Origin of the sequence: Coleofasciculus sp. F4-SAH-05, assembly GCF_040222985.1 — a bacterium.
Classification (GTDB): domain Bacteria; phylum Cyanobacteriota; class Cyanobacteriia; order Cyanobacteriales; family Coleofasciculaceae; genus Coleofasciculus; species Coleofasciculus chthonoplastes.
This window is the reverse complement of the sequence record NZ_JAVKBY010000139.1, coordinates 1-57,671: the sequence shown is the minus strand read 5'-3', so window position 1 is coordinate 57,671 and position 57,671 is coordinate 1. Positions and strand designations below refer to the sequence as shown.

Sequence of the window (57,671 nt, the reverse complement as noted above, 5' to 3'; positions counted from 1 at the left end):
TAATCACTGAACCCGAAACAAATGGTGATGTTTTTTTGATTGCAGATGCCGCAGATGCCAGAGCCGAAAAAATCAAGTTTACAAAAAATGAAATCAATCAATCAGATCGGGATCAATTGTATCATGTATTTACTGAGCGATTTGCCGGAAAGCAATTATATTTATTTAGTTCAGAAACAGAAATTAATTGTCAGGAAAAAGGACGAAAACACATTCAATTGTTAAAACAAAAGCAAAATGAAAAAAGTAAGCCCACCGTATGGATCAACCATTTACCCAACCCGCCGAATCGGACGGGGATTCAAGTGATTAATGCCCTCAAATTCGTATAAGTTCTGAAAAAATAAAGCAATGACAAGTTATAAAACACCCGCTGTATATGTTGAAGAAATCAGCACATTTCCACCTTCCGTTGCTGAAGTCTCAACCGCAATTCCTGCGTTTATCGGCTACACCGAAAAAGCCGATCGCGTTACTCCAGGCGATCTGACGAATAAGCCGACTCGGATTAGTTCCATGTTGGACTATGAAACGCTGTTCGGCAAAGCAGAAGCCACCCCGTTGACGATTCCGGTCGATTCGCCTCCCGATACTCCTCCTGCTGATAGTACCCCTGAGCCAATTCCTCCCTTCAATCCCCCTGATGTTAACTATTTCATGTACTATGCCTTGCGCCTCTATTTTGATAATGGGGGGGGAAGTTGTTACATCGTCTCTGTGGGAAGTTACAGTGATTCCGCGACGAAAAATAAGGATGATTTTATTAAAGGATTAGAGGTATTAAAAAAAGAAGATGAACCGACTTTAATTCTGTTCACAGATGCCGTGAATTTACCCACCGTGCAGGATTATCACGACCTTTGTCAAGCGGCGTTGGCTCAATGTAATGAATTGAAGGATCGGTTTGCAATTTTTGACGTTAAACATAGTTTGGAGCCTGCGGGTGGCGTAGAAACCCTAAAAATTGCCGAAGAAGTCCAGGCATTCAGAGATAATATCGGTACTGAAGATTTGAAATACGGTGCGGCTTACTATCCTTATTTGCAAACCTCGATTAATTACTATTACACGGATGATTCCGTGACTATGGCAGATAGTAAAACGCTGACAGAGAATAAAGGAAAAACTGAATTCTATAACCGAGTTAAGGCAGAACTGGCGAAAAAACGAGTCGTCTTACCTCCCAGTGCAGGGGTGGCGGGAGTGTATGCTAGTGTAGACCGCGATCGCGGTGTTTGGAAAGCCCCAGCTAATGTTAGTTTAGCCTCGGTTATTGGTCCGACGCTGAAGATTAATAACCAGGAACAGGAAAATCTGAATATTGAACCCACCAGTGGTAAATCCATCAACGCGATTCGCAGTTTTACCGGGAAAGGAACCTTAGTCTGGGGAGCAAGAACCTTAGCGGGGAATGATAATGAATGGCGTTATATCCCGGTTCGCCGCTTGTTCAATTTGATTGAAGAATCCATTCAGAAATCCACGTCCTTTGTCGTGTTTGAGTCGAACAACGCCATTACCTGGTTGAAAGTTAAAACCATGGTTGAAACCTATTTAGAGGGATTGTGGCGTCAGGGGGCATTAGCTGGACCTACACCGGAACAGGCATTTTTTGTGAATGTCGGTTTGGGTAAAAGTATGACCACCCAGGACATTTTAGAAGGTCGCCTAATTGTGGAAATTGGTATTGCCGCTGTTCGTCCGGCTGAGTTTATTATTTTGCGATTCTCCCATAAATTGCAAGAAGCGTAAGTTAAAACACTGATTTCACGGATTTATTGGAGAGATGGGGGTAGGGAGGTGAGAGCTTATTCACACACTGATTACACCGATCATTTAGTTCTCTCAAAATGAGAGAATGATTGGGATTTTCAAGGAGTTTATTTCGTCATTCGTCATTTGTCCGTTCAATACCCTAAGGAGTCACAACTGTTATGGCAACGTCCATCCAAGATATCAAAGATAAATATCCGATTCCAGTATTCTACTACCGAGTCACGATCGCGGGAGAAGATTCGGTCGCCTTTTCCGAGGTATCTGGGTTAAACATTAACTACGAAACCATCAGTTATCGCGATGGGATGAGCTATCGCGATGGATCTAAGCTAATGCCAGGAATGCCCGCTGACGTTACCCTAACCCTCAGCAAAGGTGTTGTCAGACGAGACAATTATTTCTTTAAGTGGATTAGTACCGTTCAATTAAATACGGTAGAAAAGCGCGATTTGAGGGTGGACTTATTAGATGAGACGGGTGAAGCGGTTGTCTCTTGGACAGTGACGGATGCTTTTCCCCATCAACTTGATGCGCCCACATTCAATGCCACAAATAATGAAGTTGCCATTGAAACGTTGGGACTTATAGCAAGTAGTCTGAAAATAGATTATCCTGGATAAGCAATAAAATTGCGATAAATAGTCGGACAAAAGAAAACAGCACACCAACTAAGTTTTGAAAACAAGCCTCAAACCCTTACAAAGGACAAATGACAAAGGACGAATGACGATCTCCACCGTTCACGTTAATTATGTCCACCTACTTATATGCCTGATCCTCCAACTATCCCAGAACTTCCGAATGACCAAATTCCGCCCATCGGGAGTCACTTTATGGTTGTCTTTTTCATCGCTGGAGTTGTGCCGAATCCTTTGGATATTCGCTTTCAAACGGTGTCCGGTATTTCTTCTACCATTGAGACTGAACAGGTAACAGAGGGCGGTGAAAATCTGTTTACACATCGCTTGCCGAAACGGGTCACTTATCAGAACTTAGTTCTCAAACGAGGAATGGTCAAGGGTTCCCCCCTAAATATCGAATTCGGACTGGCTATGGATTTAATGAAGTTTTCACCCAGTAATGTTTTGGTGATGCTTCTCAATGAAAAAAGTAATCCCCATGCCAGTTGGTTATTTAAGAATGCCTATCCAGTAACTTGGACAGTATCTGACCTGGATGCCACTAAAAATGCAGTGGTTATCGACACCATGGAATTAGCCTATACACGCTTTCAAAATCTGAGACTTTAACTATGCCAGTAGAAATTAAAGAATTAATTGTTCGCGCCACGATTGTTGAGTCAAATCCCACTCATTCTCTCTCCCCCAGGGGAGCAGGTGCTCAGGAAACAGACGCCATTGTGACGGCTTGTGTCGAACAAGTCTTGAAAATATTAGAACGAAAAAAAGAACGGTAAGGGGAAACCATGCTCAAAAACCTCTTCAAGTTAGAAAAGCTCAAAATCTATGTCTATAAAGACAAAAAACAAATTGGCGTGCCTCAAGATACCTTTGAGGTCATGTTTAACCCGGAATCGTATTCGCTGAAATATGAGAATAAATATCAAGAGCATCAAGGGATGAATACCAGTGGGTCATCCCTCAAATACGCCCTGAGTAAACCAACCCATCTCTCTTTAACCTTAATTTTAGATGGAACAGGTGTTACCCCTGGCGGACGGAAGGATGTCTATAAAGAAGTGAATCGCTTCCTAACTTTAACCACGCACATGGATGGGGAGACTCACGAGCCAAAATCTCTGAAAATTGAATGGGGCGACCTGATTTTTAATTGTCGGTTGGGTTCAGTTGACATTAAATATACCTTGTTCAATCGCAGCGGACAACCCCTGAGAGCCGAGTTACAAACCGAATTTGCTGGAGATATTGAAGATTCCAAGCGAGTTAAACAAGAAAATAAGAATTCCCCAGATTTAACCCACAAACGAATTATCAAAGCCGGAGATAATTTACCGCTTATGGCAAATCAAATCTATGGTGATCCCGCTTACTACATCCAGCTTGCCGCTGCCAACAACCTGAATAATTTCCGCAAATTAAACGTTGGCACTTCAATCAGTCTGCCGCCGACAACCAAGTGAACCAATCATGAATGGCGTGATCACAGCAACAATTTTGAGTGATGGGAACGAAATGGACTCGGAGTATCACCTCATGTCCATTGATATTATCAAAGCGGTGAATAAAATTCCCAGCGCTCAACTGATTCTGTTGGATGGGGACGCCGCAAAACAGGAATTTAAAATTAGCGATACTGAGTTTTTTAAACCGGGAAAAGAACTGGAAATTAAGCTGCGATATGAAGACAACGCTAAAGATGAAGCCACGGTTTTTAAAGGAATTATTCTCAGACACAGCCTACAAGCCGATCAAAATCGCTCCCTACTCACTATTGAGTCAAAAGACGCCGCCTTTAAACTCATTCCCAAGCGCAAAAGTACAGTTTTTCGGGATATGACTGACAAGGACATTATTGAAAAAATTGTCCAATCAGCAGGCTTACAGATTGAATCCGTGGCAACAACCCAACCTCAGCATAAGGAAATGGTGCAATTTGGCTGTACTGACTGGGATTTTATTGTCTCTCGTGCCGATGTGAATGGTCATTGGGTATTAGTTGATGATGGCAAAGTAACGGTTATTGAACCCAATCTCCAGGGGGCGGCTGAACATAAATTTGAATATGGAATTAGCGAGATTTATGACTTTGAAATGGAAGCGGATAGTCGTTTTCAGTATGAATCCGTAGAAAGTACGGCTTGGGATGTCAAAAATCAAGACTTATTTCAAGCCAAAACCGCTCCCGAATTTTCCCTGAGTCAAGGTAACTTAAATCCGGGGGAATTAGCTCAAGCCATTGATGCTGACACCTGTCAATTACTGTTTTCTGGTCAATTAGATGAACAAGAAGTAGAGGCGTGGGCAAAGGCGAAAATGGTCAAAAGTCGCCTCTCTTTGTTGAAAGGTCGGCTGACAGTTCCTGGCTTGGCTAAGATTAAACTAGGTGACATCATCGAAGTCGCCGGAATTGGCAAACGATTTAATGGCAAAACCTTAGTCACCGCCATCCGTCATCAAGTGACGCTAGGGGGATGGCAAACCAATATTCAATTTGGCTTATCTGCTGACTGGTTTTCCCAAAATGAGGATATTATTGAGCCGCCAGTCGCTGGACTAATTCCCGCCATTAACGGTTTACAAATCGGCGTTGTAGATAAGTACGAAGATGATCCAGATAAACAGTTTCGGGTTAAAGTGAAAGTTCCATCCATTGAAACCGATGGCGTTATTTGGGCAAGATTAGCGTCTCTAGATGCGGGTAATGAACGCGGCATCTTTTTTAGACCGGAGGAAGGAGATGAAGTGATTCTCGGCTTTGTCAACGATGACCCCAGACAAGCAGTTATTCTGGGGGCAATGCATAGTGAAAAAAACGAATTGCCATCAGGATTGGAGGTCAATCAGGAAAATTATCGGAAAGGTATTGTCACTAAGGAATCATTACAAATTATCTTTGATGATGAAGATAAATTTATCGAAATTAGTACACCGAATGGGAATTTGTTACGATTGTCGGATCAAGATAAAGGAATTTATTTAGAAGATGAAAATGGAAATACAATCACCATTGATGATAAGGGGTTTAAAATTAAATCGGATCAAGATATTATTATTGAAGGCAAAAATATTACGATAAAAGGCTCAAAAGTAGATGTAAATTAAATGGAACTCAATACTTCTTTCTTAGGCACAGGATGGAGCTTTCCACCCACATTTAATCAGGAGACAGCCGCCGTTGAACTGGTATCTGACGCAGAAGATGTTCGGCAAAGCCTGGAAATTATCCTATCCACTCAACCGGGAGAACGAATCATGCACCCTGACTTTGGCTGTGAACTGAATCAGTTTCTGTTTGAGGAAATCACTCAGGGATTAATCACGGGAATTAAAGGGATTATTGCCGATGCCATCTTATATCATGAACCGCGAGTAGACCTGGAGGCAATTGATATTTCGGAAAGCGCGGATCAGGTGGGATTATTGTTTATCAGTATTAACTATCTGCTTCGCACCACGAACTCTCGATTCAATTTAGTCTATCCCTTTTATTTACAGGAAACCACGAATTTACTTAATGCTTAATTTTCATAGATTGAAACCGTAAAGTTTTATTCACAAAGCCCATGTCTGATTTAATCGTTATCGATGGTGATCAAGCAGAATTTAATCCCAGCTTTGGCTTGGCTACTGTCGTGGTGAGATTGGGTGAAATTAAAGGAACGGGTCACTCTAGCTTACAGGGAAAAAAGGTTTGTATTGTTGGCGATGAAACCTCTGTGTCTGTGCCGGGATGTATTTATATCACACCGATTTACTCACTTCCAGGAATAGGGACGCTAAAAATTGATGTCTTAGGAGATGACCAAATTGCCCAGAAAACCAATAGCGTTGGCACGCCAATGATTCTCAAAGGAAGCACCTTTATTGCTAAATTTGAGGTACAAACTCCAGCGTTTACTCCTCCCCCGATTTCAGTTCCTGACGCTGTTCCTCAATATTCAGGAATTGGCAGTTTTATTACCACGAACACTAAATGGCGAGGAACCTAAATTAAGGCAGGAGTCAATAGGCAATAGGCAATAGAGTTTTCTTGACAAAGGACAAATTATCTTGATAGAGAACAAACTTATCGGTGTAATCAGTGTATGAATAAGCTCTCACCTCCCTACACAAATCTCTCCAATAAATCCGTGAAATCAGTGTTTTAACCAATGATAATGAATAAACAAACTAACCTATTCCGAGATGGCATCAGTCAGCGCAATCGATTACTCAGAACCCTAGAACCAGACTATGTTTCTGTCGATGAACGTTCTGAGGCAGATTTACTCACCTTTATTCAAAAGTATGCGGCAACACTGAACTACTACGACGAATCGAATCATCCCCAAGGAAATTGGTCTCCCTTTTTTGCGGGTGATATTCAGAAAATGGTCGCCTATATAAAAAACCCGGAAAGCTTTGACGATGATGAATCAGTACGGCGGAAATTGTCCCAACCTCATCTCGTCCTATTATTCGCATTTTTGCAGTTATTGCGCTATCCCCAACAGCAGTTTAATCAGCTCACCCAAAGACATCTAGAGTTTTACTATAAAGAGGTATTAAAATTAACTGAAAAAGATGAGATTCCCGACAAAATACATACAATTTTTGAATTAGCGGCTGATCAAACCGTCTATCGACTCCAACCTGGCACATTACTCAAAGCCGGTCAAGATAGTCAAGGAATTGATCTCAATTATGCCATTGATGAAGAAGTCGTTCTCAATCAAGCCCAAATTGCCAGTATTAAAACCTTGTCGGCGGTAAAAACCTATACTGATCTCAGGAGTATTCATCAGCAGGGGAATCAAGACAACAATAGTTTTGAACAGATGCTGAAATGGGCGGTAGGTGATCCCAATCAAGGCGATTCCCTTCCTGATTTGGGGACAACCCCTGTTGATATTACTGTTCTCAATACGCTTTACCAAACGATTAGCAATCAACTTGTCGGACAAATCGCTGACGAGCAAAAAAACTATATTCTCGAACAACTATTTTTTGCCACAATTGACGATTTTAAATACTGCTTAGAAATTAACGCCAGACAAAACAGCACCGGAACGTCACAGAGCAAACCTCCGTTAGAGTCAGAGTGGGAGCAGGTTTATTCCCTAATTGAAAAAGCCTATCGCAAAAAAATTAACCGCAAACGACGTCAAGTTCTCAACTCAGCTCATCGAAATGCTGGTTTTGATAGTATGATGCGATTGGCGTTGGGTACTCCTAATCCGGGCGATTCCCTACCCGAAATGCCCAGTGGCTATGATAATCTGGAGCAGATACGGAGTAATCTGGATGAATTGAATCCCGATTTGTTTGTGGTTCGCTATGTCAAAGAACAACTGTATATGAGTGTCGAAGATTTCCGTAAGATTATGGAAATCAAAGGAAATGCAACGGACATTGATGACTCAGCTTGGCAAGAAGTTTACCGCCTCTTAGAAAAGGCACAAGCCAAGAAACAAAATTTTACTTATCCGGCGATTGGTAAAAAGGAAATCCAAAGAATTGAAGCAACTTCTATCCTGGAATCAGCCGCTGAATCCGAAACAGAGTTACAACGGTTTTCTCCGTTTACTTCGGTAACTCCATCTCAAACAACCTCTCTAGGTTTTGCGATTACCTCTCCTCTTTTAATCCTCAAGGAAGGGACACGAAAAATTACCCTGTTTTTAGCCTGTAAAGCGAATACCTTAAATCGAGAGGAACTAGAAAAGATTATCAAAGACACAAACCCGTTTGAGATTTACCTGAGTACGGATCAAGAATGGATAACACCGTCATCAATTACATTACAAATCAGGGATGTAATTCTCGAAGAACCCTTAAAATCGTATACGAATCAACAAATCACTCTGAATACGGCTACCGTTGACGGGGATAATTTGACCCGTGTCACCCTCTCCAGTGCGACTTTGCCTCCCGAAAATGGCGGGGAGAGCGTTGTGGTTTTTGACGATGGTCGCGTCTTTAAAATTATAGAACGAATCAGCGATCGCGAAGCCACGGTGGAAGCCATCGGTTTGATGCCAAATCATACGGCTACTCGGATTAATCTGTATTCTGCTGCTGCGGTTTACCTGGACAGTTTACACTTTCAGCTAACCGTTGATTCTACATTACCTGCTATCCTACCGCCTCAACCCGATGCGTCAACGGTTAGTCTGGATACCCCCTATCCCGTGATTAAACTGGTGTTAAAAAATCGGGTCAAAGGGGATACAGGGGCAGAAACCGTGAGCGACTATGAACTCCTGAAATCCATTCGCTTAGACAAAGTAAACCTCCAGGTTGAAGCAGAAACGGTACAGGATCTGCAACTCCGCAACGATAATTCAATCCTGAATCCCAAAAGTCCATTTAAACCCTTTGGCAGTAATCCGAAAGTTGGCTCTGGTTTTTACATTGCCAACTCAGAAATTAGTAGTAAAAAATTAGATCGTCTGGCGCTGAATATCACCTGGATGGGACTTCCAGAGGATTTTGCCAGCCATTACCAGGCGTATACTCAGGTGGGGTTAGTCAATCCCGCGATCGCGAATAATAGTTTTAAAGTTAGTTGCAAGGTTTTCAACAATCGAAATCAGTACCTAATTGGCTCATCTCAGCCCATTTTTAGCCAAAATGGTAGCGCATTGAGTTCGACGCTTCAGCTTGATTATCCCAGTTTAACGATTGACGCTTATACCTTCAACCCTTCAGCACTAGAAACCGAGACAGACGATCCTTTTGAGCAAACCCGATATTTCAAACTCGAACTAGAAAGCCCGAATTTTGGACATGAGATTTATCCCTTGGTGATGACAAAAGTAGCGTTATCTACGGATAATGCCATCAAATCTCTCACCGTTTATCAACCCTACACACCCGAAATTAAAGCCCTATCGCTCGACTATACAGCCTCCGTCGAGATTGATTTGACTGTGGCTCAAACAGCCAGCCGCGTCTTTCAACTCAACCCCTTTGGTTATGTGCAACTCGGTGCATTTAATAGTGAAGATTCTCCCCACCCCGAAGACTATTTACTCCCCCAATACGATGAAGCAGGTGCTTTATTCCTGGGTATCCGCAATCTACACCCCCCCCAAGATCTCTCCCTACTCTTTCAACTGGTGCCAGGAAGTGCTAATGTCGAACTAACCAAGCCGGATATTCACTGGAGTTATCTCAGTCGCGATCGCTGGCAGGATTTCCAAGATATCCAAATCCTCTCAGATACGACGAATGGGTTGGTTGATTCGGGTATTATTCGTTTGAGTATCCCAGCCGCCGCAACCGCAGAAAACCACCGATTCCCTAAAGGTTTACACTGGCTGCGAGCAACGGTTCAAAACAACGCAGCGGCAATACCAGATACCCTAGATATCAAAGCGCAAGCAGTAAGTGCTACCTTTGTCAATCAAGGCAATGCTACCGAGCATTTAAGTCAACCCTTAGCCGCCGATTCGATTCAAGGATTAGTCACGCGAGATGCTGCCGTCAAAGCTGTCAAGCAACCCTACACCTCCTTTCAAGGCAAAATGAAGGAGAATACGCCTCGGTTTAATATCCGAGTCAGTGAAAGACTGCGCCATAAACAACGCGCCTTAACCCCTTGGGATTATGAACGTTTGGTACTTGAACGCTTCCCAGAAATCTATAAAGTCAAATGTATTACATCAACGATTGGCTCTGATAATCCCAGTGCGGCGAAGGTAACTGTTGTCGTGGTTCCGGATATTGCCAATACCGCACCCTTCTTTCCCCTAGAACCCAAAGCACCGTTATATTTGCTCAAAGAAATTGAGGCTTACCTCAAAGCACATACCTCACCCTTTGTCAATTTAGTGGTCAAAAATCCCCGGTATGAGCGGATTAAATATAGAGTCAATATTCGGTTGCGTCCCGGCTATGAACAAGGGTATTATCTCAAACAAATCAATGAAGATATCAAGCGTTTTCTGTCCCCTTGGGCGTATGCAGGTCAAGTTGATATCACCTTTGGCAGTTCGATTCACGGTTCATTAGTGATCCATTTTATTGAAAAAAGACCTTATGTTGATTATGTTGCTAATCTCAGCTTACTGGAACAAATTGATGTTGAAGCCGAGGCTCAAGGGGATTCCTCCCTGGAATTTCGGGTGAATGAATCCAACCTGGCTCAGGTGCGACACCCTGACTCAATCTTAGTTTCCGCCACCGAACATCTGATCAATCTGATTACCACCGAAAAATATCAAGATTTAGATTTCGAGGGCATTGGTTATATGATTATCGGTACAGATTTTGTTGTTAGTTAATGGAGAAATAATTATGGCACAACGAAGTAGAGTAGAACTGCAAGACTTGTTCAAACAAGGCGCCAAGCCAACCGGAGATGATTTTAAGGATTTCATTGAATCCGCACTCAATCTCCGCGACGATGATATTGCCCAACTCTTAGAAGCTAGCAATAGCATTAATTTAGAAACGCTGTTAGCAAAGGCAAGGGGTCCGCTGAAAATTACCGCCTTCGAGACGGATGAGAAATTGGTCGATTTTTATGCGGGTGATACAAAGACGTGGAGTATCAGCCAGAACCCTAGTGAAGCGAATCCAGGGTTTAATCTATCGACGGAGGAAGGGAGTAGACTGTTTATTGAAAAAACTACCGGGAATGTTGGGATTGGCACCGTGCAGCCGACGGCAAAGCTGGAAGTAAATGGATCTTTTAAGCTGATCCACGGCGCGAAGATAAATGAATTTTCGACGGATGGGACGCTGAGTGATAATAGCCATAATGCTGTTCCCACAGAGCAAGCAGTGAAAACCTATGTTGATGCATCATTCAAACATCAGCTTGTTTCCCGAGATGGTCGGTTTATAGCTATACTACAGAATGATAGAAATTTCTGCATCCGTAATATCGGTGCTGATCAAGCTGTATGGTGTACTAATAGCCAAGTTTCAGATATAAACTTGAAAGAACAAATTACTCCGATTAACCAGGCTTTATCAAAATTATTAAGCTTGCGAGGCGTATCCTTTCATTGGCAGGACAAAACTCTGGGGGAAGATAGAGAACTTGGCGTTATCGCCCAGGAGGTTGAACAAGTCTTTCCCGAACTGATCATGAATCCTGATGGCAATTCCAAACTGGTTCAGTACGACAAGTTTGCTCCCGTATTAATTGAGGCGATCAAAGAACAACAGGCAACCATCTCGCAGTTGCAAAAAGAAGTCGAAATGCTGAAGCAGGAACGAGTGGCTGTCGGCTCTCCCGACATTGTGGGGGAAAATGTGTAACGAGCTACAAAATACTAGCCGGTGGGTTACGGCGCGGATGAAAAGTTATGGGTTTTTCCTACAAATCCTACCCGCGCCTAACCCACCCTACGAAATATAAGATTTGGTTATCACTACAAGTCCGGGAGAGCCGAAAAATCTTTTTTATAACGCTCAATCCAACTAAAACAATCCCATCCTTTTGGGAATAAATCGATGAGAAAGCAGATTGAAGAACGCCTTGAACAACTTAAGCGTGAATTTGCATCGGGTCAAAAACTTTTGACTGAGTTAGAAGCCCAACAAAAAGAAGTACAATATACCTTATTGCGCCTCCATGGAGCCATTCAAGTATTAGAAGAAGAGTTAGCCAAAAATCAGGATGACTCATCAGAACCAGACTCTTTAACTCCTTTACCCCTAGACACGGAGTCATTTTCAGCAAGCCCCAATTCTGCATCGCTATGACTGAACCCCTAACCATTTCCAGCGAACCCCCAGCCTATCCCGGCATCAATTTCGCCTTGTTGCGTCAAGAAGGCATCAAGCACATTGAACGCCTCGCGGGGACAATCTGGACAGATTATAATACCCATGATCCAGGTATTACTATCCTGGAAGCCCTCTGCTATGGAATTACGGATTTAAGTTATCGGCTTTCCTTTCCCATAGCAGATTTACTCGCCCCTGCTCCCACCCATTCCCAAGGCAATCAGCAACCGTTTTTCACCGCCAGAGAAATTCTCACGGTTAATCCGCTCACCATTAATGACTATCGCAAACTATTAATTGATATTGATGGGGTCAAAAATGCTTGGTTAGAACCCATAAAAGATCCATCACCCATCCTCTATTTTAATCCAGCTCGCTCTTCCTTAACCTTTGAATCGCCTGATCTCCCCGAATTTGTCAAATCCTATAGCGAACAAGTCAAAATGAATGGACTTTATCGCGTCCTCATTGAAGCCGAACCCCAACAAAATAGTTTTTTCGTCAAACAGGATGTTAAGTCCAAACTCCACCAACACCGAAATCTATGCGAGGATTTTGCCCAAATTGAAATACTCCCCGTTGAAGAGATAACCGTCAATGCCGAAATTGAAGTTGAAGCAGGATTTGATCTGAATGAGTTGATGGCAAAAATCTATTTTGAACTCGATAACTTTATCTCGCCTTCCATCCAATTTTTTACCTTAAAGCAACGAATCGAGCAAGGCAAAAAGACCGAAGAAATTTTTGACGGAGTTCCCCTAAACCATGGCTTTATTGATGATGAAGAACTCCAGCGTTTTGGCAGACGAGATGAACTTCATACCTCTGACCTAATTCATATTATTCTAGATATAGAAGGGACGAAAACTATCCGCAATATTACCATTGCCAGCGACCAGTTACCGGAACCCGAAGCCTGGGCATTAGACTTAGGCATTAATACAGCACCTAAACTTAAAGAAATTAGTGAGACGATTAATGATATCATTTTTTATAAAGGACAAATTGCTTGCACGATTAACCTAGAAAAAGTCCAAGATAAACTGAAACGATTACAGCAAGAGCGCCAGAAAACGCCATCAGCCACGGAAAATAAAGACCTGCCAATTCCTTTAGGTCAATACCGGGATTTGTCTGAGTATGAATCCATTCAAAATGAATTCCCTGGCAATTACGGAATTGGGGAGTCAGGATTGCCCGCTTCGGTATCTGAGCAGCGACAAGCACAGGCAAAACAATTGCAAGCCTATCTGATGTTCTTCGACCAACTACTGGCTAACTATTTTGCCCAACTTGACCATGTTAAAGACTTATTTTCTTACCAGAAACTAGACCCTAAAAGTTACGTTTCCCAGAGTCTTACCGATTTTCCGGGAGCAGCAGATATCTTAACCCAATATCCTCAAGCTTCTCCAGCCGACCAAGAGATTGATTTAGAGCGGCGAAATCGGTTTCTGGATCATTTAATTGCTCAATACGGCGAAAAGTTCACCGACTATTCCTTACTCCTCTATGAATCTATCCTGGAAGAAAAACTGATTCAGGACAAGATAACTTTTCTGCAAGATTATCCCCAGATTAGTTCCCAACGGGGTCAAGCTTTCAACTATACAGATGCCAATCAAATTTGGGATACTGATAATGTATCGGGACTCAAGCGGCGGATTAGTCGATTTCTGGGAATTCCTCACACTCGCCAAACTCTCGCTGGCTCTAATGGTATTGAAGGGTTTCATCTAATCGAACATATTTTACTGCGTCCCACTAGCCGTAGTGGTTCCAGTGATACCGCTCAAGGGTTAACTTTTGCCCGTTCTATTTCACAATTTGCTCGCTCAAACCAAGCCAATCAAACTGAACACGTCACCTGTTCCTCGGCTAATCATGGACTCAACGATGGTGATGAAATCCAAATCTTTGATGCGGGTGATTACAATGGGAGTTATTCGGTGACGAATGTTCAACCGGAAACGTTTGATACAGCGCTTCGCGCTCTTATGGAGTACAGTATTAGCCCGCTATCCCTCAAACTGCTAGATTGATGTTGTACCTCATAGCAGAGGAAAGCGCTGTATCCCTAGCGCGTTTGTTGAACAAGATAGTGGCAAATGGGTCAGCGTTAATCAGCACCGGGACCCGTATTCGTTTCAAATTAGTTGTGTTTTCCCCGATTGGTTGCCGCGTTTTCAGCAGCCCACGTTTAGACAACTCGTTCAGGAACTTTTAATCTCAGAAATACCAGCCCATATTACGGTATACTGTCATTGGTTCAGTCAAGAGAAGATGCAGAGATTTGAAGCGGCTTACCATCAATGGTTACAACTGATAGCAGATGAAAATGCTGCTCCCGCTGGTCTTCAGGCAACTGTCAATGAACTCCTAGAATTATTGAACATTGGTTCAGCGGAATTTGTGTCTGATCAAATTCCTAAAGTTATCGGATATATGGTGATTGAGGGTAATAACAATACTGTTTTTACTGTAATTTAAGACTAGAGTTGTGAGCGGTCAACGACATCAAATCAAAAAACAGATTATCGAACTTCAGTTAAGCGGACAACAGGATGCGTTGGAACTGCAAAATGCAGTAACTCAACTCTATTACAGCAAAGTGGTTCCGCTGATTGAAGAGTTATGTGATCAGTTGAGCGATCCTCAGATCATTCATCGCATTGAGACGTTAGACATTAATCTGGGAACTATCGATATCAATGATTTTGAGCAGGAGTATATTACCAAAATAGAAGCTGAAATTAAACGACAATTGACTGAAATTATTCGCCCATCTGGTTTTAGTGAAGCAATGAATCAAGAAACTGGAGAAACGGGTACAAATGTTTTAGTAGAACATCGAGAAGCAGGCAATGCATCTGGGAGTGTGTCAGGTTTGCACAAAACGTTCAAGGGAACCAAGGGAGTTGGGTTTCGTACCTCAACCCAACCTACAAGGTTGACATACACCCATGCACCTCAATCTCGTCAACCAATTCCTCCTGGTTCTGAAAACGTTCCCCTGAGTCCCCAAACCACAGACCTTGAACGGATTAGTTATTTCCTGCAAACGGGTACACTCCCGTGGTGGTCAGAAATCTTAAGCAAAAAGGCATTAGCAGAATCTTGCGATCGCGTTATCACCACCTCCCCCAATCTAATTAAGCCAATTTTCTGGCAAGCTTTTCAACAGGAAAGACAACTCAAGCGACTAATTTATCAATTCAATGATGAACTTTTACTTAAAATAGCCAACTTATTTGTCCCAAGTTTATCGGATTTCATTGTCGATTACAATAGTGATATTTTTGACATTTTAAAAAGAAATGATTTCATTAAAGTTATCCCCCAAAATTTAATCCGGTTAGAACAATGGCGCGGGATACTTCTCAGTCTGCCTTTTGATAAAACTGTAAACCCAGAAAAGCGCAAAATAACCCAAAAAAGCTTAGTGTATCTCGCCACCCGTTTTCAGTTTAATTATTTGGACTTAGTGAATCAGATGGTGAAAACGGTAGACTCTCTGAAACGAGAAGGGAAAGGCTGCAAAAGTGAACTTCCAGAAATTATTGCAGAAATGGTAGCATCTTCATCCAGAGAAACTCTGGTTAAAGAAAATAGTGTTAGAGAATTAGACTTGCCAATTTCTTCAGAAACTATTCAAAATTTCAATAATGCCAAGGAAATATACATTAATAACGGGGGATTAGTTTTATTGCATCCCTTTCTCAATCATTTTTTTCAAACAATCGGACTGGTTCAAAAAAAATCATTTCTTAATTCCGCTGCGGCGGAACGAGCCGTGCTATTAATCCAATATTTAGTGGAAGCTGTAACCGAACTCTCTGAGCCTAGTTTGTCCCTGAATAAAGTTCTTTGTGGAATCGATGTATTAGAACCCGTAGAGGCAAGCTTGGATATCACAGAACAGGAGCAATTAGAATGTGAAACCCTACTCACTGCCGTCATCCAAAATTGGTCAATCTTGAAAAATACATCCATTGCCGGATTCAGGCAAGCTTTTCTACAACGAAAAGGCATCTTGAGAATTCGCGATGGGAACTGGCTGTTACAAGTCGAACCAGAAACCTATGATGTTTTATTGGAACAACTTCCCTGGAACATCAACATCATAAAACTACCGTGGATGAATAACGTTTTATATGTGCAATGGTCATAAGCTAAAATGCATTTAAACGGTGTAAGCTGTTATGCATTTAAATTGGAAATGGGTAGTGACCAAGATGGTTGCACCACAAGGATTTCGCAGTTCCTAGCATTATGGTTTAAATGCCGAACAGCTTATTCTCTGTTGCCTGCGTTCGACTGAACTTCGACAGGCTCAGTTGCCGCGCTCACACCGAAGTCTGCCTGTCTTGGACTTTAGGTATCCCAATCTAAATGTCGAACAGCTTATTTCTCATATCCGGGATAAATACGGGTATAACCGAGGAGTTTAATGTCTACCCTATTCCCCGAATCCCCGCTAAACTTTATCCTGATAGAGATAAGCATCGAATAACAGGAGATAGTTTTGGTTACCACCTCGTCCTGGACAACCACGAAATCAGAAGAAATTTTCCAAACAGCCCAAAACCTGATGCCGGGGGGTGTCAGTTCACCGGTTCGGGCATTTAAGTCTGTTGGTGGACAACCCATTGTATTTGACCGGGTTAAGGGTGCCTACGTATGGGATGTCGATGGCAATCAGTACATTGACTATGTTGGCACTTGGGGACCCGCCATTTGCGGTCATGCCCACCCAGAGGTTATTTCCGCCCTGCACGACGCCCTAGAAAAAGGCACAAGCTTTGGTGCCCCTTCTGCGCTAGAGAACGTTTTAGCCTCCATGGTGATTGAAGCCGTTCCCAGTATCGACATGGTGCGGTTTGTCAATTCCGGTACGGAAGCTTGTATGGCAGTCATTCGCCTGATGCGTGCCTTTACAGGCAGAGATAAAATTATCAAATTCTCTGGCTGTTACCATGGTCACGCCGATATGCTGCTCGTGCAAGCCGGTTCTGGGGTTGCTACCCTCGGCTTACCTGACTCTCCCGGTGTCCCTAAATCGGCGACAGCCAGTACCCTGACTGCCATTTATAACGATTTGGAATCGGTCAAATCTCTCTTTGCCGCCAATCCAGATAGTATTTCTGGGGTGATTCTTGAACCCGTAGTTGGTAACTCTGGTTTTGTTCCCCCTGATGCGGGATTTCTGGAAGGCTTGCGCCTGATTACTCAGGAACATGGTGCCCTGTTAGTCTTTGATGAAGTGATGACGGGTTTCCGGATTGCCTACGGCGGCGCTCAAGAAAAATTTGGCGTGACTCCTGATTTAACCACATTGGGTAAAGTGATTGGTGGAGGTTTACCCGTGGGTGCTTATGGTGGACGTCAAGATATCATGTCCATGGTTGCACCCGCAGGTCCGATGTACCAAGCCGGCACCCTTTCCGGTAATCCCCTGGCAATGACGGCTGGGATTAAAACCCTGGAGTTACTGCAAAAGCCGGGAACTTACGAACAGCTTGACAAAATCACTAAAAAGCTGTCCGAGGGGTTATTACAAATTGCAAAGGAAACCGGACATCCTGCCTGCGGTGGACAAATTAGTGCCATGTTTGGCCTGTTCTTCACCGTAGGTCCAGTGCGTAATTACGACGATGCCAAAAAATCAGATTTAGCCAAGTTTAGCCGTTTCCATCGTGGCATGTTGGAACGGGGAATTTATCTGGCACCGTCCCAGTTTGAGGCAGGGTTTACCTCTTTGGCACACACCGATGAGGATATTGACCGCACGCTAGAAGCAGCGCGGGAGGTTATGTCGAGTATCTAGGGATAAGTTAGTTTGCCATAAGCTTGGGGTAGGGACACGACATGTCGTGTCCCTACAGATGGTCGTTGGTCGTTCAACGGTAAACCCAAACAGGAGTTAATCGATAAATTTAGGTTGGGATTAGGGCGGGTTTCGTTGTTTGGTTTGAGGTGGGTTTCCTGATTTAATTCCTAAACCCGCCCCTACATCTTTACGCCAACTTGGCGATTCTATCGATAATTCGTAAATTGCAGCGCCACGGGCAATTCCTCTTGTTTCAAGCGCTGGATAATTTGTTGTAAATCATCTTTGGATTTACTTGACACTCTAACCGCATCGCCTTGAATCGAGGCTTGTACTTTTTTGAATTCATCCCGAATCAGTTTGGCGATTTTTTTGCCGATATCTTGGCTAATTCCTTTTTGCAGTTTAATTTCTTGGCGTACTCGATTGCCACTCGCTGATTCAACTTTGCCGTAGTCGAAAATTTTCGGGGAGAGGTTGCGTTTGGTGGCTTTGGTCAGCAGAATGTTATGTACAGTATCTAGGGTGAATTCGCTATCGGTGTTCACGGTAATTGTTTCATCACCCAAGTCAACGGTTGTCTTGGTGTCTTTCAAGTCATAACGGTTGCTGATTTCGCGATTGGTTTGGTCTAAGGCATTTACCAACTCTTGTCGATCAAAATCACTGACGATATCAAATGAATAGGTTGAAGCCATAATCTAATGATGTGAGCGCATTCAGAAGGTACAGTTATCTTCTTATAGCGCTAAACCTAGCTGCTTTCAACATCGAATATGACTCATCATTGTCCTGTCTAGGACTTGCACGTTCTTGGTGGCATGGGCAATACTTATAGGGGCACGGCACTGCCGTGTCCCTACTATATGGGGATTTTTTCTCCCTCATCTTCCCTAGCTCCCCCAGCTCCCCTATCCCTTACAGTATTGGACTTAGAGTTTCTTATCCCGATCGCGGCGACGGCGATCGCGCCATTCAACGGCGGTTAAGTAAACGACGCCCCCCGTTACCAGGATTAATAGTCCAGCCGCCGCTAAAAAAACTACGGTAAAAACAGAACCTTCCACAATCTCTCTAGAACCCGTTACGAGCCCAGACTACCATCGCAATCGACCAAGTGAACAGAACCAGAGTGGCGACCCAGCCTAATGACAAAATATCCATCGTGTTTTATGAGTAATAGTTAAGAAATGACTCCAAAGTTTATGATAATTCAATTTGAACCGTCTTTGACCCTGAGGAAAAGAAAGTGGTGAACTCTTCCTTTGACCCAACTGACGCGGAACGGCTCGAATCCCTGAAAGCGGCTATCCTGGGGGGATTATCCCTAGCTTTAACCTATTGTGCGATCGCGCTGTTGCACTCGCTGCTTCTACCCACCCCGCCCCCTGCCTTCAGCTTACTGGATGTCCCGGCTAATATAACCCTATTGATCAAAGTCGCGATCGCGTTTTTGTCCGGCTTTTTGTTTGGCGTCACCTACCGCTACGCCATCCGGGATGACCAAAATCCCCAACTGAAAGCAGGAGTCGTGTTAGCGTTTGGTTTGGTACGGGGTTTGGCGGTAATAGAGGGACAGCCGGATATCACCGATACCTTTTGGGTTTGGGGTATCTTAGTCATCGAGAGTCTCATCGAATTTGCGATCGCAGGTTTTACCCTCGATTGGGCAATTCAGCGCCTTTGGGTCAAACCCTTCACGTCAAACTGAGTTCCTCAAACTCCGGATAGCCATACATCTGCATCCGGTCAATAGCGGCGAGGACTTTATTATTTGCCGCCTCTGAGAACAGACATTGACACACCAACTGGGCGACATCGGCGCGATGAATCGTCCCCGCCACCTTTTGATTTTCTGTCACCACACCATTTCCGGTTGCAGGTTCTGACTTCAACCCACCGGGTCGAATCACAGTATATGTCAGTCCGCTATCCTTCAAATAGTTCTCCGCTTGTTCTTTTTCAATGAGTACAGGCTTCAACGTGGTCAACGCTTGGGGGGGTAAGGCGATCGCACTCTCACCACTACCAATCGAGGAAATCAGGATAAACTTTTGTACCTTAGCCTTGACAGCCGCATCAATTAAATGCTTATTGCCCAAAAAATCCGCTCGTTGACCCTCTTTGGGTAAGCCGCCTATCGTACTAATCACCGCCTGAATCGGTTCATCTCCCAGCATCACTTGTTCAACCGTTGCCGCATCTAGAGCATCTCCCATTACCACCTGAATCCCCATCGCTTCTAACTCGGCGCGAGAGTCCGGGGAACGCAACAGGGCTTTAACCTTCTGGTTTTGCTCAACCAGGTATTTGGCGATTTCTCGACCCACCCCGCGACTAGCGCCTGCGAGAAAAATATAAGACTTATCTGTTTCAATCATCTGTCCTTCCTTAGAGAAAATTCGTTCTCTGTTTTCACTTTAATTTCACAATTGCCCACTATCTTAAAAATAACGGCGACCAATGGGAGAATGATCGAGTTATCGGGTGTAACTAGCGCTTTTATCTAAGCAAAATCTTGACAAATTTAGGCTCTGCCCTAAAATTTAGGTGAATTCCGGCAATTTTCGTGGACATTCTCACGAAAACTTCGGTAAAGTGAAGATTCAAGAAAAAGCGCCACTGAATTAAGCCGTTAATTCAGCAACGCCTGACTAATTGAGTTTTCTAGTCCTGGCAAAAATTATAACAAATTGTGACGGCAAAGGCGTAACTGTCCTTTTGCCGTCATAATTGTTGGTTGGCAAATTCGCTTGTTTATCACACCATCTTGATCAGCTTTTCCAACTCAACACTCAACACTCAACACTAAGCACCATACCCTGTGCAGCCGCCCATTGTGCAATATCTTGACGCTGAATTGCAGCTGCCATTAAATCAGGAAACTGGTCAGGCGTGCAAGCCATGGCTGGGATACCCAATCCGGCAAGTTTTTCGGCTATCCAATGATCATACATGGGCGCACCTTCATCATTGAGGGCAAGCAGCGTGATCAACTGAACTCCTAATCCCACCAATGCCGCCACGCGCTTAAGCATTTCTTCCCGGTTTCCCCCTTCATATAGGTCACTAATTAACACTAAAATAGTGTCCTGAGGACGACGCACCAGTCCTTGGCAGTAGGTGAGGGCGCGGTTAATATCGGTTCCGCCTCCCAGTTGAGTACCAAAGAGTAAGTCTACGGGATCTGGCGCTGCGTCGGTTAAGTCTACAACCGACGTATCAAATACGACAATTCGGGTTTGCACTGCCCTGAGATAGGCTAGCACCGCCCCAAAGATTCCGGCATAGACGACAGACGTTGCCATGGAACCACTTTGGTCGATGCAGAGGATAATATCGTGTAAAGAACTGCGTTTGCGTCCGTAGCCGATTCGGGTTTCGGGGATAATTGTGCCGTATTTAGGTTGATAATGTTTGAGGTTAGCGCGGATAGTGCGGTTCCAGTCGATTTCATTATGGCGGGGACGGCGGTTGCGAATGGCACGGTTGAGGCTACCGATTATGGCTTGGCGGGTGGGGTTGGTTAATTTACGCTGCAATTGTTCAACGACTTGACGCACCACACGGCGGGCGGTTTCTTGGGTTTTGCTGGGCATAATGCTACTAAGGGATAGTAGATTTGCCACGAGATGAACATCCGGTTCAACGGCTTCTAGCAGTTCCGGTTCCAGCAGCATCTGTTGCAGGTTAAGGCGTGCCATTGCATCTTTTTGCATCACCTGCACGACTGATGAGGGGAAATAGGTGCGAATGTCGCCTAACCAACGGGCAATATTGGGGGAAGAACTCCCAAGTCCACCACGGCGGTCAGAATCGTAGAGGGCGCTGAGGGCATTATCAATGGCTTGATCCGTTGGATTAAGGGTAAAGGAATCTGCGGCTTCTCCCTCACCATTCTCCTGACAAATACCATCGGCGTCTCCACCCCCTAAGAGAAGTCGCCAACGGCGTAGGCGTTCTGGCTGGGTCATCTTTCTTCCCTCCTGGAGACCCTCGCTTTCAGCGACGGGAGGAAAGGAGGGGGATGCTTAGTTGGCATAGGAATATCCGTCCTTTTTGTGAACATCTGCACAGTATTTGTGACTGATTCCTTGAACCAGCCCATTATGCGTTGAAATGTTAAAACTTCCAGTTAGGCGTCCCGAATTTGAAAGCCGCGATGCTGTAATTCTGCTGCCCAGATAACAGCACCTGTACTATCGTTAACAAGTGCTAGTCCGGTAGTTTTGGCACCTGGATCAATCTTGATTCGGAGTGGTTCAACTTTGGGGCTTGTCACCTCCTGCTTAAGTATCAAGGTGAAAGGGTATTGGCGGAAAACCGCAGCTTTTCCCTGGGATAACAGCATTCTTGCTCTACCTGGATGAATAGGATTAAGAGGCTGTCTGTTAGTGTCTAGAACGAAAACTTTACTCACGAATGAGTCTCCTTGCGGGTAATGTTAGCTTTGACAATGTTTAAGGTCGGTACTATCTCAAAAGCACTGCCTCCCAAATGGCTGTTTAACTTTTGAGTTCTAGAGCTTGGAACTAGCTACGCATCCCAAGGTAGGAACTTTAACACTTGCCTTAAACGTAGGTATTGCTACCTGAGTCTGGTCAACTAGGGCTGTTTTTTCAAGCCCTCGCTTTTAGCGATGGGTTGTTGACTCTCCTTCCTCGTCGCTAACCTTGTCTTCCTCGTCGAAGTCTTCACGGGTTTTTTGCTGCAAATCCCGGTATAGCTGTTGAAGACAGCTAAGCCGCGCCCTCAATCGAGGTAACTTCTGTTCCAGATATGCCAATTCCTCTTGGGTTTCCAAGATTAATTGGCTGAGGATTCCCCCAGATATTTCGCCTTTTGAAATTCTTGTAAGTCTTGTGGATTTTGGACTCTGGATATTTGGGTGATCAGTTCCGTGCGGGTCATTCCCAGACTGGCTGCTAGGTGATTGAGGTTTTCCCAATCCTTGGGTTCGAGCCGTATCCCGACGCTGATCGTCTTCCGGTCTGATTTGGGTCTACCACGTTTGTTTGTCATTCTCCTTCCTCTTCATCAAGGTTTTCGCCCGTCTTTACCCTTAACTGGTCAAACAGTTCTTCAAGCTGGCGCTGCCTTTTTTCCAGCCGTTCCACTTCTGAGCGATAATGAGCCAACTGAATCGCGTTCTCCTCTATCAGTTGGCGAAGGATTCCCCCAGAAATCGTTCTTCGGCTAGTTGCGAAAGGTTCTCCTGAATTTCCCCTCTGGCAAATCGCTCCACCAGTTCTGACCTGGTTATTCCCAGTTGCTGCGCTTGAGATTGCAGAAGCTTCCATCCCTTCGGCGTAATCATCAGCGATACGTTTTTTGCGTTTTCTCTGGCTGATTTTGGTCTACCGCGCTTGTTCGTCATTCTTTCCTTTATCGTCGCTAACCTCGTCTTCATCATCCAGGTTTTTACCAGTCTTCGTTTGCAACTCGGCATAAAGACGTTCCAGCCTTGCCTTTCTATTGCTTAGCTGTTTGAGTCGGTTGTTATGGAATTCTATTTGCGAACTGTGATATGCCGTCAACTGGTCATTTTCATCGAGCAGTTCGCGGATGATTCCCCCAACAGTAGTTCCTCTGTGAGTATCGCCGAATCGATCCGTATTTCTCCTCTGGCTAGTCTCTGTACTAGCTGAGATCTCGACATTCCCAGAGCTTTGGCTTTCTGACGGAATAATTCCCAGTCCCTCGGTTCGAGCCTCAAGGTCACTGTCTTGGTGTTCCTGTCTGATTTTGGTCTTCCTCGACCTTTTGTCATCTTTTCCTTGCTCAGTCATACATTACTCCTGCATTATCGCATACGCAAAAAATCAGGACGGCTAGGTCTTGACTTTTATTTTTGAATATGCAAATAATAGCGTAAAGAGATATTTTTGGCATGTCTAAACATCCAAAAGTCAAATAAGGGACTTGCGATCGCGTAACAGAGCGCTGCGATTTCACAAGGCGCACACTGCGGATCGCTCTTCCGTGACAACCTTATCCAGCTTTCGACGATGAAACACTCCGACTGGCTACGCCTTCAATCCGAAGGCGAGAGCATCTGTGCTATCTTGCGCCAACAAGGTTATGTCTGCCGCAAACAGACTCGACGCCTATCCTGGAAACTTTCTAAAACGGGTCAAAACGATTACATGCTCAGATGGCTACCAGCACCCATCAACGAATGGAATTTGATGCCCAACGATACCAGCCCACAATGGGAACAGCTTTGGCAACTCATTGAACGCACCTTAACCACCATCAGAGGGGAAGCCAGGAAAACTCTGCCAAAACCCACTTCACAACTAGAAAATAACTCCCGCCCTTGGGCAATTATCCGACTCCTACCTGATGCCAGACGGCATACAGTGGCGAGATTTTTTAACCGTCAAGATGCAGAGGATTACCGACGCTTTCTCAAGCGTTTTATACCGGATGCTGAATTTGAAGTTTTTTTCGATGTTCCCAACGAACAGCTTTAAGGCACAACTAATTCAACAAACGATTAAACCAGGAATTAAGCGATCATGACTGCCTTATTTCGCCGCATCAAACCTGCCCAAAACTTCCGCATCACTAAGCATCAAATTGCCAAATTCTTAAATATTCCTGCTTCCCTCATCGTAAAAGTCGAATCATGGCTTTACGTAATCTTTGTCCATCGTCTCGACAAAGGAGGACAATTTATCAGCTATCGTCAGATGGCACAATGGAAAAATGCTATTGCCTGTCACCTGCAAAAATGTTCGACTAATCAACAGTTACACAACTTGTGGAATGCGATTAAATATGACCAGACAAAGCACCACAAACAATACGCTGATTCCATCTTGCCTTTCCTCAAGATAATCTGGGAAAAATGTCTTCAGAGTAGGTTTGTAGTTGCGCTGTCTTCGCCTCCATCCCTCGCTTTACCTACTACCAACGCCTAATTAAGTGACATTTTATTTAAGAAATCACCCCATGCAAGAGGAGGCGATTGAAATCGCTGCTACACAAACAAAGTCCGCCTGCGCGGACTAGGTTATAACGGGGGTAGCTAACCCGGATTTGGTATTAGAACGCTACTTACAGCGTTTTCCATGCTGGTAAGGTACATTGAGAATAAGACTTTTGCGCTCACAGAGGCTAACCTCGTCTTGTTACTGTACCTCACTAGACTGAGAAATGCTGTAGTATTAGACTTGATTTTAAGAGCGATCGCGCTTATTTTGCATTGATGTTGGATGGGAGTGGATGTTGGGTTTCGGCGCGTCAACCCAACCTACGGTGATGAGCGATCGCACTATCCTGCAATCGTTAGATAAACAGCGCTGGCGAAACCTGGAAGTAATCGCCAAGTGCCGATTCTTGTGCTTTACTTATCTGGTGTTGATGTTGCAGGAGAGTGGATGTTGGGTTTCGGCGTGTCAACCCAACCTACAGCGATGGGCGATCGCACTTAGTCAGGCTTGAATTAGTAGGGTGATCGCCTTAAACTTGATTGTAAGAGCGATCGCGCTTATTTTGCATTGATGTTGGATGAGAGTGGATGTTGGCTTTCGGCGCGTCAACCCAACCTACGGCGATGGGCGATCGCACTTAGTACCGCTATAATAATTATAAATAAATCAGGAACGGCTCAAATCCAAAATCTTAAATATAGATTTTATCGTTAAACCTATACTACAATTGATAAAATTATGATGAATAGAGCAATTAATTTTCAAACAGTTTCTTGGTTTTGGGATCTTTACACAAGGAAGCTGCTCGATCTCGCTCCCCCCTATCAAAGACGCAGTGTTTGGAATCAAGACTACAAGGATTTTTTCATAGATACTGTTCTCAACAATTATCCTGCACCGGCAATTTTTTTGTATCAAGACATTACCGCTGAAGGCATTTCTAGATATAGTGTTGTTGATGGAAAACAAAGGCTATCTACTTTGTTTGAATTTGCTGAAAACCAATTTCCTGTCAGCGAAACTGCAACTATTACAAATCTTAGAGGTAAATATTTTAAGGATTTAGATACTGAGGTCAAACAAAATTTTTGGAAATATCAGTTTGCAGTTGAATACGTTCCATCTTCAGATGAAGCTATCATTAATAATATATTTGACCGGATTAACCGAAATGTTAGTAAATTAACACCTCAAGAGCTTCGCCATGCAAAGTTTAATGGAGTATTTATTAACGCAGTGGAAGATTTAACTCAATGGATGAGTTGTGTTATTCCACCCAACTTTCCTTCAATTAATACAAAATCAAGAAAGCAAATGAAGGATGTAGAATTAGTTGCTCAACTTTTACTTTTTTTAGAGGAAGGAGTCAAATCTTATCGTCAAGAAGATTTAGATAAAGCTTTTAGTGATAGAGAATTTAATTGGGACGATCAAGACGAGATAGAAAATTACTTCAAAGAAGTAATTCAATTAATAAAGCAGCTTATAGAACAATCTCCTCAAAATATAGATTTACGAAAAACCAGACTTAAAAATCAAACTGATTTTTATTCTATTTTTGCAGCTATTTCAGAATTGAAGCGTGATAATTATAATTTTTCAGGTAAAATCCCTGAAGTATCTAAGAAAATAAATGATTTTCTACAAATTGTAAACTCTCCTGAAGAAAGAATCAATATTCCAGAGGCTCAAGATTACTATGATGCTATTACAACTTCTCCTCTTTACTCCACTGTTGAAAAAACTAAAACCAGAATTAATATTTTAAAATCTCTAATACAAGGAAATATTAATTTAAAATTGTTTAATTAATGATTTATCCTTCAATTTTACAACGTCGCTATCAAGAATATCTTCCCTTGGTTGAGCAAGTTGCAATTCGAGTTAAAAACACCATGCTCAACTTTTGTGAAAACAATGGGTATGCCCTAACTTATCGAACCAAAACTAAAGGATCTTTAGCGGAAAAAATTGAAACAGGTAGGTTTAAACAATGGTCTGATATAGATGATTTATTTGCTTGTACAGTTATTATACCAACTTTACAGAAAGAACAGGAAGTAAAAGATTTTTGTAAAGATAGTTTTGAAGTTGTTAAAACCATTAAAAGAGGACAAAACAAAAAATCTCCCGATACTTTTAGATTCGATACAACTAGAATTTATGCTCGTTTAAAAAGACCAGAAGATGCAATCGCAAATAAACAATTAAACATTTTTGATATTACATTTGAGATTCAAATCAAAAGTGCTTTTGAACATGCCTGGACAGTTTCAACTCATGACTTAGTTTATAAAAGCTCTACAATCGATTGGAAACGACTTCGTTTAGCCGCACAAATTAAAGCTACCGTTGAACAACTAGATACATTGATTTTAGCATTTGAACAAGCCTATCCTAGTATACAAGATAATGACTATCCTGAAATTAAAAGAAAGTGCAAACTAGCTACCGAGACCCAAAAGCTTTTTGATCAAGGTAAAATTCCCCAAGAACTGAAGCCAAAAGACATGACCCGTTTTTGCGATAACGTATATCGTATTCTTTCTAGTGCTGAGAAAGAGAAGAATATGCAAGACGTTATTACATGTATTAAACAAAAAATTAATTCAACACCAAGCAAGCAAATTCCTCTGAGTCTATCTTTGTTGCAATATTTCATAGCAATTTTAGTAGAAAATCAAGTCATTAAATTCCCCTTGCCAAAGTATTACTTTCACGTAACCGATGAATTAATTACGCTTTATCCAAAATGTTTTGAAAAAAATGCTAATTCAACTTTCCAATATCATAGCTAACTTCTCTACAAACCTTGAATTTTCCTCCGAAGCTAAACCTTCTTGCAAAACTGACAACACTCTCGCCATATTTCCGGCTAAAACGCAGTGCAGCAGGTAAGTAAACAACTCCTTCAATCAGTTCAGCTTTCTGGAGAGAAGGCATCGCGTTATAACGACGCTCAAATTCAGAACGATTTAAGTGATCACCACTTTCAAGCGCTGGAGGTAAAGACTCTTGCTGGAAGGGAGTTTGAACCATTGATTGCTGTTGTCGCTAGTGTTGATGTCTCTATCCCTAGATCCTATAGCAGTAGACACATCGATTAGGACTTTCCGAACTGTTGTTCCAGACGTTCCGCCGGAACATCTCTACTAAATGATGTGTCCTAACCGCTATGGCGGTTGCTATATCTGCTATCATCCTATATTCTCACAACTCGACTAAGCGCGATCGCATGGCTGATGGCGAAGACAGCGCCACTACGAACCTGGGCGATCGCACTTATTTGGCGTTAATGTTGGACAGGAGTGGAAGTTGGGTAACAAGCGTCAACCCAACCTACATCTATGTTGCGATCGCACTTTCCCTAACCCTTAAATCTAATTATCTTCCCGATAAAATTTATTCGGCGATAAACCGATCGCGCCCAATATGAACTTGCCACTCAACAATCCTGGCTGAATCCGCTAACATACCGTCTCGAACGCGAGGGCTACTGTTGACAATTTCCTGCGCCTCCTCTAGATTCTCTGCTTGGATTACCCAAAGCCCTGTTCCATCGTGAGGGAAAAAAGGACCACAGCAAAGCAAAATACCTTGTTCATGTTTTTGACGGAACCAAGCAAGCTGATCCTGATCATGTTCAGGATGCTGCTTTTTGTAGTCGTAATAGTCTGGAACCGTCGCAACAACAACAGCAAATAATTTAGCCATCACTATCTACTTTTCAGCAATAATTGAATAGTTTTCTACTTATTGAATAGTATTTTATTCAAAAAACTGTACCATCACTCTCAATCTGAATCGGCGGAACCCCTCCTTCTCTTAATTGTGCCGCAATCTTTCGTCCGGCTGTCCAAGTCCCACCTTGTAGAACCTTAACTAAAGGTAATTGGGTTGCTGTTAAGTTTAACTGTTTTCGGATAGCTTCGGCAATTCGATCCAACAAACTTACCGTCAGCGCCCGCCATTCGACAATTACTTCAGAACCCGGTAAGTGGCGCTGCTGTAAAATAGCCGAATCTTTCACCACAATCAGTCCTAAATCAAGGCATAAACCGCCATTGCGATACTCGGCTAATCCGGTGAGTTCGTCTAGTCCAGTAATTTCTAACCCTAATTCTTGTAAGGGTTCTAAGAGGGAGTAAGTTAACCACTGGGAAAGTTTGTGAAACGGGATATATTGATCACTCGGCTTTTCCCCAGAGAGGGCAGAATGAGACCAGACATCGCCTAAATTCACGCCCGCGATCGCAAGTCGTCCTGACCAAATATCACCTAACCCCTCTAACACAGCCGATAATACCACTTCAGCGGGTAGCTTACCGATAAAGTTGGGTTTAGATAAGTTATCGATTTTTTCCATAACCTTATCTATCAAACTCCCTTCTATTGCTTCTCCCTCACGGGTTGAAAGACTCAACAAATACTTGACCAAATTACCCGGACGGGGATTTTCCTCACTAAACAATTCCGGATGAGTCTGTAGGGATTCTCCCAAGCGCTGTAAGAGTTTTACCCTACCCTCTAAACCTAAAAGGGGATTCGCTGAACTAACCTGAAATCCGTGAGCTAACTGCTCAACTGTTAAGTTTTGTAATCCTTTCGTATCGGCTTGTAGGGGGTATTCTGGGTTACTGGAAAACATACCCTGACAGAACATGCGGAAACTAGCAACAGCTAACCCTTCAGAACGGCGAAACACTTGTCCCGTTTCGGCTTCAACATATTGCCAATCAGCACCCGCCCCCGCATCTAATAAAACACTAACAATGGCTAAATCAAATTTAGTTTGGGCTTTTTGCAGGGGAGTAAGTCCGGCTAATTTTTGTGATAATTCAGCAAGGCGTGGCACATTTCCGACTTCAAAATGTCGCCAGCGACTGTGGAACGGGATATTAAAATCGGGATAGTCATCCTGTATCACTTGAATCACATAACTGGCTACATTTTCTAGCTGGGTTAAATCGCAACGGAAGTAATGTAAATGATTTGCCTCAGCCAGATGCAAGACGCGATCGCACCGTTCTCGAATCGCTTGTGGTGTTCTTAGATATGCAATGGTTTGTTGGTCATTCGTCATTTGTCATTTGTCATTTGTCATTCGTTATTGGTTCCAGATAACTTGAGTGAAGCGAAGGCTCAAACTTTAAAACGTTTCCATAATTTTTTTATAGTGTGCACCCCTGAATAACTATCTGTAGGTATAGCTTACTACAGACGCCAGCGCGGGAGTACACACTCTACTTGTGATTAGACACACTTACTGTTCTGAATTGAAGGAAACACTGCTGACTATGAGGAAGCTAAGTCACTGGATCAAGAATAACAAAGAAGTTGCCGGAAATCAAATCTGCAATCGTCTGTTCTTTTTGGCATTTCATTCATCATTGGTTCTGCTCAACTCCCCAATTTCCAATAACGAAGCAAAAACTATCAACCAAGACTACGTCCTTTAATCGTCGCTAATTTTACGGCATCGGGTGCGGTGGTTTCGGTGTAATAACCAGCCGCTTGCTTGGCAGCAATTTCCACCATGGCATCTTCGGGAATTAAATTGTCAGGAATTGGGATGCGTTTGACAATCTCAATACCAGAATTAGTGATCGCATTATATTTCATGTCGCTCATGGAGACAAAACTGTCAATGCGAGTAATTCCCAACCAGTGTAGTACATCGGGCATTAGTTCTTGGAACCGCATATCGGGGGCACCCGCCACACATTCGGTGCGGTTGAAATAGGCATCCGCGCGATCGCCGCCTTCTTGTCGCTTACGGGCATTATAAACCAGGAATTTGGTGACTTCACCTAATGCTCGCCCTTCTTTGCGGAAGTAAACCAAAACCCCTGCACCTCCAGCTTGCGCGGTTTGCACACAAACTTCCAAACCATGTACCAAGTAAGGACGACAAGTGCAGATATCGGAACCAAAGACATCAGAACCGTTGCATTCATCATGAACGCGCACGGCAAGTTGGCGATTGGGATCAGTAATGGCGTCCACTTCGCCGATTAAATAGGCAGTAATTCCCCCAATCGGCGGTAGGAAAACCTGTAAATCCGGGCGGGTTACCAGTTCCGGGAACATTCCCCCGGTTTGTTGGAAGAGGGCGCGGCGTAATTCTCCTTCCTCGACGTTGAGTCGGTGGGCGATTCCGGGCAGATACCACACGGGGTCAATGGCGACTTTGGTGACGACTAAACTGCCATTTGGCTTGACAATTTTACCGTCAACTGATAAGCGTTTTTTCTGAATCGCCTCTTGGATTTCCGGCAAATTGACATGAGCTTGGGTAACTGCGATCGTGGGTCGAATGTCGTATCCTTGCTCATAGAAATTGGCGTAGACATCCCCCACCATTCCCCCAAAGGGATCAAGAGACACAATGCGATTAGGGTTAGCCCAACTGGGATGGGGACCTATCGCCACAACCGGAGCCGTATTGGTTAAATCCGCTCGGTGATTGGGATGCAGCGCTCCACTGGCAACGGCTAATGCCCGATAGACGGAATAGGAACCGGAGTGAGTGCCGATCGCGTTACGATGGGCGAGGTTCGTCACCGTACCAATAATCGGTCTGCGCTTGAGGGGGTCGATTTCTCCCCAATGCAGGCGAGGGGGTTGTTCCCGGGAACGCCCTGGATGAGAGGTCAAAACAATATGCTTTGGTTTCGACTTCGACAAAGGCTGTGATAGTTGCATGATGGCTCCTATGTAGAGTGCACCTCAAATTAACGTATGAGTCGTTTAATTCAAGCAAGCTCCAATCATAGCAAGTAGAAATGGGTTCTGCGTGAACCTGATGGAGCTAAGTGTCAACACCCTGTTATTTTTTCTTAAAATACACCGGAATGGCTCAGAGGCTATGGTACGAGGAACACAGTGACTGGGGCATAGGGCTCCGAGTCACTGATATAGCGCTACGCGCCGGGGAATAGGGAATGGGCAATAGTGAAGACAAAGCCCACAGCCCGTCAAATTACCCGCAGGGTAATAAAAATGGCGTAACCCAATACTGCTCGGTTAAGGAAAAAGTAGACGCGCGTGTTCACATCCTAGTGAAGACCGACTACGCCGATGAATCTATCTAGGGTTAGACCTCTGGATTACTCACATATTTCTTAACATTAGTGAGGGCGATCGCTATAGCGCTCTCCAACCCCATTTCTACATAGCCAATTCTCAATAAAGACAGAATAAATATAGGTCCAGGTACTTAGATGGATCAAACATTATCCTACGACTCACACCGCTCTTTCCTATGCTTCAATGGCTGTTCCCACCCATGATGGCTTTGTCGCTGATGTTGATCCGATCAGGCTTTTCTCCCCTGAAGGCACTTTTGTTCCTCAACAAATTGAAATTCGCGGCGCTGATGTGTTTGATGCAGGGACGGAGGTAAACGTTGAAGATCCCTCGACTACGCCAATTGTATTTGATCCGCCAGAGAGATTTTTTGGAGCCGTTCGTCAGGGAACGCCAGAAGGCGGAGTGATTAAGCCACATCCCTTACTTAAAGAGCCTGGACAAGGAGGATTTCTGGATTTACCGCCTTATGTCAATGGTGACTTTACCCGGACACCCAATGAAACGTTAGCTCGTATTACCATTCAACAGGTACCTGAAGCGAGTTCAATCTTCGGCATTTTTGGGATAGGTCTAATGCTCGGTTTTGGTGGATTGATTGATCGACTTCGTTCTAGAAAATAAGATAGGGTTTAAGCTGTTCGGCATTTAAGCTTTAATGCCAATAATGGCGAGCATCCTTGTAGTGCGTTAAGCGAAGCCATGCCGCAGGCTTTGCATCTTGCTCGCTACTAATACCCAATTTAAATGCATAACAGCTTATCTTCAGTAGGATGTGATCTCCGTGTCTGGCTGCTCAGTTCCCTGGTGGATAATAACTTGAGCGGTGTTAGCGATCGCGAAAAGTCGGTTTACTTAAGGATGTCTAGGATTAACGCTCCTTAAATCCATTTTTTTATGCCTGATATCATACAACCAAAACTTAAGCCGTGCAATCGGTAAAGTTAAGGAGATTATGCCTAACTCTTAAGGTGAATTTTCTTGAATATATGTCTTGGATTGTAAATGTTATGGCAAGTTGACCAAGCTGGGCGCAAAATATCGGAAAAAGTCAGGTTACGACTGAAAACTGTTCCGGACAAAAATAAATCTGATAAAATTTCAGAGCAAGGATAAGCACGAACTCCTGCCATGGACGCCCAATCGCAATTAACCTGGCATCAAATTAAACAAGCTGCTAACCAAACTTTGTATGGCAACACAGGCAGCTACTTGAGTGATGTTGAAGAAAAAGTCTTGCGCGGGGCTTGGGAGGATTACAGTTATGAGCAAATTGCCGAACAGCATAACTTCACCGTAAATTACATCAGAGGAGATGTCGGACCCCAGTTATGGCGTAAGCTGTCTGCGGCGTTAGGCGAGAAAGTCAGCAAAACCAATTTTCGGGAACCGTTAACGCGAGGACTTGCTAAACTATCACAACCCGTATCCTCGCAAAAGATAGAATACCCCGATGGACCTGTACCCCTACGTTCTCAGTTCTATGTAGAACGCCCTCCCATTGAATCGGATTGTTACCAGACGATTTTGCAACCCGGGGCACTGATTCGGATTAAAGCCCCGCGCAAGATGGGAAAAACCTCTCTCTTGGATAGAATTATTGAGTATGCTGAGACGCAAGGGTATCGTACCGTCCGTTTAAATCTGCGACAAATCGAACAGGCAAAATTTAGTGACTTAGATAAGTTTCTACGCTGCTTTTGTGCCTGTATTAGCGATAAGTTAAAGCCGGATGCGGTGCTGTCTGATTATTGGAATGAAGACCGAGGCAGTATGCTTAGTTGTACTCGCTATTTTGAAGTGCTTTTGGCACAAGCCGAGAGTCCCTTGGTTTTAGCCCTGGATGAAGTAGACCGAGTATTCCAATATCCAAACATTGCCACGCATTTTTTTCCCCTGATTCGGAGTTGGCATGAAGAAGCGAATAATCTAGAACTTTGGGAACAACTACGCTTGGTAGTGGTTCATAGCACGGAAGATTATGGCTCATTAGATATTAATCAATCCCCATTTAATGTTGGCTTACCCGTACCATTAGCTGAGTGGACATCTCCACAAGTGGAAGACTTGGCACAGCGTCATGCTTTAGATTGGACAGTTCAAATTGGTAGTGAAGGACTAACACCGTTACTGGCAAAGGTGGGCGGACATCCTTATTTAGTGCGGTTGGCACTTTATAAACTGGCGACTAAACAGATAACATTGGATGAATTATTACAAGATGCGGCTACAGATGCGGGAATCTATAGTCAACATTTGCGTCACCACTTAGCCACGTTTAAAGAACATCCAGAACTTGCTAACGCCCTGGAAAAGGTGGTAAATGCAACTGAACCTGTGCCATTAGATACAATGCAGGCGTATAAGTTACATAGTATGGGATTGATTGAACAGCAGGGGAATCAGGTTACACCGAGATGTCAATTATATCGGCAGTATTTTCGAGAACATTTGAATTAGTCATTTGTCATTTGTCATTTGTCATTTGTCATTTGTCATTTGTCATTTGTCATTTGTCATTTGTCATTTGTCATTTGTCATTTGTCATTTGTCATTTGTCATTTGTCATTTGTCACAAAATTTACAATTTAGTCAGGGCGGGTTTTGTTACATCTAGGTGAAGGAAGAAACTAGGTGAAGGAAGAAACGATAGTTGTGAAACCCGCCCCTACACAAGAATAAAAAAATAGCATAATTTAGATCATGAGTGTATTAACCAGAACAGAAAATTATTATAAAATTGGCGGAAGCTTAAAGTATCAACACCCCACCTATGTGAAACGCCAAGCTGATGATGAACTCTATGATAGCTTGAAGCAAGGGGAATATTGCTATGTATTGAACTCGCGACAGATGGGGAAGTCGAGTTTGCGAGTTCGGATGATGAAAATTCTCAAAAGTGAAGGTATAAAATGTGCGTCGATTGATATGACCCGGCTGGGAAGTCAAACGACGCCAGAGGCATGGTATCTGGGTATTGTTTCTGAGTTGGTGAGGAATTTTGGTCTAACGGCGACGTTTGATGATATTGCCTGGTGGAAGCAACATGAGATATTATCACCGTTACAACGCTTGAATCGGTTTATCGAGGATGTGTTACTGACTCGCTTTAGCCAAAATCTTGTCGTTTTCCTGGACGAAATCGATAGTATTATCAAACTAAATTTCAAAGACGATTTTTTTGCCTTTATTCGCGCCTGTTATAACCAACGAGCCGATAATCCGGATTATAATCGCCTCACGTTTTGTTTATTGGGAGTTGCTACGCCGTCTAATTTAATAGATGACAAAAAATGTACCCCCTTTAATATCGGGCAATCGATTCAGCTTGGTGGTTTTGAATTTGAGGATGCCAAAGCCTCGTTAATTCCTGGGTTTGCCGATAAAGTTGATGATCCGGAAACGGTATTAAAAGAGGTATTGAACTGGACAGGTGGACAACCTTTTCTCACCCAGAAATTATGCTATCTAATTGGCAAGTATACTCAAAGCCGTACCCCCGATATTGCCAAAATTGTCCACACTTATATCCTGGAAAACTGGCAATCTCAGGATGAACCGGAGCATTTACGAACGATTCGCGATCGCCTGCTGAGTAATGAACAACGAGCCGAGCGGCTACTCGGGCTATATCAGCACCTTTTGCAGCAGGGACAAGTGGCGGTGAATGACCATCCAGAACAGATGGAATTGCGCCTAAGTGGGTTAGTGGTTAAACAGCAGCAAACCTTAAGGGTTTATAATCGCATTTATCAGACTGTATTTAACCTAGAATGGGTCAATGAAAAACTCGCTAACTTGCGACCCTATTCAGAAGCCATAACTGCCTGGTTTGCATCCAATGGTCAGGATACCTCGCGACTGTTGCGCGGTCAGGCGTTACAGGAGGCAAGACAATGGGCGGCTAATCAATGCTTAAGTGATCAGGATTATCAATTTTTAGCCAAAAGTGAGCAATGGGAAAAATGGGAGGTTGAACGCGCTTTAGATGCTGAAAAGAAAGAGCGCAAATTAGTCCTCTTAGAGATGCAAATTGCTCAAGATAAAATTAAACAGGCACAGGAGCAAGCGCGGCGGGAAAAATGCCAAAATCGGCTTAAATTTGCCCTGACTTGGGCTTTAGTTCTTGCGGTTGCTACGGGTACTGGTTTTTACGTTCGCCAACAACTGAAACAGGCTTATACCGAATCCCTGGAGGAGCAAATGAAAAAAGCAGGGGATGGGGCTTTGCTTAAGTTTGAGTTGGGGCAACTTGAGGCATTATTGCAAGCCATGAAAGCTGGGCATACCTTGGCAACGTCATTTGGTGAGCGTCCCTTAGCCAACTATCCGACAACTCGTCCAGTGTTAGCGTTGCAGGAAATTCTGAACAATATTCAAGAACGGAACCAACTGCATCATCAAGGTAGTGTGGAAAGCCTTGCCTTTAGCCGCGATGGACAAACCATTGTCACGGCTTCCTTAGATGGCATTATTCGTTTGTGGAACCGACAAGGAAAACTCATCGGACAATTGCCGGGACATCCAGCCAGAGTTACCAGTATTGCCGTGAGTCGAGATGGGCAACGCATGATCAGCGCCTCAATTGATGGTACGGTTCGCTTGTGGGATCGGCAAGGAAATGGAATGCAAGAATTGCCAAAACAGCCCGGTTGGGTGAGAAGCGTTGCCTTTAGTCCCGATGGAGAGTTAATTGCCACGGCGTCATCGGATCATACGGCACGTTTGTGGGATATTCAGGGTAATTTGTTGCAGGAATTTACCGGGCATGAAGATGGAGTAACCCATGTTGCTTTTAGTCCCAATGGACAGTTGATTGCCACAGCGTCATCGGATCACACGGCACGTCTGTGGGATATTCAGGGCAATTTGTTGCAGGAATTTAAAGGACATCAGGGATGGGTGAGAAGTGTTGCCTTTAGTCCCGATGGAGAGTTGATTGCTACAGCGTCATCGGATCACACGGCGCGTTTATGGGATATTCAGGGCAATCTGTTGCAGGAGTTCAAAGGACATCAAGGACGAGTGACTCAGGTGATGTTTAGCCCCGATGGGCAGTTTTTGGGGACTGCTTCTATGGATGGTACGGCTCGCCTCTGGGATGGGCAAGGAAATGTGGTACAACACTTAAAAGGGCATCAAGGTATAGTGACAGATATCGCCATGAGTCCCGATGGTCAAATCATTGTCACGGCTGCATCTGACGGCATTGCCCACCTGTGGACGCGATCGCACAATCAACCGTTGCAAGGACATCAAGATGGGGTTACCCATGTCACCTTTAGCCCTGATGGACAGTTGCTGGGGACGGCTTCATCCGATGGTACAGCTCGCCTCTGGAATCGGCAAGGGAAATCCATTCTGGAATTCAAGGGACATCAAGGGAGTGTCACCGATATCACCTTTCGTCCGGATCAGCAAATGATTGCTACTGCCTCATCTGATGGCACTGTTCGTTTATGGGACATCCAGGGTAAATTGCAAAGACGCTTACCCAACCATTCCGGCGGCGTGGCACAAGTGGCATTTAGCCCCGATGGACAACTGATTGCCACGGCTTCTTCTGATGGTATTGCCCGCTTATGGGATATTCAAGGTAATCTACTGCAAGACTTGATCGGACATCAAGGGTGGATAAGAAGCCTCGCCTTTAGTCCCGATGGAACGCAGATTGCTACCGCTTCATCCGATCGCACGGTTCGCCTTTGGGACTTGCAAGGTAATCTGCGACAGGAATTGAAAGGACATCAGGGATGGGTTAAAAGTGTCGCCTTTAGTCCCAATGGAGAATATATCGCTACGGCTTCCATTGATGGCATGGTTCGTCTCTGGGATACTGACGGAAACCTAGTCAAAGCATTTAACCAGACTCGTAGTGGACTCACCAGTGTCGCCTTTAGTCCCAATGGTAAATATATTGCCACCGCCTCATTCGAGGGTATCGCCCGTTTATGGGATTTACAGGGAAACCTAGTACAAGAAATTAAAGGACATCTTGGCGCTGTGGTTAGCGTTGCTTTTAGTCCCGATGGAACCCAAATTGCCACGGCTTCATCGGATGGCACCGCCCGGATTTGGCAGGTTGAAGGGTTAGGGGAATTACTTGCCAGAGGGTGTATCTGGTTGCAAGATTACTTAGCAACTCATCCCGAAGCACGAGAGGAACTCCAAGTTTGTGATTTTATGGAATAGGGAATTATTATGATGGTAAAGACTTTAAGCAACGTGTTATGGCAATCAAATACCGAATCGAGCAAAATCATCCGCCTCGTTCTCCTAGAGAAAGCTTGCCTACCATGTACGATTTACCGAGTGAAAATCCGGAGGAACCTGGTTTGCCCGACGAATTTCATGATCTTCAACCCGAACTATTGCGCGTAACGTTTCATCCGGCTAACTACCCACCTGAGCAAATATTTTGCGGTAGTGATATGAACCTTTACTACGATGCGCGTCACCATTATTGGTATAAACGACCCGATTGGTTTGGTGTGGTGGGCGTATCAAGACTTTATGATCAGGAGGATTTACGGTTAAGTTATGTGATTTGGCAAGAAATGGTTCGTCCGACGGTGGTGGTGGAATTATTGTCACCGGGGACGGAAAAAGAAGATTTAGGTAGAAGTACACGCCTGAGTAGTGAACCCCCGACAAAATGGGAAGTCTACGAGCAAATTTTAAATGTCCCCTATTATGTGGTGTTTGACCGCTATACGGATCGGTTAAGAGGGTTTGCACTTACGGCTGGTTTTTACCAAGAGTTGGAGTTAACTGAACCGAGGATTTGGATACCCCAATTGGAATTAGGTTTGGGATTGTGGTCGGGAGAGTACGAAGGGATTAATCGTCTATGGTTACGTTGGTACGATGCTGAAGGTAATTGGATTCTAACCCCAACTGAACGGGAAGCGATCGCCCAAGAACAACTCGAAGCCGAACGACAACGGGCTGAAGCTGAACGACAACGGGCTGAAGCCGAACGACAACGGGCTGAAGCCGAACGAGTGCGATCGCAGCGTCTTGAAGAACTGTTGCGTTCCCACGGGATTGATCCAAATAGTTGATCTAAACTCTAAGTCCAACTAATCCTGCGGAAAGATTAAATATTCATTAAATTTATCAGCCAGATTATTTAATTTAACCCGAAAGTATGAGGTTGATTGATCCATTCCAAGTGATCATGGCATCGTTACCGTAGTTTTGGAGTTTCACGATGCCTGGATTTTCTGTAAGTTATACCCTCTCCGAATTAATTTCTCTAATTTTTTGTGCTGTTGTTGGCACGGGAATAATATTTATGGGATACTTTTTGGCATTATCTGTCGTCTAAGGGAACAACCTCACCAATTTAGGTGGGATGATGTTGTGCCAAAAGGTTAACTATGAGTCGTCGGTCAAGTTCTTACGCGGTTTTCGTCGCACTGACGGTTATAACTGTACTGTCTGTTATCGTAACCAATGTGCCGCGATCGCTGTCTGTATCCCTAAGTTCTGGCAATGCTACTCTCATCGCCGCTACGCCGACTCAACAATGGCAAGATGCCAAATTGTTGCGTAATATTAAGGGACATACAGACGCCGTGGGTGCGATCGCGATTAGCCCAGATGGACAACTCCTCGCCACGGGTAGTGATGATCAAACGATTAAACTCTGGAACCTAAATACAGGTCAGCCATTGCGGACGCTTTCTGGACATTCTGATCAAGTTACTGCTTTAGCTATTAGTCCAGATGGGGAAAAATTGGTGAGTGGCGGGGGTATCGAGGACGGTTCCATTAAACTCTGGAATCTGAAAACTGGCGAATTGATCAAGACTCTCCAGAAAAAAGAAGGCATGATTCCATCCCTAGCAATTAACCCAGATGGACAAATTCTAGCGAGTGGAAGGCGAGGAGAAGGGTTAGGGTTTGTTTCAGAAATTGCCCTTTGGAATCTAGAAACAGGCGAACAACTGCTTCAATTTGAGATTGAAAATTTAACCCTGTCTCTTGCGTTTAGTCCCAATGGAGAACTCCTGGCTAGTGGTTCTGAGGACGGTACAATTCATCTATGGAATTGGCAGAGCGGGGAAATTCAGCATATCCTCCAGCATCCTCAGTCTTTAAGATCATTGGCGTTTAATCAGGATGGAAATGTCTTAGTGAGTGAGAGTTTTGCCGAAACCATTAACGTTTGGAATCCTCAAACTGGGGAATTACTGGCGACACCAGTGGAAAATCTTAAACCTGTGTTTGTGAATGCCTTGGCGCTGCATCCGTCGGGTAACATTTTAGCCAGTGCGTTAGGTCCTTATGGCAGATTAGGGTTATGGAATCTGGAATCGGGTGAGTTGATGACGATGTTGGAAGGGTTTTCGGGTTCGATTTTCTCCCTTGGCTTTAGTCATGATGGACAGATATTGGTGAGTGGGAGTAATGATGGCGCGATTACTATTTGGAAAACAGGGAACAGAGAATAGGGAACGGGGAACAGGAAAGGGCGGGTTTTGAACAAAGGTTAGGATCAATAGCGGAACGAAAGCCCATAAACCCGCCCCTACATTCGGAAAGGGCGGGTTTTGAACAAAGGTTAGGATCAATAGCGGAACGAAAACCCATAAACCCGCCCCGACAAACCATGCTGTCTCATCCTCCACCACTGCCTAAAATTACTAAACTCAATAACGTTCCCGTATTCCAGAGACTGTGAACGAGCATGGGCGCCAAAAGATTACGCGATCGCGTGTACACAACTCCCAATACAATGCCTAACGTGGCTAAGGGGAGGACTTCTGACAAACTCAGATGTGCGATCGCAAAGACAAGACTACTGGTGACAATTGCTCCCCAAGCGGGCATATAGCGCGTTAACGACGGTAATAAAAACCCTCGGAACATGAATTCCTCAAACAGGGGTGCAGCAATGCAAGCCGTGCTAAAAAATATCACAATAGCTACTGTATCTTGTCCTTCTAGCACCAGCGAAAGAATCGGATTACTCCCCCCTTGTCCCTGCCATAATTTTTGGTTAAGGAGTGAGACTAAAATCACTAGGGGTAGAGCTACTAGGTAGCCACCTAATCCAAAAATAAGCCCATTTCTGCGGAATTTAATCCGGAACCAATCCTCTGGCAAGGGTAAAAAATCCTTGATCGAAAGGTAAAGGACTCCCAATCCTCCAGCCGCTAGCACAATGTAAGTCATTAAAACATATAATGCCTGCATTCTTACCGTAAAACTAGCCGGATTCAGATTGAACAAGCCCAGGAAAAGTGGCAGGATAAAAACAGGAAGGAGGATTTGACCGATAAAGAAAAAGCCCAGAATCAAGACTTGCCAAATCATTTCTCCATCCCAAGGCGTATCCCAAGCGATATCGCTATTCGTAGCTAGCAGCGATCGCTCTCCCTGAAGTAACCACTGACCCAGCAAAAATAGCAAGAGTCCCACCCCGACAAGACCGCCAATTCCGGGAATGGCACTAATTAGAGTTAACTTGACTAGGGCTTGTTTGGCTCTCTCTTTTTCTTGAGCTTGTAAGGATAATAAGGCATCTTGACGCTGTTGCAATTGATAAAGCTGGAACAATGCCCGATGCTGGAACCAGCTATCTAAATTTTGTTGAATTTTTGATTCCGCATCGGGTAAAATTCGAGGCGGATCACTCCAAAGACCTGCTAATACGGCGGCAGTCTGGGCGGATGGCGTCGTTGCTGGAGCGGTACTTTCCACTGTTTCTTGCTCAATCAACTCATTCCACGTCTGAATTGCCATCTCGGTTCTACCCTGTTGAGCTTGCAGCAGTCCCAACCGCACATTCAGTTCATCAATAAGCTGTTCTGTCTGAGATAATGATTTTTGCAACTGCTTTCGCTGCTGAGAGGTCATCGGAGCCTCGTCAATGGGAGCGATTTGCATTTGCGGTTTAGCCAGCTCATCACCGATAGATGTCGTCACATCCTGGTTTGAGGACAGTTGTCCCAGTTTGGCGATAATTTTCGATTGAGTTGTCTGAGCTGTTTCCAGCACTTGTTCATATTGCTCTTTGGCATTTTCAAACGGATTATCACCGAGTAATGCATTCCGCGCCGCCGTTAAATCCTCTTCTCCTTCTGTTGCTAAACTCTGACCTTCGGCAGCATGGAGTAATAAATTGGTTTGGTAAAGTTCTAAGCGACTTTGAATTTGAGGCTGACCCCAGCTTTCAACCAAAGAAAAGCTGACTTGTAAGAGTACCGCCACCGTCAGCACGGCTAAAATCAACCGTTTAATCACTAACCCAGTATTCATGAACCCCCCAAAAAAAGTAATAAGTCATAAGTCATAAATAATAAGTCATAAGTTCTAAGGTCTTAAAAAAATATTTAGTAACAAACGTCACTGTTTTTGTTTCAGACGTAATCTGTCGCGTTCTGGCTTTTCACGGGAAGTCTTGAAACCCTGTTGATAAGGAAGATACACAGGAAAAATTAACCTCTTCCCCAGCTCCCAGACGTAGCATGCTACGTCTCTACATGCTCCCAGACGTAGCATGCTACGTCTCTACATGCTTCCTCGCCTTTTTGCACATCAGGTGTGCGGTTACACTGAAAATGACCCTGATCTTTGAAGATGCCCCAAGGATGCTACCAGCATTTGGGTTAATCTGGCTACTATTTATAGAATTGGTCACATAGGAGCAAAAGGATTGACTACTCGCGTCATTATTGTACGGCACGGTCAGAGCAGCTATAATGCCCAGCAACTCATTCAAGGACGCTGTGATGAGTCCGTGTTAACAGAAAAAGGGGCTGATGATGCCCGTAAGGTGGGTGCTGCCCTCAGTAGCTTGAGCCTTGATGCTGTCTATTGCTCTCCTCTCCAACGAGCGAAGCAGACCGCAGAGGTCATTCTACCCTATTTGTCTGGCTCACCCCCTCTCCAGCCAGCCGAAAACCTGATGGAAATCGATTTGCCTTTGTGGGAAAAACTGGCGAAATCAGACGCCCAGGCAAAATTCCCGGCGGACTATCGGTGCTGGAAAGAACGCCCGGAGGACTTCTATATGGAGATTTCTACACCGGAGGGAACCCGGAAGCATTTTCCTGTCTTGGCACTTTATCAACAAGCGCAGCAATTCTGGCAAGAGATTCTACCCCGCCACTCAGGTGGCACGATTTTAATCGTGGCACACAATGGTATTAACCGCTGTTTGCTGAGTAGCGCTTTGGGTATTTCTCCCGCCCGTTACCAGTCCGTCTTACAATCCAACTGTTGCATTAATGTTCTGAATTTTACGGGCGGTTGGGGTGAACCCGTGCAATTAGAGTCTCTCAATCAAACCTCTCATGTTGGTACACCGTTACCGACGCCTCGCCCCAGTAATCGGGGGTTGCGTCTGCTGCTGGTACGTCACGGAGAAACCGAGTGGAATCGTGTCTCCCGCTTTCAAGGTGGGATTGATGTGCCGTTAAATGAAAATGGACGTCAACAGGGACAGCAGGTGGCTGAGTTTCTTAAGGATATCCCGATTGATTTTGCGGTGACCAGTCCGATGTTACGTCCCAAGGAAACGGCTGAATTGATTCTTCAGTATCACAGTAGTATTACGCTAGAACTGGAAGACAAGTTTCGCGAAATTAATCATGGACGTTGGGAAGGGAAGTTAGAGTCAGAAATTAACCAAGAATACGCCGATTTATTGCATCAATGGAAAGTAGACCCAGCTACCGTACAAATGCCCAATGGTGAAAATTTAAACCAAGTATGGGAGAGGGCTACAGCCGCTTGGGATAGGATGATTCAGGTCAAAGCTGGAATGGCTGATTCAGAACTCAAGACGGGTTTAGTTGTTGCTCATGATGCGATTAATAAAGTCATTCTTTGCCATGTTTTGGGATTGAGTTCAGAATCATTCTGGAGTATTAAACAAGGGAATGGTGGTGTGAGTGTGATTGAATATGGTCAAGGGTTAGAGAAGTTACCTGCTGTCCAGGCGATGAATATTACCACTCACCTTTCTGGAGATATTTTTGACCGAACGGCGGCGGGGGCGTTGTAACTCCTACTCTGGGAGATGGGGGAGATGGGGGAACACCTCGACTTCGCTCGGTGTGTCAGATGAGGCAAATTGTGTAGGGGCGGGTTTCACTACTATCTTTTCGGTTACACCCAGATGTAAATAAACCCGCCCCGACTTGACAAATGACAAATGACAAATGACGAATGACGAATGACGAATGACGAATGACGAATGACGAATGACGAATGACCAATGACCAATGACCAATGACCAATGACAAAAATCATGTTTCAAACTAACCCGCCTCAAGACCCGAAAAAAGTTTTGCCGACAATGTATGATCTCAAGAGTGAAGACCCAGAGGAACCTGGTTTGCCTGACAAATATCACCTCCTACAAGCGCGTTTCCTTGAAGATACTTTATCCCCTCCCAACTACCCAACTGATCGCATTTTTGTTGCCAGCGATTTGAATCTTTACTACAATCCACGTCAAACCAATTGGTATAAACGTCCTGACTGGTTTGCAGTGGTGGGGGTTGATAGACTCTACGAACAACGGGATTTACGAATGAGCTATGTGGTGTGGCAAGAAGAAGTTAATCCCTTTGTCGTGGTAGAACTGATTTCACCAGGTACTGAAAAAGAAGACTTGGGACAAACGCTGCGGGAAGCAAATCAACCGCCGACAAAGTGGGAAGTCTATGAACGTATTTTGCGCGTTCCCTATTATATCGTGTTTAATGGTCGCACGAACCAGCTAAGAGCGTTTCAGTTAATGGGTAGTAGCTACACCGAGTTAGACTTGAGCGAACCGCGTGTGTGGATGAACGATATTCAGCTAGGGTTAGGACTGTGGCAGGGTTTCTATGGGGAATGCGATCGCACCTGGTTACGTTGGTATGATGCACAAAGCAACTGGATTTTGACTCCCTCAGAACGAGAAAGGCGACGGGTAGAGAGGTTGGTAGAACAATTGCGATCGCTTGGTGTTGAACCCGATTTGGATTTGGAGGTTTAGTGGACATTTGGAGAGATTTGCCTATGGGAGAACTGGATTCAACCGGACATGATATAACCAAAGTTAAGAAAAAATAAGTTCTTACCTCTGGAGAAGAGGCTGCGGATTTTTTCAAAGTTTGGCAGTATAAAGAATAGGTATCTGCTTCTAGGGCAGTGTGACGGAAATAGTCCTACAGTTAATCAAGAGGAGAGAGAAAAAGTATATAGCATAAACTTTACAGCCTTGGAGTTTGTTTGTTCCAGCTACAGCCTGCGCCCTACCTAATTATTATGCAGCCTGACATCACCGCCATTACCTTACCTGCTTTAGAGCATTTTATTGACTATCATCCCCTCACGATTGAGGCTGAAGCAACTCTAGTTGAAGCGATCGCGTTATTAAATCAAGGACAATCCTTGTCGGCGTACCAGTCGGGGCAAATTGCCAGAGAACCAAAACGTTCCCATTGCTGCCTTTTAGTGACCGAAAATTCGGCGTTGATCGGGATAGTCACCACACGAGACTTGATTAAACTGATGCTGGCTGGGATGAATTTTCAGGACACTCAGGTGGCTGATGTGATGGTGCGATCGCCGATTACTTTGACCTTCTCAAATTCCTGTCATCTGTTTACTGCATTATCCCTTTTTGAGAGCTATTCGATTGATCATCTCCCAGTTTTGGATGAGACAGGTAAACTTATTGGTTTAATCACAGAAAATACTATTTGTCAAGGTTTACCGGAACTGCATTTGCTCCAGTCACAATCGGTGGCGACGGTAATGACGATTTCTGGGTTAAAAATCCCATTGACGACCTCTGTTCTGGAACTCGCCCGACAGCTGATTAAGACTCAGGAAACTTGTGCTGTATTGATACAGGAAACCGTAACCAACGATACAAATCAGGGAAAATCGTCTTTACCGGTAGGATTAATTACAGATTATGATTTAATCTACTGTTTACAACTATCTGTCTTTGGGCTCGACTTGTCAAAAACACCCGTATCTATGGTGATAAAAAAACCGCTATTGAGTCTCCATCCGGATGATTCCATAAAGCAGGGACTCGAACAGATGCGGCAAGTCGGGCAAATTCCTCAATTCGTCTACCAATCTCCAGAATCCTTTATCGGTATTTTTACTGCCACTAACATCATTAAAGCGTTGAATCCTCTAGCACTGCTGAATCAAGTTGAGCAATTACAGCAAACGATTAATCAACAAGCCGACCAACTTCAGCAAACTCTGAATGACTTAAGCCAAGCTGAAACAACTCTGGGAACGAGTCATCAGCGTTTGCAGTTGATTCAGCAAATAGCCAACACTCCCACTTTAAACGGGAAAGACTGGCAAAGGGAATTGAGTGAGTTGACAGAAACCACCTCAGCATCCCGTTGTCTTCCCTCCTCTTCATTAGTGGAAACTCCAGACGATCAAATAATTGATCCGCCTCAGGTTGCCAATATCATCAAAACTGCAACCGAACGGTTGGAATTAATCCTTCGCGCCTCCCAAGATGGATTTTGGGACTGGAATATGATTACCGGGGAAATTTATTTCTCTTCCCGATGGAAAGAAATACTGGGTTACGCCGATTGGGAATTACCGAATGAATTGGCGTCTTGGGAGAAGGTCATTTTTGATGAAGATCGAGTGGCGGCGTTAAAACTAATTGAAGACTATAACAGTGGTAAAGTCTCTCGCTTCCAAGCCGTCCAACGCTTCCATCATAAAAACGGATCAACCGTTTATATTTTGTCTCGGGCAATTCACAAAAAAGATGCTGCGGATCGAGTGATCCGCATGGTGGGGACTCATACCGATATTACCGATCGCAAACAAGCGGAGGCAACTTTACAAGCTGAGTATTCCTTTAAAACCCAACTAATCGAACGGATGGGAGAAGGCGTGTGTGTCTGCCATAGTATTGACACCTATCCCTATATCGGCTTCACAGTTTGGAATCAGCAGATGGTTGAGATTACCGGTTATACCGTTGATGAAATCAACCGTCGAGGCTGGTATCAGACATTCTATCCCGATCCGAAACAACGAAGCCAAGCCGTTAAGCGAGTTGCTCAAATGCAACGGGGGGAGGATTTAGTCGCTGAGGAATGGGACATCGTTCGGGCGGATGGCAGCCACCGTATTTTATCGATCTCCACATCCAGAATTGAAACCTCAGAGAATCAGACTCATATCTTAGCCTTAATTCAAGATGTGACTGAACGCTTGCACTCAGAAACCGCGTCGCAGCAACAAGCCGAACGGGAACGGTTAATTCGAGCGATCGCGTTGCGGATTCATCAGTCGTTAGACTTGGAGACGATTCTGAATACGACGGTAACGGAAGTGCGGCACTTCCTGCAAACAGATCGGGTGTTAATTTATCGCTTCAATCCCGATTGGAGTGGTGTGGTGGCTGTTGAGTCAGTGGAATCAGATACGTTATCCATGTTGGGACAAACCATTTATGATCCCTGCTTTGGCGAGAAGTCGGCGGTACGTTATCAACAGGGTTATATTAATACCCTGGAAGATACTCACACGGCAGATATTGCCACCTGTTATCGAGACTTTTTAGCCGCTCTTCACGTCAGGGCAAACCTAGTCGTCCCAATTCTACAGGGAAGCCAATTATGGGGGCTACTGATTGCCCACCATTGTCATCATCCTCGCCATTGGCAAACCGTTGATATTGATCTGCTGCAGCAACTAGCCACCCAAGTCGCGATCGCGATTCAGCAGTCTGAATTGTATCAGCAGTTATCCACTGAACTGGTGGAACGCAAACAGGCGGAAACCGCCCTCCGACAGCAAGCCGAACGAGAACGATTAATTAGTGCGATCGCGCGTCGCATTCGCCAATCGCTGCACCTAAACGAGATTCTGAATACGACGGTAACGGAAGTGCGTCACTTCCTGCAAACGGATCGGGTGTTAATTTACCGCTTCAATCCCGACTGGAGTGGCGTAGTCGAAGTAGAGTCTGTCGCCGTGAAAGAGTTATCGGTATTGGGGCGCACGATTTTTGATCCCTGCTTTGGCGAGAAGTCGGCGGTGCGTTACCAAAAGGGTTATATCCACACCCTGGAGGATATCCACACGGCTAATCTAGAGTCTTGTTATCGTAACTTTCTTGCCAATTTACAGGTGAGGGCAAATTTAGTCGTACCGATTATACAGGGACAAAAATTGTGGGGACTGCTGATTGCCCACCATTGTAATCTTCCCCGACATTGGCAGCCTCAAGAAACAGAGTTGCTGGTACAACTTGCCACGCAAGTTGCCATTGCGGTACAGCAATCGGAACTGTATCAACAAGCCCAGGCGGATTTAACCGAACGCAGACAAGCAGAAGCCGCCTTACAACAGCAACTCCAGCGTTCATTACTGCTTAAACAAATCACCCAAGACATTCGTCAAAGTTTAGACGCCCAACAAATTTTTCAAACCACCGCCACTCAAATTGGTCAAGCCTTTCGCGTCAACCGTTCCGTCATTCACACCTACGTCGCTTCACCTACACCCAAAATCCCGTTTGTTGCCGAATATTTAGAACCCGGTTACTCCTCTATCCTCAATGTCCAGATTCCGGTGGCTGACAATCCGCACATTCAACAGGTATTAGCCGCCGATCGCGCGATCGCCTCTAACAATGTTTACAACGATCCTTTGTTACAAAATGCCACGGGAATGTGTGACCAGGTAAACCTGAAATCCATGTTAGTCGTTCGCACCTCCTATAAGGAAAAACCCAATGGGGTGATTTGTCTGCATCAGTGTGATCAGTTTCGCCAATGGAGTAATGATGAAATTGAATTACTCGAAGCCGTTGCCGATCAAGTGGGAATTGCCCTTGCCCAAGCTGAACTCCTGGAACAAGAAAAGCACCAACGACAACAGTTAGCCGAACAAAACTTAGCCTTAGAAAAAGCTAAACAGGTTGCTGAAGCTGCCAACCGCGCCAAAAGTGACTTTCTGGCAATCATGAGTCATGAAATTCGCACGCCAATGAATGCAGTGATTGGCATGACGGGACTGATGTTGGATACGCCACTGGATCAGGAACAAGCCGAATTTGCCGAAACAATCCGCCACAGTGGCGAAGCCCTGCTGACGATTATTAATGATATCCTCGACTTCTCCAAAATTGAGTCCGGCAAACTGGAGTTGGAGGAACAACCCTTTAATCTGCGAACCTGTATCGAAGAATCTCTGGATCTGCTAACGCCAAAAGCCGCAGAAAAGGGCATAGAACTGGCGTATCTATTTGATCCTCAGACCCCCAACACGATTCGCGGCGATATTACCCGACTGCGGCAAATCCTGGTTAATTTGCTCAGTAATGCCCTCAAATTTACCCATCAGGGAGAAGTGACAGTTTCGGTGTCCTCTAAGCGGGTAAGTCCTCAGTCATTAGAGCAACTTTCTCATAGGACGAATAAAGAACAACAATATGAAATTTTGTTTGCGGTGAAAGATACGGGGATTGGCATTCCTCCAGATCGCTTAGATCGGTTATTTAAAGCCTTTAGTCAAGTCGATTCTTCCACCAGTCGCCACTATGGGGGTACAGGATTAGGGTTAGTGATATCCAAGCGGTTGAGTGAAATGATGGGGGGGAGAATTTGGGTAGAAAGTGAAGTGGGCAAGGGTTCAATCTTTTTCTTCACGATTGTTGCCCCTGTCTGTCAAATTGATAATCTCAGTAATTTGGATCTCCGGCAACCTCAGATTGAAGGGAAGCGGATGTTAATCGTAGATGATAATGCTACAAATCGCCGCATTTTAACTCTACAAGGTCAATCGTGGGGGGTGCTGACCCGTGCGGCTGAGTCGGGCAATGAGGCATTAGATTGGTTAAGGCAAGGGGAGACATTTGACTTAGCGATTCTGGATATGCACATGCCCGGAATGGATGGCGTAAATCTTGCCTCACACATACGCCAACAGCCAAATGGCAAAGAGATTCCCTTGGTTATGTTAACCTCAATCGGCAAGCCAGAAAACAGTGGTCAACTAGATGAAGCCAAGTTTGCGGCGTTTCTGACTAAGCCGATTAAGCAGTCTCAACTCTACAATGTGTTGATGGATGTATTAATCGGTCAACCTGTGAAAGTGCGGTCAACCTGTGAGATTTCACCGACGATTGATCCGTATATGGGTGCAAATCTACCATTGCGGATTTTGTTGGCGGAGGATAATGTGGTTAACCAGCAAGTGGGACTACATATCCTCAGCCGTATGGGGTATCGGGCGGATGTCGCCGCTAACGGGTTAGAAGTCCTCGAAGCATTGCACCGCCAGTCTTATGATGTGGTATTAATGGATGTGCAAATGCCGGAAATGGATGGTTTGAAAGCAACTCAGCGCATTTGCCAGGAATGGTCACCGGAAAACCGTCCTTATATCATAGCGATGACGGCTAATGCTATGCGAGGCGATCGCGAAACCTGTTTGCAAGCCGGTATGAACGATTATATCAGTAAACCAATTCGGGTCGAGGAACTGGTGCGATCGTTGCAGGGAGTGCCAAAAAAGGTACAAGAGACTCGGAGTTTCCAGAAGACAGCAGGCAGCGAACAAAGTCTCCAAACCCAAGCACAAAAAAGCCAGGTACAAGACAATAATCACGGTTTAGACGACCATGATGTCATTGATGCCCAAGCTTTTCAACAATTGTGCGATATGGTCAAAGATGATCAGGTATTAATCCAAGTTATTGATAGCTTTTTGGACGAAGGCGCTCAGTTGTTGGGGGTGATGAACCAAGCACTGGATTCACAGAAAACGAATACATTGTCACCTGAGACGCTAAGCACTTGTCAACAGGCGGCTCACAGTCTTAAATCTACCAGTGGTACGGTTGGTGCGATTAACCTTTCTGAACTTTGTAAACAGTTAGAAAAGATAGACATTGAAGATGAAACCGATAATCCACTGACGTTAACCAGTCGTCTATTGACACAAATCGATCAGGAATATGAACAGGTAAAGGTGGCGTTACAAAGCAAACGTCAGCATTTGAAAGAGATTTTATGAAGTGATAATAACAGCCCAATAAACTTTCATAGCTTTTAAAACCACTGGAATTTAATTCAGAATTACTCAAACTGCCCGAAAAGAACAGGACTTACGCAGCTACACCACATATCGTGGCAAAGGTGCGTTACGCTACGCTAACACACCCTACACATAGAGGCTTTGCGTAAGTCCTAAAGAAGCAAGATACGTCCTTTGTCATTTGTTGAAGATGACTTGCGCTTCTCACGGGGCGGGTTTAGGGATATCAGGGTGACAACCCAATGTTAATGGTAAAACCCGCCCCTACACACACTCCCTCGGCTTCCTCAGCTTCCCCGGCTTCCCCCGCCCCCCCAGCTACCTCTGCTCCCCCTGCTCCCCCTGCTCTCCATCTCACCCAACCCCTCACCTTCAACGCCGAGAAGGTCCTGGATTAAGCAGTTGAACTTCGCTAATCCGAATCACGTAGGGATGATACTTATCTTCTTGAAAAGAGCCAACCCAAACTTTATATTCCCCCGCTAACCACTGACCCGAAATTCCAGGATTTTTGCCGTCAGCATCATCATTACACCAACTTCCACCAGGACCCCTCACCAATAGAGTAGTATCCTCCGGGCTTTCTACTTGTAAGCTGAGATAGTTGAAAAAAGACGTTAACTCTAGGATATGATCAGGCTGCTCATCAATAAATCCGATACAAGAACCAGTTGGTGTTTCTCTACGACCCGAAACATCTGGGGTTGAAACGGAACCGCCACTGATCCCCCGAATAATCAACGGATCAGGTGAAAATCGTCGCCCCAGTTTTACGTTCTCAAATATGGGTTGCGGTGCGGCGGATTGAGCGTCAACGGCGGGAGTCATCAATAGTCCACTGGCAAATGCGGCGGTGGTAAGTGCTGTTCCCCAGCGCCAGAGTCTCAAGACACTTACCGGGGAGTCGGAGAGTAAGGAGAGAGGTGACATAGTGGTAAGGCGAGAAGGGTGTCTTTTATTCATAACTGAGCGATTCCATCGTTGGGAATTTCTGGGAATAGTGTTTTTGGCTTTGGCACGAGGTTGTACAATTGGCACAATGATCAGAGGCGTGTTCTTTGGATATTAACAGCTCGATGTGGTTAGTATGGACGCGAATGTTGCAAATTGTGTTCCGCTCTTCGCTTCAGTCTTATAACCTAGAATACGTAATTCGATGTGAAACACGAAACACTACATCAACAAAAAAGGGGAAATTCGGAAAGAAAGATTGAATGTTTAAAAACTAAACGTGAAACACCTTGCCGGTCTAAGCAGCAGAAATCCAAAATTGGCGACTCCATTTATTAATTATCAGGAAATGGCTATAATACATAAATAATCGGTTATCCTATATTTAAACTTTGGTATGACAGCTTACGGCTGAAGTTGTGATAGTTCCTGTTGGATTTGCGCGATCGCACGTTCTAATTGTTCCACTCGCTCTGGGTTGACAGAAGCGGCGGTGCGATCAGGTTGGGGAAGCTGATCGATGGTTTGTTTGAGAGCTACGATAATCCCGGCTAACGTCTCAATCTGTTCTAATTCGGGACGCTGCCTGAATTTTTGATTCAATTCATCAAGTTTTGATTGTAGGGGGACTAGAGAACCTCGTAATGCCTTTTGCTTCTCATTAATTGCCTCAACGGTAGAAACAACAGCAGACAGTTCTTCTCTAGACATCTGATTCGAGTTAGGTTGCTTCAGTTGAGCGACATCTGCACGTAAGGTTTGGATATCTCGGCTTAAGTTATCAATTTGAGTGCGATCGTTAATTTTGCGCCGAAGCAGTTGGACAACACGACGACGGTTAATTAGATTGAGTAATAGAGATATAGATAACGGTGCTAATCCATAAATCATCTGTCCAGATATCACGGCTACTATCGCCCCGACAAATGAGGCGGCAATAGCAACAGATTCAGCGATGAAAAGCCAGTTTTTTTGGTCATTTGTCATTTGTCATTTGTCATTGGTCATTGGTCATTTGTCATTGGTCATTGGTCATTTGTCATTTGTCAGGGAATAGGGAATAGAGAATCCGGTTCCCCTTCTCCCCAGGGAGGGAGAAGGGGCTAGGGGATGAGGGGGTAAAATGTCAAGGAGTAGATAGACACAGCTTAAAACCTTGCCAGCATTGGTTTTTTACCTGAAGTTGACACGGATGCATGGCACGTCTCTACAAATCTTATAACTGCTGCCAAAGTTTAACTGTACCATCTCGATTTCCTCCTGCTAACCACTGACCCTCTGGACTTAGAGCAACAGATACCACAGAACCAGCATCGTTATTGTCCAAGACAAGCAACGGTTCATCTATGCCTAGCCACCAGATCTTAATCGTACCGTCTGCATGAGCCGCGATCGCACTTTGCTCGTTATCGCTAAAAATAATTGACGTGGCGGGTGCAGAGGAACATTGCCAACGTTCTATCAGTTCAGCACTATCGAGTTGCCATACCTTCAGAGTACCATCGGTACAGGCGGCGGCTAACCGACGCCCATCGGGACTTAAGGCAAGAGAGTTGATTGAACTCAGATTGTCGGTGAGACTGAATTCTAGATCAAACGGCTGAAAATGCCATAAATCAATAATGCCATCTCCGCCACCACTGACAAGGGTTTTGCCATCTAGACTTAAGGCGAGATCGGATAATCGTCCGGCTTCTTGAACTAAATCCTGCACAAATTTTCCCTGATCCAATTGCCATAGCTTAATGGTTTGATCAAAGCTACCACTGATCAGAGTTTGGTTATCTGGCATAATCACCAGCGATCGCACGGAACCGTTATGACCTGTTAAGGTATGGCATAATTCTCCAGCCTCTAGATTCCAGACCTTAATTGTCTGATCAAATCCCCCACTCGCCAGCCATTTACCATCAGGGCTTAAGCTAAGACAGAGGACTCCCTGTTGATGATCACTAAATGTGTGAATCAGATCAGCCGTCTCTAAGTGCCACAGCTTCACGGTTTTGTCTAAACTACCACTAACCAGGATTTGACCATCAGCGCTCATTGCCAAAGCGCTAACCCAATCCTGATGTCCTTTCAGGGTTAATCTAAAGTTCCAATTGGGTAGGATTGGTTCAGGGACAAAAGCACTCGGATACGCTCTTATATCTTCTTCTCCAGCTCCCCCAGCTCCCCCAGCTCCCCCAGCTCCCCCAGCTCCCCCAGCTCCCCCAGCTTCCCCAACTCCCCCAGCTTCCCCAACTTCCCCAACTCTCCTCACAGGGGAAACCGATTCGGATGCGACAGGAAATAAGGATGGTTCACCCCCCGCCTCTGTGTGCCAATGGGTGGGTTGTTCGGGAGCAGCCGCAATCGGAATTTGGTAGTGTAGTTTATCAAGATCGGCAGTGACTTGTGCGATCGCGGCTTCGAGTTGCTCGATGTGGTTGGGCAATGAGGCACTATTGAGATAATCCACAACATTCCGCAGCGATTGTTCCACGCTAACAATTCGAGCTTGAAGTTGGGCAATTTTTATTGCTCCTAATTCAGAAGCCGGGTTCTCAATTTCAGCCAGATAGTCTGGGAGTTTTGCTTGTAGAGAGGCTAGTGCCTGATTAAGTTGCTGTTGGTATAACGATTGACTCTCTTGGGACACTTGGCGATGCAGTTGAGCCATAGCTCCCGTTAACCGATTTCGGCTCTGTTGCTCAAATCGTAGGCGATTGATCAGATTCAGCAATAGTGTAATTGACAACGGAACTGCCCCATAGATAATTTGACCAGACGCCGCCGCGACAGCCCAGCCAATGATTGAGACAGCAACAAAGATACACTCAGCAATTTTCAGACGGTGAGTTAGCATTCCCTGTTCATGTCATAAGGATTTATCTCTATCTTTTGAACTATGAATTATAAAAAAAACATAAGACGTAAGACGAATGACTAATAATTAAAGACCAAGAACCATTCGGGCAATATTAAAATAAATCAACACACCCAACACATCAACCACCGTCGTAATAAACGGGGCTGACATCAAAGCCGGATCTAATCCCAGGGAACGGAACAGAAACGGTAACGCCGAACCCGCCACCGATGCCAGAATCGCGATCGCGACTAAACTGATACCCACAGCAACGGCAACAAAGATATCATCTCTGAGCAGATACGCCCAAAGCGTTGCCACTGAGCCTAAAATTGTCCCCAGTAGCGCTCCTGCCATCGCTTCGCGCCCGATGACTTGTAATGAACCCATATCACGAATTTCGTCAGTATTTAAACCGCGAATCACCACCGTTGAAGATTGAGCGCCCACATTTCCCCCTGTACCCGTCAACAGAGGAATAAATGCCGCCAGCGCTACGACTTGCTGGAGGAGTTCAGCTTGAGAGTTAATAATAGTAGCCGTCACACTGTTTGTCAGTAACAACACAAATAACCAAACCACTCGTTTGCGGGCAACAGTTATTAAGTTGGTTTGAAAGTAATTATCGCGCCCAGATTGTACCCCACCCCCTAAGGCATAGATATCTTCAGTGGTTTCTCGTTCTAAAATATCGATCACATCATCAACGGTGACAATCCCCACTAAACGATGTTCTCGATCAACCACAGGTACAGCCAGAAAGTCGTAGCGTTGGATTAACCGCGCCACGTCTTCTTGATCGGTATCCGTGTGAACACAAACGGCATCACGACTCATTACTTCACCTAGAGTTTGCTCCGGTGGAGACACAACCAAATCCCGCAATGAAACGATTCCACTCAGATGTCGTTCTGCATCGGTGACATAAACGTAATAAATCGTCTCCGTGGTACTGGCTAAACTCCGAATCCGTTCCAGGGTTTCGCCCAAGGTTAAACTTTCTTTCAGGGAAATATACTCCGGAGTCATGATTCTCCCTGCGGTATCGGCTTCATAACCGAGGAGTTGGGCGGTGGCTTGGCGTTCCTGGGGACTCAGTTGAGCCAGTAAACGGCGAACAACTTTGGCGGGCAATTCATCAAATAATCGCACTCGATCATCGGGAGACATTTTGTCCACGATGTCAAGTACCTCTTGGCGTTTAAATTCCTCGATCAAGGATTGTTGGACGCTAGAGTCAAGATACTCGTAAACTTCGATCGCCTCAGCTTTAGAGAGTAAGCGGAACGCGATAACCTGTAGGGCGTCGGGCAATCCTTCGATCGCGTCGGCGATGTCCACAGGTTGTACAGGAACTAATACCTGTTTAGCGCCCTGAAAATTTTCTTGTTCCAACAGCATTTGCAGTTGAGTCCGAACTAACTCTCGCAACTCGCTGCGCGATCCCGTCTGGAGGGGAATGTTGTTTTCTCTTAATTCAGACATAATCAGCCTGGATAGTTCTATACTGTGCTAGAGCCGGATTGCAAGAGTTGAATGGTGAGAGTTCTCCTCGAAGTATCCGAGGGTCATTGATGAATCACTTCAGCTAGCGCTCACTGCCGATGTCCGACGGAGATGTCGATCACGGATTCTTAAGTCTTCAGTTTAACTTCAAGTGGTCTCTAGGTGTTTACTGAGGGATGAAGAATGCGCGGCAAACTGCCCTCTAAAACTAAACGCGATCAACGCGATCGCGATGAAATGAGATATGAAGATTAAAACTAAATCGCGATTATCTCCGGAACCTCAACGAAGTAGGTTCCGGAGCAGGATAGCGGACAGTCTGCGGGTTTCAATATCCCGTAGACTGTCAACTACCTCTAGAGTGCGCTTGAATGTATTCTTCCAGAACCTTGAGCGGCGCACCTCCAGCCGAACGAATATAAAGCTGATCCCCCCATAATCCTTTTTTCCAGTTTTTAAAGTAAGGCTTTAATTCAGACTCAAACTCCTTTCTAATAACTCTGCTAGTTGCCGATTTGATTGAACCCAATAAAGTCGAAATATTATTGGCGGGGTGTAAATCAATCATTAAGTGAATATGGTCAGGTTCTCCCTCACACTCTAATAGCCAAGATTTGTTTTTTATTAGTACGTTAGCTGCTACATCTTTAAACTTCTCAATCATTTTTTCTGACAAGACTTTGCGTCGGTAAGCTGTGACGAAGTAAGTGTGCAACTGAATTGAGTAAACACAGTGAGCGCCTTTGCGGTATTGAGTTGTCATTTGTTCGAGTGAACGGTAAACTGTAAGTATGCTAACACGTCGAACCACATTTAGGCTCTACCCAAGCAAAACCCAATGTGACCAACTCCATTGGGCTAGAAAAATGCACTGCGACCTTTACAATGCAGCAATTGCTAACCGAAGGACGCAGTATAAACGCTTTGGGCATTCTGTTGACTATTTTGAGCAACAGAATTGCTTACCTGAGTTTAAAAAAGTTTGGGTTGAATATGCCGAATTAGGTTCTCAGACGTTGCAAGCTACATTAAAGCGGGTTGATTTTAGCTATAAACGATTTTTCAAGGGATTGGGTAAGTATCCCAGGTTCAAAGCAAAGCGGCGGTATAGTGGCTGGACATATCCCAATAAGCAAAGCTGGAAGGTTTTGTCTAATGGTAAAAACGGTTACTTGGAACTGAGAGACCTTGGTTTAAAGATTCAAATGCGGGGTCAAGCTAGAACTTGGGGAACTCCAACAACCTGCACAATCTTTTTTAGGAACGGTAAGTGGTATGCGTCAATTACCGTACAGTGCAACCCGACTCGCCAAACA

The 57,671-nt window shown here is 44.6% G+C and carries 53 protein-coding genes and 2 pseudogenes (1 of these 55 running past the window's edge); 33 read left to right on the top strand and 22 right to left on the bottom strand.

Translation table 11 applies throughout. From position 1 onward, the window contains the following. The 16 genes from RIG27_RS16990 to hemL form a co-directional block, all read left to right on the top strand. Positions 1–332, top strand: partial view of a hypothetical protein gene (locus tag RIG27_RS16990; RefSeq protein ID WP_446347047.1) — the end only. The gene continues 541 nt to the left of window position 1, outside the view; only the last 332 of its 873 coding nucleotides appear in the window; its start codon lies off the left edge, out of view; its stop codon occupies positions 330–332. Between the two features lie 19 nt (positions 333–351). Further along, positions 352–1,752, top strand: a complete 1,401-nt coding sequence (locus RIG27_RS16985; protein ID WP_446347045.1) for a phage tail sheath family protein — start codon at positions 352–354, stop codon at positions 1,750–1,752. A gap of 182 nt (positions 1,753–1,934) precedes the next feature. Beyond that, entirely contained in the window at positions 1,935–2,396 is a 462-nt protein-coding gene (locus RIG27_RS16980; RefSeq protein WP_446347043.1) for a phage tail protein, read from the top strand. Between the two features lie 147 nt (positions 2,397–2,543). After that, a complete protein-coding gene (locus RIG27_RS16975) occupies positions 2,544–3,026 on the top strand; it encodes a phage tail protein (protein WP_446347041.1) in 483 nt (160 codons plus the stop codon). A 2-nt stretch (positions 3,027–3,028) separates the two neighbouring features. Next, complete coding sequence (locus RIG27_RS16970) at positions 3,029–3,193, top strand: DUF5908 family protein (protein WP_446347039.1); 165 nt, start codon at positions 3,029–3,031, stop codon at positions 3,191–3,193. Positions 3,194–3,202: 9 nt separating this feature from the next. Continuing rightward, positions 3,203–3,877: a CIS tube protein gene (locus RIG27_RS16965; protein ID WP_446347037.1), complete on the top strand. Its 675-nt coding sequence runs from the start codon at positions 3,203–3,205 to the stop codon at positions 3,875–3,877. 7 nt (positions 3,878–3,884) lie between these two features. After that, positions 3,885–5,519, top strand: a complete 1,635-nt coding sequence (vgrG, locus tag RIG27_RS16960; protein ID WP_446347035.1) for a type VI secretion system tip protein VgrG — start codon at positions 3,885–3,887, stop codon at positions 5,517–5,519. Beyond that, on the top strand, positions 5,520–5,939 hold the full coding sequence (locus tag RIG27_RS16955) for a GPW/gp25 family protein (protein ID WP_446347033.1): 420 nt from the start codon (positions 5,520–5,522) through the stop codon (positions 5,937–5,939). 41 nt (positions 5,940–5,980) lie between these two features. Then, complete coding sequence (locus tag RIG27_RS16950) at positions 5,981–6,406, top strand: hypothetical protein (protein ID WP_446347032.1); 426 nt, start codon at positions 5,981–5,983, stop codon at positions 6,404–6,406. Between the two features lie 168 nt (positions 6,407–6,574). Then, on the top strand, positions 6,575–10,684 hold the full coding sequence (locus tag RIG27_RS16945; protein ID WP_446347030.1) for a hypothetical protein: 4,110 nt from the start codon (positions 6,575–6,577) through the stop codon (positions 10,682–10,684). A 13-nt stretch (positions 10,685–10,697) separates the two neighbouring features. Next, positions 10,698–11,669, top strand: a complete 972-nt coding sequence (locus RIG27_RS16940; RefSeq protein ID WP_446347028.1) for a tail fiber domain-containing protein — start codon at positions 10,698–10,700, stop codon at positions 11,667–11,669. A gap of 195 nt (positions 11,670–11,864) precedes the next feature. After that, positions 11,865–12,116 carry a hypothetical protein gene (locus RIG27_RS16935; protein WP_446347026.1) on the top strand — a complete coding sequence of 84 codons (252 nt, stop codon included), beginning with the start codon at positions 11,865–11,867 and terminating at the stop codon, positions 12,114–12,116. Then, positions 12,113–14,182, top strand: coding sequence for a diguanylate cyclase (locus tag RIG27_RS16930; protein WP_446347024.1), 2,070 nt, complete (start codon positions 12,113–12,115; stop codon positions 14,180–14,182). The genes RIG27_RS16935 and RIG27_RS16930 overlap by 4 nt, the downstream gene beginning before the upstream one ends. A gap of 133 nt (positions 14,183–14,315) precedes the next feature. Beyond that, positions 14,316–14,630 (top strand): hypothetical protein, encoded by a 315-nt coding sequence (locus tag RIG27_RS16925; protein WP_446347022.1) that lies wholly within the window; start codon positions 14,316–14,318, stop codon positions 14,628–14,630. 10 nt (positions 14,631–14,640) lie between these two features. Further along, positions 14,641–16,311, top strand: a complete 1,671-nt coding sequence (locus RIG27_RS16920) for a contractile injection system tape measure protein (protein WP_446347021.1) — start codon at positions 14,641–14,643, stop codon at positions 16,309–16,311. Between the two features lie 354 nt (positions 16,312–16,665). After that, positions 16,666–17,967 (top strand): glutamate-1-semialdehyde 2,1-aminomutase, encoded by a 1,302-nt coding sequence (hemL, locus tag RIG27_RS16915; RefSeq protein WP_446347019.1) that lies wholly within the window; start codon positions 16,666–16,668, stop codon positions 17,965–17,967. Positions 17,968–18,176: 209 nt separating this feature from the next. Here the strand turns inward: hemL and RIG27_RS16910 are convergent, their stop codons facing one another. From RIG27_RS16910 to petN, 3 genes are all read right to left on the bottom strand, one after another. Beyond that, positions 18,177–18,668, bottom strand: coding sequence for a YajQ family cyclic di-GMP-binding protein (locus RIG27_RS16910; protein WP_446347017.1), 492 nt, complete (start codon positions 18,666–18,668; stop codon positions 18,177–18,179). A 234-nt stretch (positions 18,669–18,902) separates the two neighbouring features. Beyond that, on the bottom strand, positions 18,903–19,037 hold the full coding sequence (locus RIG27_RS16905; protein ID WP_446347015.1) for a hypothetical protein: 135 nt from the start codon (positions 19,035–19,037) through the stop codon (positions 18,903–18,905). Positions 19,038–19,044: 7 nt separating this feature from the next. Beyond that, on the bottom strand, positions 19,045–19,134 hold the full coding sequence (gene petN / locus RIG27_RS16900; RefSeq protein WP_071777176.1) for a cytochrome b6-f complex subunit PetN: 90 nt from the start codon (positions 19,132–19,134) through the stop codon (positions 19,045–19,047). A gap of 85 nt (positions 19,135–19,219) precedes the next feature. On the opposite strand from petN, the gene RIG27_RS16895 reads away from it, so the two are divergent. Further along, positions 19,220–19,681, top strand: coding sequence for a hypothetical protein (locus RIG27_RS16895; RefSeq protein ID WP_446347013.1), 462 nt, complete (start codon positions 19,220–19,222; stop codon positions 19,679–19,681). Here the strand turns inward: RIG27_RS16895 and RIG27_RS16890 are convergent. The 7 genes and pseudogenes from RIG27_RS16890 to RIG27_RS16860 form a co-directional block, all read right to left on the bottom strand. Next, on the bottom strand, positions 19,668–20,351 hold the full coding sequence (locus RIG27_RS16890; protein WP_446347011.1) for an SDR family oxidoreductase: 684 nt from the start codon (positions 20,349–20,351) through the stop codon (positions 19,668–19,670). The genes RIG27_RS16895 and RIG27_RS16890 overlap by 14 nt on opposite strands. 414 nt (positions 20,352–20,765) lie before the next feature. After that, on the bottom strand, positions 20,766–21,944 hold the full coding sequence (locus RIG27_RS16885) for a VWA domain-containing protein (RefSeq protein ID WP_446347009.1): 1,179 nt from the start codon (positions 21,942–21,944) through the stop codon (positions 20,766–20,768). Positions 21,945–22,108: 164 nt separating this feature from the next. After that, positions 22,109–22,390: pseudogene (locus RIG27_RS16880) on the bottom strand (RRXRR domain-containing protein); the annotation flags it as partial. A 213-nt stretch (positions 22,391–22,603) separates the two neighbouring features. Then, a complete protein-coding gene (locus RIG27_RS16875; RefSeq protein WP_446345482.1) occupies positions 22,604–22,774 on the bottom strand; it encodes a hypothetical protein in 171 nt (56 codons plus the stop codon). A 2-nt stretch (positions 22,775–22,776) separates the two neighbouring features. Beyond that, positions 22,777–22,992 carry a hypothetical protein gene (locus RIG27_RS16870; RefSeq protein ID WP_446347007.1) on the bottom strand — a complete coding sequence of 72 codons (216 nt, stop codon included), beginning with the start codon at positions 22,990–22,992 and terminating at the stop codon, positions 22,777–22,779. Positions 22,993–23,128: 136 nt separating this feature from the next. Continuing rightward, on the bottom strand, positions 23,129–23,347 hold the full coding sequence (locus RIG27_RS16865; RefSeq protein ID WP_446345485.1) for a hypothetical protein: 219 nt from the start codon (positions 23,345–23,347) through the stop codon (positions 23,129–23,131). Then, a complete protein-coding gene (locus RIG27_RS16860) occupies positions 23,328–23,759 on the bottom strand; it encodes a hypothetical protein (protein WP_446345487.1) in 432 nt (143 codons plus the stop codon). The genes RIG27_RS16865 and RIG27_RS16860 overlap by 20 nt, the downstream gene beginning before the upstream one ends. 219 nt (positions 23,760–23,978) lie before the next feature. Here RIG27_RS16860 and RIG27_RS16855 point away from each other — a divergent pair, with 219 nt between their 5' ends. The 5 genes from RIG27_RS16855 to RIG27_RS16835 all read left to right on the top strand — a co-directional run bounded on the left by RIG27_RS16855 (position 23,979) and on the right by RIG27_RS16835 (position 27,706). After that, positions 23,979–24,446 carry a hypothetical protein gene (locus RIG27_RS16855; protein ID WP_446345489.1) on the top strand — a complete coding sequence of 156 codons (468 nt, stop codon included), beginning with the start codon at positions 23,979–23,981 and terminating at the stop codon, positions 24,444–24,446. Between the two features lie 45 nt (positions 24,447–24,491). Further along, entirely contained in the window at positions 24,492–24,896 is a 405-nt protein-coding gene (locus tag RIG27_RS16850; protein ID WP_446347004.1) for a hypothetical protein, read from the top strand. A 304-nt stretch (positions 24,897–25,200) separates the two neighbouring features. After that, positions 25,201–25,419, top strand: a complete 219-nt coding sequence (locus RIG27_RS16845; RefSeq protein WP_446347002.1) for a hypothetical protein — start codon at positions 25,201–25,203, stop codon at positions 25,417–25,419. A 227-nt stretch (positions 25,420–25,646) separates the two neighbouring features. Beyond that, complete coding sequence (locus RIG27_RS16840) at positions 25,647–26,720, top strand: DUF262 domain-containing protein (RefSeq protein WP_446347000.1); 1,074 nt, start codon at positions 25,647–25,649, stop codon at positions 26,718–26,720. Continuing rightward, complete coding sequence (locus RIG27_RS16835) at positions 26,720–27,706, top strand: hypothetical protein (RefSeq protein ID WP_446346998.1); 987 nt, start codon at positions 26,720–26,722, stop codon at positions 27,704–27,706. Before RIG27_RS16840 ends, RIG27_RS16835 begins: the two co-directional genes overlap by 1 nt. A gap of 76 nt (positions 27,707–27,782) precedes the next feature. On the opposite strand, the pseudogene RIG27_RS16830 reads toward RIG27_RS16835, so the two are convergent. Beyond that, positions 27,783–27,947: pseudogene (locus RIG27_RS16830) on the bottom strand (Uma2 family endonuclease); the annotation flags it as partial. 136 nt (positions 27,948–28,083) lie between these two features. Here RIG27_RS16830 and RIG27_RS16825 point away from each other — a divergent pair. Then, complete coding sequence (locus RIG27_RS16825; RefSeq protein ID WP_446345497.1) at positions 28,084–28,344, top strand: hypothetical protein; 261 nt, start codon at positions 28,084–28,086, stop codon at positions 28,342–28,344. On the opposite strand, the gene RIG27_RS16820 is transcribed toward RIG27_RS16825, so the two are convergent. From RIG27_RS16820 to RIG27_RS16810, 3 genes are all read right to left on the bottom strand, one after another. Further along, positions 28,311–28,622: a YciI family protein gene (locus RIG27_RS16820; RefSeq protein WP_006098102.1), complete on the bottom strand. Its 312-nt coding sequence runs from the start codon at positions 28,620–28,622 to the stop codon at positions 28,311–28,313. The genes RIG27_RS16825 and RIG27_RS16820 overlap by 34 nt on opposite strands. 58 nt (positions 28,623–28,680) lie before the next feature. Next, the gene (locus RIG27_RS16815; protein ID WP_446346996.1) at positions 28,681–29,991 is read right to left on the bottom strand and encodes a URC4/urg3 family protein; all 1,311 of its coding nucleotides are present in this window, start codon (positions 29,989–29,991) and stop codon (positions 28,681–28,683) included. Between the two features lie 353 nt (positions 29,992–30,344). Beyond that, a complete protein-coding gene (locus tag RIG27_RS16810) occupies positions 30,345–31,613 on the bottom strand; it encodes a GTP cyclohydrolase II (RefSeq protein WP_446346994.1) in 1,269 nt (422 codons plus the stop codon). A 567-nt stretch (positions 31,614–32,180) separates the two neighbouring features. Here RIG27_RS16810 and RIG27_RS16805 point away from each other — a divergent pair. From RIG27_RS16805 to RIG27_RS16780, 6 genes are all read left to right on the top strand, one after another. Then, entirely contained in the window at positions 32,181–32,621 is a 441-nt protein-coding gene (locus RIG27_RS16805; protein WP_446346992.1) for a hypothetical protein, read from the top strand. Between the two features lie 507 nt (positions 32,622–33,128). Continuing rightward, entirely contained in the window at positions 33,129–34,457 is a 1,329-nt protein-coding gene (locus RIG27_RS16800; RefSeq protein ID WP_446346990.1) for an AAA-like domain-containing protein, read from the top strand. Next, complete coding sequence (locus RIG27_RS16795) at positions 34,415–34,618, top strand: hypothetical protein (protein WP_446347071.1); 204 nt, start codon at positions 34,415–34,417, stop codon at positions 34,616–34,618. Before RIG27_RS16800 ends, RIG27_RS16795 begins: the two co-directional genes overlap by 43 nt. An 82-nt stretch (positions 34,619–34,700) precedes the next feature. Next, positions 34,701–38,189 carry a WD40 domain-containing protein gene (locus RIG27_RS16790; protein ID WP_446346988.1) on the top strand — a complete coding sequence of 1,163 codons (3,489 nt, stop codon included), beginning with the start codon at positions 34,701–34,703 and terminating at the stop codon, positions 38,187–38,189. A 38-nt stretch (positions 38,190–38,227) separates the two neighbouring features. Further along, the gene (locus RIG27_RS16785) at positions 38,228–39,061 is read left to right on the top strand and encodes a Uma2 family endonuclease (protein WP_446346986.1); all 834 of its coding nucleotides are present in this window, start codon (positions 38,228–38,230) and stop codon (positions 39,059–39,061) included. 318 nt (positions 39,062–39,379) lie between these two features. Further along, positions 39,380–40,456 carry a WD40 repeat domain-containing protein gene (locus RIG27_RS16780; RefSeq protein WP_446346984.1) on the top strand — a complete coding sequence of 359 codons (1,077 nt, stop codon included), beginning with the start codon at positions 39,380–39,382 and terminating at the stop codon, positions 40,454–40,456. 166 nt (positions 40,457–40,622) lie between these two features. Here the strand turns inward: RIG27_RS16780 and RIG27_RS16775 are convergent, their stop codons facing one another. Next, a complete protein-coding gene (locus RIG27_RS16775) occupies positions 40,623–42,266 on the bottom strand; it encodes a CPBP family glutamic-type intramembrane protease (protein WP_446346982.1) in 1,644 nt (547 codons plus the stop codon). Positions 42,267–42,663: 397 nt separating this feature from the next. Between RIG27_RS16775 and RIG27_RS16770 the strand changes: the two genes are divergently transcribed. Further along, positions 42,664–44,016, top strand: coding sequence for a histidine phosphatase family protein (locus RIG27_RS16770; protein WP_446346980.1), 1,353 nt, complete (start codon positions 42,664–42,666; stop codon positions 44,014–44,016). 3 nt (positions 44,017–44,019) lie between these two features. Here RIG27_RS16770 and RIG27_RS16765 read toward each other — a convergent pair whose 3' ends face one another. Next, positions 44,020–44,271 carry a hypothetical protein gene (locus RIG27_RS16765; RefSeq protein ID WP_446346978.1) on the bottom strand — a complete coding sequence of 84 codons (252 nt, stop codon included), beginning with the start codon at positions 44,269–44,271 and terminating at the stop codon, positions 44,020–44,022. On the opposite strand from RIG27_RS16765, the gene RIG27_RS16760 reads away from it, so the two are divergent. Both RIG27_RS16760 and RIG27_RS16755 read left to right on the top strand, forming a co-directional pair. Next, complete coding sequence (locus RIG27_RS16760; protein ID WP_446347067.1) at positions 44,263–44,997, top strand: Uma2 family endonuclease; 735 nt, start codon at positions 44,263–44,265, stop codon at positions 44,995–44,997. The two genes, RIG27_RS16765 and RIG27_RS16760, sit on opposite strands and share 9 nt — an antisense overlap. A 272-nt stretch (positions 44,998–45,269) precedes the next feature. Then, complete coding sequence (locus RIG27_RS16755; protein WP_446346976.1) at positions 45,270–51,026, top strand: GAF domain-containing protein; 5,757 nt, start codon at positions 45,270–45,272, stop codon at positions 51,024–51,026. A 247-nt stretch (positions 51,027–51,273) separates the two neighbouring features. On the opposite strand, the gene RIG27_RS16750 is transcribed toward RIG27_RS16755, so the two are convergent. From RIG27_RS16750 to tnpA, 6 genes are all read right to left on the bottom strand, one after another. Further along, on the bottom strand, positions 51,274–51,405 hold the full coding sequence (locus RIG27_RS16750) for a hypothetical protein (RefSeq protein WP_446346974.1): 132 nt from the start codon (positions 51,403–51,405) through the stop codon (positions 51,274–51,276). A 14-nt stretch (positions 51,406–51,419) separates the two neighbouring features. Further along, complete coding sequence (locus tag RIG27_RS16745; protein ID WP_446346972.1) at positions 51,420–52,085, bottom strand: hypothetical protein; 666 nt, start codon at positions 52,083–52,085, stop codon at positions 51,420–51,422. A gap of 318 nt (positions 52,086–52,403) precedes the next feature. Further along, a complete protein-coding gene (locus RIG27_RS16740; protein WP_446346970.1) occupies positions 52,404–52,985 on the bottom strand; it encodes a hypothetical protein in 582 nt (193 codons plus the stop codon). 229 nt (positions 52,986–53,214) lie between these two features. Then, a complete protein-coding gene (locus RIG27_RS16735; RefSeq protein WP_446346968.1) occupies positions 53,215–54,846 on the bottom strand; it encodes a WD40 domain-containing protein in 1,632 nt (543 codons plus the stop codon). A gap of 87 nt (positions 54,847–54,933) precedes the next feature. Next, positions 54,934–56,334 (bottom strand): magnesium transporter, encoded by a 1,401-nt coding sequence (mgtE, locus tag RIG27_RS16730; RefSeq protein ID WP_446346966.1) that lies wholly within the window; start codon positions 56,332–56,334, stop codon positions 54,934–54,936. 367 nt (positions 56,335–56,701) lie between these two features. Beyond that, positions 56,702–57,118, bottom strand: coding sequence for an IS200/IS605 family transposase (gene tnpA / locus RIG27_RS16725; RefSeq protein ID WP_446346964.1), 417 nt, complete (start codon positions 57,116–57,118; stop codon positions 56,702–56,704). Between the two features lie 103 nt (positions 57,119–57,221). Here tnpA and RIG27_RS16720 point away from each other — a divergent pair. Then, positions 57,222–57,671 (top strand): RNA-guided endonuclease InsQ/TnpB family protein (locus RIG27_RS16720; protein ID WP_446346962.1); only part of this gene is annotated, 450 nt, incomplete at its 3' end.

Coding starts and splice junctions, on each gene's coding strand:
- RIG27_RS16985 (WP_446347045.1), top strand. CDS start 352: ATGACAAGTTATAAAACACCCGCTGTATATGTTGAAGAAATCAGCACA.
- RIG27_RS16980 (WP_446347043.1), top strand. CDS start 1,935: ATGGCAACGTCCATCCAAGATATCAAAGATAAATATCCGATTCCAGTA.
- RIG27_RS16975 (WP_446347041.1), top strand. CDS start 2,544: ATGCCTGATCCTCCAACTATCCCAGAACTTCCGAATGACCAAATTCCG.
- RIG27_RS16970 (WP_446347039.1), top strand. CDS start 3,029: ATGCCAGTAGAAATTAAAGAATTAATTGTTCGCGCCACGATTGTTGAG.
- RIG27_RS16965 (WP_446347037.1), top strand. CDS start 3,203: ATGCTCAAAAACCTCTTCAAGTTAGAAAAGCTCAAAATCTATGTCTAT.
- vgrG (WP_446347035.1), top strand. CDS start 3,885: ATGAATGGCGTGATCACAGCAACAATTTTGAGTGATGGGAACGAAATG.
- RIG27_RS16955 (WP_446347033.1), top strand. CDS start 5,520: ATGGAACTCAATACTTCTTTCTTAGGCACAGGATGGAGCTTTCCACCC.
- RIG27_RS16950 (WP_446347032.1), top strand. CDS start 5,981: ATGTCTGATTTAATCGTTATCGATGGTGATCAAGCAGAATTTAATCCC.
- RIG27_RS16945 (WP_446347030.1), top strand. CDS start 6,575: ATGAATAAACAAACTAACCTATTCCGAGATGGCATCAGTCAGCGCAAT.
- RIG27_RS16940 (WP_446347028.1), top strand. CDS start 10,698: ATGGCACAACGAAGTAGAGTAGAACTGCAAGACTTGTTCAAACAAGGC.
- RIG27_RS16935 (WP_446347026.1), top strand. CDS start 11,865: ATGAGAAAGCAGATTGAAGAACGCCTTGAACAACTTAAGCGTGAATTT.
- RIG27_RS16930 (WP_446347024.1), top strand. CDS start 12,113: ATGACTGAACCCCTAACCATTTCCAGCGAACCCCCAGCCTATCCCGGC.
- RIG27_RS16910 (WP_446347017.1), bottom strand. CDS start 18,668: ATGGCTTCAACCTATTCATTTGATATCGTCAGTGATTTTGATCGACAA.
- petN (WP_071777176.1), bottom strand. CDS start 19,134: ATGGATATTTTGTCATTAGGCTGGGTCGCCACTCTGGTTCTGTTCACT.
- RIG27_RS16890 (WP_446347011.1), bottom strand. CDS start 20,351: ATGATTGAAACAGATAAGTCTTATATTTTTCTCGCAGGCGCTAGTCGC.
- RIG27_RS16885 (WP_446347009.1), bottom strand. CDS start 21,944: ATGACCCAGCCAGAACGCCTACGCCGTTGGCGACTTCTCTTAGGGGGT.
- RIG27_RS16870 (WP_446347007.1), bottom strand. CDS start 22,992: ATGACAAACAAACGTGGTAGACCCAAATCAGACCGGAAGACGATCAGC.
- RIG27_RS16865 (WP_446345485.1), bottom strand. CDS start 23,347: ATGACGAACAAGCGCGGTAGACCAAAATCAGCCAGAGAAAACGCAAAA.
- RIG27_RS16860 (WP_446345487.1), bottom strand. CDS start 23,759: ATGACTGAGCAAGGAAAAGATGACAAAAGGTCGAGGAAGACCAAAATC.
- RIG27_RS16855 (WP_446345489.1), top strand. CDS start 23,979: ATGAAACACTCCGACTGGCTACGCCTTCAATCCGAAGGCGAGAGCATC.
- RIG27_RS16850 (WP_446347004.1), top strand. CDS start 24,492: ATGACTGCCTTATTTCGCCGCATCAAACCTGCCCAAAACTTCCGCATC.
- RIG27_RS16845 (WP_446347002.1), top strand. CDS start 25,201: ATGTTGGGTTTCGGCGCGTCAACCCAACCTACGGTGATGAGCGATCGC.
- RIG27_RS16840 (WP_446347000.1), top strand. CDS start 25,647: ATGATGAATAGAGCAATTAATTTTCAAACAGTTTCTTGGTTTTGGGAT.
- RIG27_RS16835 (WP_446346998.1), top strand. CDS start 26,720: ATGATTTATCCTTCAATTTTACAACGTCGCTATCAAGAATATCTTCCC.
- RIG27_RS16825 (WP_446345497.1), top strand. CDS start 28,084: ATGGCGGTTGCTATATCTGCTATCATCCTATATTCTCACAACTCGACT.
- RIG27_RS16820 (WP_006098102.1), bottom strand. CDS start 28,622: ATGGCTAAATTATTTGCTGTTGTTGTTGCGACGGTTCCAGACTATTAC.
- RIG27_RS16815 (WP_446346996.1), bottom strand. CDS start 29,991: ATGACGAATGACCAACAAACCATTGCATATCTAAGAACACCACAAGCG.
- RIG27_RS16810 (WP_446346994.1), bottom strand. CDS start 31,613: ATGCAACTATCACAGCCTTTGTCGAAGTCGAAACCAAAGCATATTGTT.
- RIG27_RS16805 (WP_446346992.1), top strand. CDS start 32,181: ATGGCTGTTCCCACCCATGATGGCTTTGTCGCTGATGTTGATCCGATC.
- RIG27_RS16800 (WP_446346990.1), top strand. CDS start 33,129: ATGGACGCCCAATCGCAATTAACCTGGCATCAAATTAAACAAGCTGCT.
- RIG27_RS16795 (WP_446347071.1), top strand. CDS start 34,415: ATGTCAATTATATCGGCAGTATTTTCGAGAACATTTGAATTAGTCATT.
- RIG27_RS16790 (WP_446346988.1), top strand. CDS start 34,701: ATGAGTGTATTAACCAGAACAGAAAATTATTATAAAATTGGCGGAAGC.
- RIG27_RS16785 (WP_446346986.1), top strand. CDS start 38,228: ATGGCAATCAAATACCGAATCGAGCAAAATCATCCGCCTCGTTCTCCT.
- RIG27_RS16780 (WP_446346984.1), top strand. CDS start 39,380: ATGAGTCGTCGGTCAAGTTCTTACGCGGTTTTCGTCGCACTGACGGTT.
- RIG27_RS16775 (WP_446346982.1), bottom strand. CDS start 42,266: ATGAATACTGGGTTAGTGATTAAACGGTTGATTTTAGCCGTGCTGACG.
- RIG27_RS16760 (WP_446347067.1), top strand. CDS start 44,263: ATGTTTCAAACTAACCCGCCTCAAGACCCGAAAAAAGTTTTGCCGACA.
- RIG27_RS16755 (WP_446346976.1), top strand. CDS start 45,270: ATGCAGCCTGACATCACCGCCATTACCTTACCTGCTTTAGAGCATTTT.
- RIG27_RS16740 (WP_446346970.1), bottom strand. CDS start 52,985: ATGACAAATGACCAAAAAAACTGGCTTTTCATCGCTGAATCTGTTGCT.
- RIG27_RS16735 (WP_446346968.1), bottom strand. CDS start 54,846: ATGCTAACTCACCGTCTGAAAATTGCTGAGTGTATCTTTGTTGCTGTC.
- mgtE (WP_446346966.1), bottom strand. CDS start 56,334: ATGTCTGAATTAAGAGAAAACAACATTCCCCTCCAGACGGGATCGCGC.
- tnpA (WP_446346964.1), bottom strand. CDS start 57,118: ATGACAACTCAATACCGCAAAGGCGCTCACTGTGTTTACTCAATTCAG.